Consider the following 46,131-nt stretch of genomic DNA (forward strand, 5'->3'; position numbering starts at 1 on the left):
ATCCTGATCGCCGTCCTCGGCGTGATCATCACGCTGTGGCTCTCGGTCCTGGAGCGTACGCGGGAACTGGGCCTGCTGCGGGCGATCGGGCTCGGCCGGGCGGCCACCATGCGGATGATCACGGTGGAAGCCGTCGTCATCACGCTCTTCGGCACGCTGCTCGGCCTGGCCACCGGCGTCGGGATGGGCGCGGCGGTCGTGCGGTCGCTCAAGGGCGAGGGCATCACCGACTTCGCGGTGCCGTGGTCGCAGCTGACCGCGTACCTCGTGGCGGGCGCGCTGGTCGGCGTGTTCGCGGCGGTCCTGCCCTCGATCAAGGCGGCTCGCACCGACGTGCTCAAGGCCATCGCCTATGAGTGACGCGTACCAGTAGGTCGGCACTAGACCCTTCTGCACGGAGGGACCGGCCCCCGGCGATCGAGTGATCGTGTTGATCACGGCTCGCCGGGGGCCGGTTTGGTATTTTCCGCGGGTGAGTTTGCGGGAGAGATCACGGCAGCTGGTCGAGTCCCGGGCCTTCCAGTACTTCATCACCGCCGTCATCCTCGGGAACGCGGCGACTCTCGGCCTGGAGACCTCGCCGGTTCTGCACGAGCGGTACGGCACCGCGCTGCACGTCATCGACGTGTCGGCGCTGACGATCTTCGTGGTCGAGCTGCTGTTGCGCCTGTTCGTCCACGGACTGCGGTTCTTCCGCGATCCGTGGAACGTGTTCGACCTCGCGATCGTCTCGGTCGCGCTGGCCCCGGCCTCGTCCGCGTTCACCGTCTTGCGGGCAATGCGAATCCTGCGGGTGCTCCGCCTGGTCTCGGTGGTGCCGAGCATGCGCCGCGTCGTCTCGGCGCTGCTGACCGCGATGCCCGGCATGGTCTCCATCGCCGGACTGCTGGTCCTCGTCCTCTACGTCGCGGGCGTGATGGCCACGAAGCTGTTCGCGCACACCGCGCCGGAGTGGTTCGGCTCGCTCGGCCAGTCGATCTTCACGCTGTTCCAGATCATGACCGGCGACAGCTGGTCCGAAGTGGCCCGCGAGGTCATGGCCAAACAGCCGCTGGCCTGGATCTTCTTCATCGGATTCCTGGTCGTCTCGGCGTTCACCGTGCTCAACCTGTTCATCGCGGTGGCGGTCAGCGCCATGGAGGCCGAGCACCGGGCCGAGGAATCGGCCGCGGAGTCGGCCGCGGAGTCGGCCGCGGAGTCGGCCGCGGAGTCGGCTTCGGCTGCGGACGCTGCCTCGGTCCCGGCTCAGGACCGGGCGGTGCTGGCCGAGGTACGCGCGCTGCGAGCCGAACTGCGGGAGCTGCGCGAAGAGCTGAAGGAACGGGAGCCCGTCTAGAAGTTCGTCAGGTACGCCAGGTCCACCCCGGACAGCGTGGTCAGCAGGTGTGCCCCGAGATCGCCGGGCAGCTCGACCTCGCACGGTACGCCGATCACCCGGGCGCCGGCCGCGACCGCACTGCGTACGCCGGAACTCGAGTCCTCGATGGCGACGCAGCGCTCGATCGGTACGCCGAGCAGCCGGGCCGCCGTCAGGTAAGGCTCCGGGTGCGGCTTGGCCCGGCCGACCTCGTCACCGCATACCACCACGTCGAACGGGCCCAGCGTGTCCAGCGCGATCTTCACCAGCCGCCGCTCGGTGGAGGTCACCAGGGCCGCCGGTACGCCCGCCGCGCGTACCTCGGCGAGAAGCTCCTGAGCGCCGGGCCGCCACGGGAGTCCCTGAGCGAACAGTTCCCCGGTCAACGCCACGAGGCGCTCGGCGCTGACGGCGTAGTCCCGGTGCTGCTGGCCGAGGTCGGTGTGGAAGATCCCCATCGAGGTGGGCATGTCGGTGCCGACCATGCTCAACCGGGCGGCGTCCGACAGCACCCCGCCGTACTCCCCGGCGAGCTGCTGTAGCGAGATCGCCCAGAGCTGCTCCGAATCGATGAGCGTTCCGTCCATGTCGAAGAGCACCGCGGCCAAGGTCACGTCTTCGATCATGCCTGGTCGGCCGCTGCCCGGTCCGGCTCGTCCGGCCCGTCGGTGGCGGAGGTCACGCTAGGCTCGCGCTGTGAACCAGCTGGAACCCATGCCCGAGGACTGGACCCGCGCGCTCGCCATCGCCGCGCACCCCGACGACCTGGAGTACGGCGCGGCCGGGGCGGTCGCCCGATGGACGGCTACCGGCAAGGACGTCCGCTACGTGATGGTGACCCGAGGCGAGGCCGGCATCGACGGGATCGCGCCCGCCGAGTGCGCCCCATTGCGCGAAGCCGAGGAGCGGGCCGGCGCGGCCCTGGTCGGCGTGGAGGTCGTCGAGTTCCTCGATCATCGCGACGGAGTCATCGAGTACGGCGTTCCACTGCGCCGGGACCTGGCCGCCGCGATCCGCCGCCACCAGCCGGAACTGGTGATCACCGGGAACTACCACGACAGCTGGCCGGGCGGCGGCTGGAACACCCCCGACCACCGCCACACCGGCCGGGCCGTGCTGGACGCCGTCGCCGACGCCGGGAACCGCTGGATCTTCCCCGAACTGGCCGAGGAGGGCCTCCAGCCGTGGAGCGGCGTCCGCTACGTCGCCGTCGGCGGATCACCCCACCCGACTCACGCGGTGGAGATCACGGGAACCCTGGACCGGGCCGTGGCTTCCCTGGAGGCGCATTCCGCGTACCTGGAAGGGCTGGGCGACCACCCGATGGCCTCGGCGCGCGGCTTCCTGGAGTTCCTCGCCGACCAGGTCGCGCCGGCCTTCGGCGGACGACGGGCGACCGCGTTCGAGCTGGTCCGCTTCTAACGCTTCCGCGTTGATCATGAACTTTGGGGGTCCGACACGCCGTCCGGTGGGACCTTAGGTTCATGATCAACGCGAACCAGCGTGAGGGTCAGGACTCCAGGGCGATGTAGAGGCGCTTGCCGGTCGGCACGTAACCCACGCGCTCATAGACGCGCCAGGACTCGTCGCCCGACGCCTCCAGCCACGCGCCCTCGACGCCCCGGGCGAAGACCTCACGGGTGATCGCGGCGGTGATCGCCCCCGCGATGCCGCGCCGCCGGAACGGCTCGGTCACCGCGATGCCCGCGACCTCGGCCACGCCCTCGCTCGGGGACGACGCCTGGCCACCCCCGACCACCACGTCGTCGGCCTGGCTGCGGGCCAGCCGGACCACTCCGCCCCGGGCGACGGTACGCCGGGAGCGCTCGATGTCGGCCGGGCCCACCTCGAAGGCGTCCCCGAAGGCGGCGCCCTGGGCCGAGATCATGCCCCAGTAGTCGGCGTCGCTGACAGGTTCGGCCACTTCGACGCCCTCGGGAGTGGGCACGTCGACGAACGTGTCGGGCGTGCACACGAGGTACTCGTGCCGGGCCTCCACAGTGAACCCGGCCGCCAGGAGCTGCCGCTCCAGGTCGGGCGCTGTGTTGGCCACGTACTCCAGGCGCGGCATGCGATCGGCCGATCGGAACGCCGCAACCAGGGCGTCGACATCAGCCGCCGTGATGGTCTCCCCCGGGCGCGGAGTGGCGTAGTTGATGTACTTGCTCGGCGTATCGGGATCCAAGCCGAGGACGAACGGGCCGGCCTGGACGACCTGTGGCCGGGCGGAGAGCTGGGCGACGACGGAACGCTGGACGTTCATGTCCATGATCAACTTCAAAACCTCATCTGAGAAAGAGTCTGCGGAAATAGGCACGGGAAGAACACCGGGCTTGGGGCCGCCGCAGAATGAGGCGCGCGCCTGAGTGGATCAGGCCGTGTGCGCGCGGCGGCCGCTGAGGCTCGCCGTGATCATGGACTTCATTCCCTTGGAAAGTAGGGATCGGCCGGTACGCCGATCGGGAGAAGAGTGCCACCAAGATCGGCACACTGTCAACCCCGGGTCCGATAGCGTGAGCCCATGAGGATTCCAGCGCTCCCGCCGCAGTTGCGCCTGAGCGCCGAGGGGCCGATCGCGACCCTGGTCGTGGACCGGCCGGACCGGCTGAACGCCTTCACGCTCCAGATGTGGTCGGCGCTTCCGGAGGCGGTCGCGGCCGTCGAGGAGGACCCGGCGGTACGCGTACTGGTGATCCGGGGTCCGTCGGGGGGCCCGTTCTCCACCGGGGCGGACATCGACGAGTTCACCACCGTACGCCGGGAGCCCGCCGACGCGGCGGCGTACACCGAGGTCGTGCAGCGGGCCGAAGCAGCCGTGTCGGGGCTGTCCAAACCGGTCGTGGCGCTGATCGAAGGCTGGTGCGTCGGTGGCGGCTGCCAGCTGGCGCTGGCCTGCGACGTACGCATCGCCGCCGACGGGGCGTCGTTCGGGATCACCCCGGCGAAGCTGGGCATCGTCTACCCCCTGAGCTCGACCGCGCGCCTGGTCCACACCGTCGGGCACGCCGCCGCCCGGTTCCTGCTCATGACCGGCGAGGTGGTCGACGCGCCCCGGGCGCTGCGGATGGGGCTGGTCGACGAGGTGTGCGCGCCGCACGCGGTGCAGCGCCGGGCGTACGCGCTGGCCCGCACGCTCGCCGGGCGGGCGCCGATCTCGGTCGCCGGGGCGAAGGCGCTGATCGACCGGGTGCTCGCCGGGCAGGAGACCGACGACGGCTGGACCCGCGATCTGTACACCGCCTCCTACCACAGTCCCGAGTACGCCGAGGGCGTCGCCGCATTCGGCGAGCGCCGAGTCCCGGACTTCCACGAATGCGCTTGGCCCAGCCTGGGTAGGGTCGAGGCATGAGTGGTACGCGGAAGGGCTGGGGCGTCGTCGGTTTGGCCGCCCTGGCGGGTGGGGCGGCGCTGGCCTGGTTCGGCCGGGACGTGCCGCGGGCGATGGGCGGCAAGGTCTCGGGCGAGCGGGCCGAACGCGTGCGCCGGTCGCCGCAGTGGCGCGACGGGCGGTTCCAGAACACGATCCCGACCCTGACCATGCCGTCGAACACCGCCAAGCTGGCGCACGACGCCTTCTTCGGCGGCCAGGTACGCCGGCCCAAGCAGGACATCCCGATCGTGGACGCCGCCCCGTCGATGGACGCCAGTGGGCTGCACGTCACCTGGTACGGGCACGCCTCGGTGCTGGTGGAGATCGAGGGCGCCCGGGTGCTGATCGATCCGATCTGGAGCGACCGCTGTTCGCCGTCGCAGGAGATCGGGCCGAAGCGTCTGCATCGGACCCCGGTCGCCGTGGACATGCTGCCCGACGTCGACGCGATCCTCATCTCGCACGACCACTACGACCACCTCGACATGGCCACCGTCCAGGAGCTGGTCCGCTCGCAGGACGCGCCGTTCGTGGTGCCGCTCGGCGTCGGCGTGCACCTGGAGGCGTGGCAGGTGCCGGCCCACCGCATCATCGAACTCGACTGGCACGAGGACGTCACACTGCCCCGCGACGGCGGCGACCTGCACCTCGTGTGCACGGCCGCGCGGCACTTCTCCGGCCGCGGGCTCAAGCGAGACGGCACGCTCTGGGCGTCCTGGGTGATCGAGGCGGGCGAGCGCAAGGTGTTCTACACCGGCGACTCCGGCTACTTCGACGGGTACGCCGAGATCGGCGCGCAGCACGGCCCGTTCGACGTGACGCTGATTCAGATCGGGGCGTACGGCGACGCCTGGCCGCACATCCACATGTTCCCCGAGGAGGGCGTGGCCGCCCATCTCGACGTACGCGGGGGGCTGATGATCCCCGTGCACTGGGCGACCTTCAACCTCGCCTTCCACGACTGGGCCGAACCGGTCGACCGCGTCTGGCTTGAGGCCAAGGCCCGAGGCGTGCAGCTGGCGATCCCCCGCCCCGGCGAACGGATCGACGTGGACGCTCCGCCGCCGGTCGACGGCTGGTGGCAAGCGGTCGCCTGACCCGCCCCCGCGGGCGGTCGCTTGACCCGGCCCCCGCGGGCGGTCGCCTGAACCGCCCCCGCGGGCGGTCGTCTGAACCCAGCGGCCGCCTAGCGCCGGTCGTTGACGCAGCGCAACACGGGCGCGCTGGTCAACGCCGCCAGCGGCGCGTCCGCCGGCAGACCGGTGACCCGGAAGGTGAAGCTCTCCCCCGGCAGCAACGTGACGAGCTGCTCGTCCACCGTGGCCGCGGGGTCCACCCGGTCGGGGAACAGGCACAGGTCCCGCAGGAAGGTCCCGGCGATCACGGTCACGAGGACGTCGCCGGCGACCCGTGACGCCGTCGCCTCGAACGCCGCGGCCGGATAGGCCAGCTCCTTGTCCCGCCCGAAGAACCACCAGGCGTCCTCGGCTACCAGACACTCCCCCGGGCTGGGCTCCAGCAGCGACTCCGGGAGCGGGATCGTCACCGATCCCCGCGCGGGCACCACGACGTCCACATCGAACGTCGCGATCACGTCTCCGCTGAACGACACTCGGCGTACGGGGACTTGGAGCGCCCAGGCGGAGTCCGATTCGTTGACGGCCGCCAGAACTCCGGGCTGGAAGGTCAACAGCCGATCCGCATAGGACCGGCGCAACGCGTACCAGAGCGGTTTGCGGCGGCCGTCCCCGTCGACGGCCGACCACGAGATCACCGGCCAGCAGTCGTTGAGCTGCCAGACGATGGTGCCCATGCAGTACGGGCGCAACGAGCGGAACCACTCGACACCCAGCTGGATCGCCCGCGCCTGGTTCACCTGCGTCAGATAGTGCCAGTCGTCGATCCCCTCGACCGGGCCGAAGTGCTCGTCCAGCGCCCGGCGCAGCTTGCCCTCGCCGCCGCCCGCCTTCTGATGAGTGAACGCGGAGGCTCGCTCCAAAGTGGAGTACGCTGCGGGAGCCTGGAAGCCGAACTCGGCCACGAACCGCGGCTTGTAGGAACGGTAGTGCGCGTAGTCGTGGGTGTTCCACACGTCCCAGATGTGCGTCGACCCGTACGCCGGATCGTTCGGGTGCCGGTCGTCGGCTCCGGTGAACGGACCACCCGAATACGGGCTGGCCGGCCAGTACGGGCGGGTCGGATCGAGCTCGGCGACGATCGACGGCAGCAGCTCGAAGTAGTACCCGCTGCCCCAAGTGCGCCCGTCGAGATCCGCCTGCCAGCCCCAGTCCCGCCAACCCCAGACGTTCTCGTTGTTGCCGACCCACATGATCAGACTGGGATGCGGCGTCAGCCGGGCGACCTGCTCCCGGGCCTCCGCCTCGACCTCGCTGCGCAGCGGCTCCTCCTCCGGGTACGCCGCGCACGCGAACAGGAAATCCTGCTCGACCAGCAGACCGAGTTCGTCGCACAGGTCGTAGAACTCGTCGGACTCGTAGATCCCGCCGCCCCACACCCGGATCAGGTTGACGTTGGCCTCGCACGCGTCGGCCAGGCGATCGGCGTACCGGGAACGGTCGACGCGCGTGACGAACGCGTCCTCCGGGATCCAGTTGACGCCGCGCACGAAGACCGGCACATCGTTGACGACCACCGTGAACGCGCTGCCCGATTCGTCCGGCGTCGTGTCGAGCCGGAGGTCGCGGAAGCCGATGCGACGCTGCCAGGTGTCCAGCTCGCGATCACTCTCAGTGAGCGTCACCGTGAGGTCGTGCAGCGTCGGCTCGCCATAGCCGCGGGGCCACCACCGAGCCGGGTCCGGCAGCTCTAGGCGTACAACTCCCTGATCGGTGTCGATGAGCTGGAGCTGAGCGCGGATATTCCCCACCGCGGCGGTCACGGTGAGCGGCGTCTCAGCCGCGCGCTCGGCGCGGACATGGACCTCGACGATGCCCACACCGTCACGGATCGTGACCAGAGGACGGACCTCGGCGAGTCGCGCGACGGACCATGTCTGGAGGCTGATCGGCCGCCAGATGCCCGCAGTGACGAGCGTCGGGCCCCAATCCCAACCGAAATTGCACGCCATCTTGCGCACGAAGTTGAATGGCTCGGGATACGAATTTGGCCGATCGCCGAGCTGTTCGCGCAGCTCATCGGTGTACTTGTAGACGTCGTCGAAGCGCACCTCCAGCCGGTTGCGACCCTCGCGCAGCGCCGCGCGGGCATCGAACCGGTAGGACCGGTGCATGTTCCGGGTGTCACCCAGCGTGACATCGTTGAGGATCACGGTCGCGACGGTGTCCAGGCCCGCGCACACCAGGTCCGCGCGCTGGTCACCCTGGTCGCTCCAGTCGAAATCCAACTGGTACGCCCACTGGCTGCGTCCGATCCACCCGGTCTTCACCTCGTTCTCGCCGAGGAAGGGGTCGTCGATGAGCCCGGCGGCCATCAGGTCGGTATGCACGCAGCCGGGCACCGAGGCCGGAACCGGCCCGTCGAGCGAGTCCGAATGCAGCGTCCAGGGGCCGTTGAGCTCAATCACGCCCCCACCCTAGCCGGGTCATGATCAGCGGCCGGTACGCTGGTCGGGATGAGTTTCCGGGAGCGTCTGCGCGCCGACTGCGCCTCGTGCGTCGGCCTCTGCTGCGTCGCACCCGCGTTCGCCAAGTCTGCGGACTTCGCGATCACCAAGCCGGCCGCCAAACCGTGCCCGAACCTGCGTGCCGACTTCCGCTGCGGCATCCATTCGCGTCTCCGCGAGTCCGGCTTCCCGGGTTGTACGGTATTCGACTGCTTCGGCGCGGGTCAGCACATCACGGCGGCCTTCGGCGGACGGAGCTGGCGGGACGAACCCACGATGCTGGCCGCCTTCCCGGTCATGCGGGACCTGCACGAGCTGCTCTACTACCTCTCCGAAGCGCTGAGCATGCCCGCTGCCGCGCCGCTGTATCCCCAGCTCACTGCGATGCTCGAGAAGGTTTCTCAGCTCGCTTCGTCGCTTGACCCTTCGGCTGACCCTGCTGTGCTCCGTGCAGAGGCGAACCCGCTGTTGCTTGAAGCCAGTTCCCTGGTACGCCGTCCAGCCGGCCCCGATCACCGCGGCGCTGCCCTGTTCGGCGCCTCCCTTCGGGGCGCTTCGCTGCGCCGCGCGTCGCTCCGCGGCGCGACGCTGGTCGGGGCCGATCTGCGGCAGGCCGATCTCCGGGAGGCCGACGTCATCGGGGCCGACTTCCGGGGTGCCGACCTTCGAGGAGCCGACCTGACCGGGGCGCTCTTCCTCACCCAGGCTCAGCTTGACGCCGCTCGCGGCGATTCGCGTACGCGCGTCCCCGGCGCGCTTCGCCACCCCGCCCGCTGGGCGTGATCCCGGCGCGCTCCATGACCCGCCCACTGGGCGTAATCTTGAGCGCACCATGATCAGCGGAAGTTTCGCGGTGTGATAACCCCGCAAAAGCTCCGCTGATCATGCGGTACGCTGCGCGCGGCGCGCGACCCCCGCACGGCACGCGTCAGACGGCGCGAGACTCCGCCATCCCGCGGTTGGCGAGCGCGTCAGCCCGCTCGTTCCCGGGATCGCCGGCGTGCCCCTTCACCCATACCCACTCGATCTGGTGCGCCTTGACGGCCGAGTCCAGCCGTTGCCACAGGTCGGCGTTTTTGACCGGCTTCTTGTCCGAGGTCTGCCACCCGTTGCGTTTCCAGTTCGGCAGCCACGACAGGATGCCGTTACGCAGGTAGGAGCTGTCGGTGTGCAGGCGTACGGTCACCGGCCGGGACAACAGTTCGAGCGCCTGGATGGCGGCCATCAACTCCATGCGGTTGTTCGTGGTCTGCCCGCCGTCGCCGCCCCAGATCTCCTTCTCGTGATCGCCCCAACGCAGGATCGCGCCCCAGCCGCCGGGGCCGGGGTTGCCGCTGCATGCGCCATCGGTATAGATCTCGACGATTCGCGCGTTCACCTCGGCCATGGGCGAAACCTACCCGACCGCAGGTCATGGGTGCAGCGCCGCCCCCTTGCAGATCTTGTCCACAACGGATCGTGGCCCGTGCAACGCTATCCCGACCAGGTTCAGTTCGGCTCGGGGCACCGCCGCGACGGCGGCCCGGTTGTCCACGTCGTCGCCGGTTTTGAAGAGTTCCTCGGTGAACACCGTGATCGCCAGCCCGCGCTCCAGCGCCCGTTCGTGCGCTTGAGTGAGCACCACCGCGTCCCCGGCATAGACCATCACCGGCTGGCGGAACATCGGCAGGTACGCCGTGCCGTCGGCGTCGGCGTACGGCTCCCCGATCAGCGCCGGATCGTTCGCGGCGACTCCGCTGACCAGGAACGCCGTGACGTTCAGCCGCTGCCAGGTGGCCAGGTCGTCCCGCAACAGCACCGCGATCTTCGTGTCGAACTTCATGCCACCAACGGTGTCGGAAAGTGCACGGCAATTCTTGTACGTTCTTGGCATGCAAGCCGTCTCCGCCTGGCGCCCAGCGGTGCCGGGCGTCGCGGAGGTCTTCCATGCCCGGTTCGACCGGCACGCGTACCCGATGCACACGCACGAGACCTGGACGCTGCTGATCGTGGACGACGGCGCGATCCGCTACGACCTGGACCGCAGCGAGCATGGCGCGGTCGGCACGACGGTGACGCTGTTGCCGCCGGATGTTCCGCACGACGGTCAGTCCGCGACCGATGGAGGTTTCCGCAAGCGCGTCGTCTACCTCGACCGCGCGGTGCTCGGCGACGCGCTGATCGGCACGTCCGCGGGCCGACCGGAGTTCCGCGATCCGTTGCTGCGCACTCGGCTGGACCAGCTGCACAGCGTCCTGGCCGGGCCGGAGACGCTCGAGGCCGAGAGCCGTCTCGCGTTCGTCGCGGAGCGCCTGCGCGGCCATCTCGGCGTTCCCGAGCCGACCGGCTCCGCGCCGCCCCGGCTCGCGGCGGAGCTGCGGGATCTGCTCGACAGCCGGGTCAAGGCCGGGGTCACTCTCCAGGAAACGTCGGAGTCGCTGTTCGCGCATCCGACCCATCTTGTACGCAGTTTCACGCGCGCGTTCGGCCTGCCGCCGCACGCATACCTGATGGGACGGCGGATCGCGACGGCCCGGGCCTTGCTGCTGGCCGGCCGACGTCCGGCTGAGGTGGCGATCGAGGCCGGCTTCTTCGACCAGGCGCACCTGAACCGGCACTTCGTGCGGCATGTGGGCGTGTCGCCCGGCAGATATGCTCGCCCACCCGGTAACCCCAGCGCCCCAGGCGGACATCTCCAGGTATGGAACTCAACGACGCGGCCGCTCGACGGCGGTTCGAAGGACTCTTCGACGCCCACTATGCGGAGTTGACGCGTTTCGCGACCCGTCGGGTAGGCGCCGACGCGGCCGGCGACATCGTCGCCCAGACGTTCCTCATCGCCTGGCGCCGGTTCGCCGAACTGCCGCCCGATCACGCCCGAGCCTGGCTCTACTCGACGGCGCGGCAGGTCGTCGCCAACGAACTACGGGGGCGTACGCGCCGGGAAAGGCTCGCCGCCAAGGCGGCTTCCGGCAGTGACGCCGAGGTGGCCGACCATGCGGGACAGGTCGACGAGCGACTTCGCGTACGCGCGGTGCTCGCCCAGCTGTCCCCGGCCGACGCCGAAGTCCTGCGGCTCGTCGAGTGGGAGGGGCTGGACGTGGCCGAGGCGGCTCTCGTCCTGCGCTGTACGCGTACCGCGCTGAAGGTGCGCCTGCACCGGGCGCGCAAGCGCTTCGCCCAGCGGCTGCTGGCGGCCGAGGAGCAGGACACGACAGCGATCCGGCGCACCCGACCGACCATCGTTCCCGGAGGGAGCACCACCTCATGACCGATCCCCTGGAGCGGCTGCGCGCCGCCGATCCCACCCGTACGCTCACCGACCCCGATCCACGCGGCCCAGAGGCGCTCGCCCTGCTCGACCGGGTCCTCGACAGTCCGGCCGAACCGGCTCCGAAACGCAGCCGCCGCCGGCTGGTCGCCGGGCTCGCTGCCGCCGCCGTGGCCGCCGGAACCGCGACGTTCTTCCTCGCCACGCCGGCCGCCGCGTACACCGTGGACAGACGAGCCGACGGGTCGGTGGCCGTCTCGTTCCGCGCCGAACGGCTGAAGGACACCGCCAAGCTCAACGCCGAGCTGGCCCGGGCTGGAGCGCGTACCGTCGTGATGCGGATGGTCTCCGCCGCCAAGTGCGGCGAGAAACTCGACATGGATCCGGCGTTCCCGTTCCTCACCACGGCCACGCCCGAGGTTCTGGAACGTTATCCCGTGTCCTTCAAGGTTGCCGACAACACCGTGATCATCACGATCCAGCCGGAGAAGATGCCGGCGGCGGACACCCTCTCGTTCGGGTACGCCATGCGCAAGGATTCCGACGGGATGACCACCATCGTCGTGCCGGCCGTCGTGCGTACGCTTCCCTCCTGCATGGCGATCCCGGAGCGACTGCCCCGCTGACCGCTGTGGCTCTCAAGCCGGGCGATGAGCGCGGACGATGAGGTCGGCGGTGTCCTCGGCGATGGCATGGCGTTGCCGGGCCGTCAGCGGTCGTGTTCCATAACCGCTGGCGACCCGGCCCTCCGTGATCAGCAGGTACGCGAACTGCCGAGCGGCCCGGGCCGGATCGGGCACCTGAAGAGCACCTGATTCGCCGCACCGCCGAAAGTACGCCGTGAGCTCGTCGTCGAGGTGCGGGGCGGCGCTGTCGCCCCAATGGCGGCCGAGTTCCGGATGGTTGACCACCTCGGCGATGGTCAGGCGGTGCAAGGCGGCCAGGGTCGGCGACAACGCCGAGGCGAGGATGCGCTCGCCCATGCGAGTGAGATCGCCAAGCGGATCGCCGGTTTCCGCCACCGGACGGGCCGACGCCGGGACGCCGTCGTCGCGCGCGGCAGCCAAGGCCGCGATGAACAGGGCCTGCTTGTCGCCGAAGTGGCGGTAGACCGTCTGCTTGCCTACGCCCGCCGCGGCCGCGATGTCGTCCACGCTCGCGCTGAAGCCCGAGCGCAGGAACGCCTCGATGGCGGCGTCGAGGATCGCTTGGCGCTTCTGCGCGGACGGCATACCTGTCACGGCGATCACGATACCCGACTCTAGACGAGACCATCTCGTCTCGTTATGGTGAAGACGAGACGCGACGGTCTCGTCTTAGTTGGGAGGAACGGCCATGGACACCGACATCGTGATCGTCGGAGCCGGCCCGGTCGGGCTACTGCTCGCCGCCGAACTCTGCCTCGCCGGCGTACGCCCGATCGTGCTGGAGCGCCTGCCCGCACCGGGCGAGCAGCCCAAGGCCCGGGGCATCGGGGTGCTGGCCGCCGAGGCGCTGCGCCGCCGGGGTCTCGGCGCGGACCTCGACCGCGAGCATGAGCAGGGCCTCGCCGCTCTCGCCCAGGACCACGGCACCACGAAGACGCACTTCGCCTGGATCCACAAGATCGATCTGGACGCGGCCGATCCCGGCCGGCGCGGCGCGCTGATCGGCCAACCGGCGCTGGAGAAGCTGCTCCGTCACCATCTGTCCAGCCTCGGCGTCGAGGTTCATTACGGCTTCGCGGTCACCGGCTGGCACGACGACGGCGACTCGGTCACCCTCGACCTCGACACGCCCACCGGCCACCGCCGGATCACCGCCGGATACGTGGTGGGCTGCGACGGCGGCCACAGCACCGTGCGCAGACTCGCCGGCTTCGGCTTCCCCGGCACCGCGCCGACCATGACCATCCGGTACGCCCACGCCGCGGTCTCCGGCCGCGACCAGCTGCCGCCGCCCGGACGGCTGCCGGGAGGCACCCTGTTCCACGACGACGGCATGATCGCCACCTTCGACTTCGGCGACACCGCGTACGACCGATCGTCGCCGCTGTCCGCCGACGAGATCCGCGAAAGCGTCCGCCGTGTCGCCGGAGCGGACGTCGGCATCGCGGAATTCCATGGTGGCCTCCGCTTCACCGACCAAGCCCGTCAGGCCGACACCTACCAACTCGGCCGGACGCTGCTGGCGGGCGACGCCGCCCACGTCCACTCCCCCAACGGCGGCCAGGGCCTCAACCTCGGTCTCCTGGACGCGATGAACCTCGGCTGGAAACTCGCAGCCACCGTTCGCGGCACCGCACCTCAGAACCTCCTCGCCAGCTACACGACCGAACGGCACCCAGTCGGTGCGGCGGTGCTGCACAACACCCGCGCACAGTCAGCCCTGCTCGCACCCGGGCCACATGTCGACGCCCTGCGGGACGTCATGAGCGACCTCATGGATCTGCCCGAGGTGAACCGGCTCATCGCGCGCCTGCTTTCCGGAATCAGTCATCGGTATGCCTTGCCTGGCGCTGCCGCGCACCCGATCGCCGGAACCTCCTGCCCACCGCTGACCGTCGACGGCATGCCGTTGGAGCACTTCACCACCGACGGTCGACCGCTCCTGGTGCATCCGGACGCCGACCACCTCGATCTCGGCGTACGCGTCAAGGCCGTCACGGCGAACGTGCTGTCCGGCGAGAATCTGGCGGCCGTCCTGTTGCGTCCGGACGGAGTCGTCGCCTGGGCTGCCTCCCACGGCGAAGACCTGGAGCCGCCCACGTTGCGCGAAGCCGTCGACGCCTGGTTCTGCGGCGCGTCGACGGCAGCATGAGCTGTCAGGAGGTGTGGCGCAGCAGCGCAGCCACGACGACGGGCCACGTCACGCGCGGTACGCCCGGCCCGATTCCCGGCAGCGTGAGCAGGGTGGCTCCGAGGATCTCGGCGGCCAACGCGACGCCGTTTCCGAGCGGGAAGAACGGATCCTCCTCCCCGTGGATCACCAGCGTCGGCGCGGTGATGTCGCCGAGCCGTTCGCGCCACCGCGGCCGGCAGTCGATCGCCGCGAACGTGGTGCCGAGGTGGCTCGCCCGCTGCGCCGCCCCGGTACGCCCCGCCCGATCGAAGACCGCCTCAGCAGTCGCACGTGCGTCCTGTTCGGTGAATCCCGCCGAACCGGACAGCAGCCGGGCCGAACCGATCATGTAGTCGACGACGTTGCTGCGGTCCGTCCAATCCGGTGCCGGTCGTCCGAAGAGCCGGCCCATCACCTCGGGGTCGTGATCGGGCAGATCCGGATCGACCGGCCCCGGGGCGACCGGACGGGTCGAGACCAACGTCAGCGAGGCGACCTGATCGGGGTGGTCGAGTGCGAGCAGCTGCGCGATGAAACCGCCCACGCCTATCCCGGCGATGTGCGTACGCCCCAAGCCGAGCGCCTTCAGCAGCTCCGACGCATCGGTGACCAGATCACGCAGGTCGTACGCGGGCGCGTCCGGATCGGCGTACGTCGACTGGCCGGTGTCGCGCAGGTCGTAGCGCACCACGTATCGCCCGGCCAGCGCCTCGCACAGCTCGCCGGGCCAGCTCAGCATGGTGACGCCGACCAACAGCACCGGCGGCCCTGCCGGGTCCCCGAAAGTCTCCACGCACAGCTCGACGCCGTTGACCTTCATCAGTTGCCTCATATCGTTAAGACGACGTAGCGCCCGAGAACTCATCGCGCCGGGTTGGCGCGGACATGCGAACCTGGAAACCGTGGACCTGACCGATACGCAGAGCACGCTGACCTTCGTCTGCGCCTTGGCGATCCTGATCGGAACCGTCGGAGTCGTGGTTCCCATCATCCCCGGCCTGATCCTGAGCTGGGCCGCAGTCCTGGTCTGGGCGTTGTTCTCCGACGCGGGTTGGGGACGCTGGCTCGTGCTGTTCATCGCCACCTTCGTCGCCCTGGCCGGCACCGCCGCCAAGTACGCCTGGCCCGGCCGCCGCCTCAAGCAGAGCGGCGTGCCGAACTGGTCCATCATCGCGGGCGGCCTGCTCGGGATCGTCGGCTTCTTCGTCGTCCCCGTCGTCGGCCTGCCACTCGGCTTCGTCCTCGGCATCCTGCTCGCCGAATGGACCCGCCAACGCGACTTCAAACCCGCCTGGACCGCCACCTGGCACGCCGTCAAAGCCGTCGGCCTGTCCATGCTGATCGAACTCGCCGCCGCGCTGATCATCGCCGTCACCTGGGTCGTCGGCGCGATCGCCGCCTGATCAGCAACTCGACCGGCTTCTTTGAAACGCCAAGCGATGGCGCGTCGGCAACCTGTTCGCCGGGCTTCAGCCCACGATGGCACGCCGTGTCGGGCGGCGTGACAGCCCGACGACGGGCCCGTGACAGGACGGCGGCCGATCGTAGACGCATCGAGAACGAAGCCGGCACGACAATGAAGGAGCACGACATGTCCATCACCCTCTCCGCTCAGGACAAGCTGACCCTGCGTTCCGGCGCGTACGGCGCGGTGTCGCTGCTCGCGGCGGCCGGCGCGGTCGGCGGTTCCGCCCACAAGATCGCGACCAACGGTTCGCTCGCCCTCGCCTCGGCCACCGGCCCGGTCGGGCACGTGCTCGCCGAGAAGCGCGGCGGCATGGATCTCAGCGGCAAGTCGGTCGCCGAGCTGGCCGACAAGGTCCTGCCGGCGCTCACCGCGTCGATGAGCCTGCTCAAGGCGCAGGCTCCGGCCGAAGCCGACAACTACCGGGGCATCGTGCTGATCGCCGTCGAATCGGCGCTCGGCGACCGGCAGCCCAGCCCAGTCCTGGCCGACATGACCCGCAAGATCACCGCAGCGCTCGACGCCGCCTGACGGGCGGTCCCCCGGGGCTCGAATCCGAGCCCCGGGGACGGCTGATGCCGAGCCGCCACGGCATTCTTGACGAACCGGGCCGCGTCCGTCACACCGGCGCGGTGTGACGGACGATCACGCCTTGGGTGTCTGTGCAGTCCAACTACGTTCGATGTAGGCGCACAGGAAGCCCGCCAACGTGACGATGAGCGCGAGGACGACCCACCCGGGCTTGCCGACGTCCACACACAGGGTGATGACGACCGCCGGCGCGACCGCCTCGACGAAGCCGTGGCCGAGCCCGATCATGCCCTGATACTGGCCTTGGGCCTCGGGCCGGGCGAGCGCGAAGGAGAGTTCGAAGGTTCCGGCCGCCTGCCAGACCTCGGCCAGCGAGTGCACCAGCACCGCGATCAGCAGTAACGCGACCGTCGCCCAGACGGGCGGACCGGACGCCATGGCCATGAGGATCCAGGAGGCGAGGAACAGCGGTCCCGATCGCGCGAGCAGCCGGGCCGCGGTCCGGGGGCCGTCGATGGAACGGGTCGCGGGGACCTGCGTCACCGCAACGGTGACTGCCGCGACGACCAGCACGAGCGCCGCCATCGAGCGTGGCGCGGCCGTCCGGAGCACGATCCACACCGGAAGCGCCTGAACGAGGACCCAATACTGCAGGCTCGCTACCGACGACGCGGCGGTCAGGCCGAGATAGTGCCGATCACGAAGCACGAGCCATCGACGCTGGACGGCGGCCGCCGCCGTCCGAGTAGGCGCCAAATGCGGCAGCCGGGCGAGCACAGCCGCAGCAACCAGGAACGTCGCAGTGTCGGTGAGGACCATCGCCGTGTACGCCGGGCGGGTGTCGATGGTAAGGACGGCGGCCGCGCCGAGCATCCCGACCGCTAGTCCGGCGTTGGTGACTGCGCGCAGGTAGGTTCGCAGCGCCGCGCCCTTGCCCGGCTCGGCCAGCACACCGATCATCGCCCCGCGCGCACTGCCCGAACCGGCTCGGCCGATCGCGGCGACCGCCGCAACCAGGATCAACGTCCACAGATCGCGCACGAGCAGCAGACCGAGGCTGGCTGCCGCCTCGACGAACATGGACGCGATGACGACTTCGCGGGATCCCCGGCGGTCGGCCTGATCACCGATGAACACTCCAGCGCCAAAACCGATCAGCGAGCCGGCGGTGAGGCCGACCCCGGCGGTGGCCGGGCTCAGTCCAGCCGAGCGGATGAGGAAAATCGTGCCCGCGGACAGGAACAGACCCATGCCGACGGTGTTCACGAGGGTCGACAACGCCATCAACCGCTGTCGGGGATCTTGGGGACTTCGCAGGTCGTCGCGCAGTTTCGTCAGCTGGTCGATCGGCATGGCTGAACGGTAAGGTTTGACACCCGTGTCAAGGTCAAGGTGGATGATGCTGATCAATCAGTTGGCCCGGCGCAGCGGCGTCAGCACCCGGGCGCTGCGGCACTACGACCGGCTCGGGCTGTTGTCCTCGCGGCGGCTGGCCAACGGGTACCGCGACTTCGACGAACTTGCCGTCGAGGAGGTTCGCCGGATCCGGCTCCTTCTGGAAATCGGGCTCGGCCTGCAAGCCGTCTCCCAGCTGCTGCCCTGCTTCGCCCCCGATGGAGCGCTGACGGCGTGCCCGACCGCGCGCGAGCGGCTGCGTGGTCAGATTCGCGAGCTCGACCGGTCCATCGCCGAGCTTGAGCGAACCCGTGGACTGCTGTCCGGCACCCTGGAGCAGCTCGTCGAGGCATAGACGCGGTGTCGCCCAGCGGTCGCGACGACGGCTGCTGCCAGGCAGGCGGCAGTTGTCGGTGTACCAGCCGGCCGACACCGCGCCCGGACGTGGTGGCACGTGCTAAGCGATCGAGTTCTGGTTGCCCTGCGCCTGGATCGACAGGTCCTGCGTGTCCGCCCAGTTCTGCAGCCGGTCCGCGTACGCCTGCTGGATCATCGGGTAGAAGCCCTGTCCGAACAGGACACGCAACGGCGGGTTGTCGGAGTCGACGATCTTGAGAAGCGTCGCGGCTGCCGCAGCGGGGTCGCCGGACGGCTGCTTGTCAACCATGGCGCTGATCCGCTGACGTAGCGGAAGGTACGCGTCCTTCGCCGCCGACATGTGACCGTTGTTGAGCGGATCGGGGTTCTTTCCGTCTCGGGTGGCGAACCCGGCGGGCTCGATGATCGTGACCTTGATCCCGAATCCGGCGACCTCCTGAGCGAGGCTCTCGTTGACTGCCTCCAGCGCCCATTTCGACGCCCCGTACGCACCGCCGAGCGGTGAGGCGATGAGCCCGGCCGCCGAGGACAGCTGGACGATGTGGCCGGAGCCTTGCTCGCGCAAGTACGGCAGGGCGGCTTGCACGACCCAGACTGCGCCGAACAGGTTGGTCTCCAACTGGTCGCGGAGGTCCTGTTCCGTCAGCTCCTCGACCGCGCCGATCTGGGCGTACCCGGCGTTGTTCACGACGACGTCGAGCCGCCCGAACCGTTCGTGCGTACGCCGGACGGCCTCGAAGACGGCCGGGCGGTCGGTCACGTCCATCGGCAACGGCAGAATCGCGTCACCGTAAGCGGCGACCAGATCAGCGAAGCCGTCCGTGGTCCGGGCGGTCGCCGCCACCCGATCGCCCCGCGACAACGCCGCCTCGACGAACTTGCGGCCGAGGCCACGGGACGAACCGGTGACGAACCAAACCTTGCTCATGAGATCGCCTTTCGAGATGGATTCGAGAGTCAGACTCGATGGGGCATGCCGCACGATTCGGCGGTCACATTCATCGTCGGCGGCTCTGAACAGGCGATCAACGGCGAAGATCGGAACGCAGCGATAAGCCGGGATTATCGCCGGCGGCCGGTCGTCCGCGCTGAACAGGCACCAGATCAGGGTTATGGGTCGTATTTCGCGCAAGATTCGACCGACATCCCTGATCTGGCGCCAACAAGCCAAGCTGATTAGGCGGTGGTCCGGTCAGGTCGTCGCGGCACGCGCGGCTTGCAGCGCCTCTTCGCGGCTCATCGCCTGCCCAGCCGCGAGCGCCTCGGCAAAGGCCTCCGGGCCGATCTGCTGCTGAGTAGCGCTCAAGACCCGCCGGGTGTCCTGGTCCTCGGTGCGACGCCCGGGGTGCACCGCTCGGCCCGCACCGAGAAGGAGCGCCGCGCGTACGCCGTCGCCGTTGAGCTGGGCGACGGCGGCCAGGCCGTTGACGGCGTCGGCGGCGAGCAGATAGTTGTGGTGTTCCAGCGCTTCATCGAGGAGAGCGCGGTAGTGCCCGACCGCCTCGTCGGCCTGCCCCGCGGCGACCGCGATCCAGCCGAGACCGCGGAGGGCCTTCAACCGCAGGAACCGCGAGTCCGCGTCCGGGCTGGCCGTGGCGAGCGCCGTCGCGTACTGCGCCGCCGCTTCGGCCAGGTCACCCTGCGATCGAGCCACATCTCCCAGGCCCTGGTGCAGTTCCGGAACGTCGCGGTGGCCGGCCCGGGCGGCGGTCTGGGCGGCTCGCGCCAGGTCGGCTCGCGCGGCGTCGAGATCTCCGGTGAGGGTATGCACCTTGGCCCGCCGGCACAGCAGGTCGGTCAGCGTGGCGGTCGCGGTCGGAGTCTGCGCCACGGTGTCGATGGCGCTGCTCATCAGTGACAGCGTCGCGGGCCAGTTCCCGCGCCACGCCGCCAACTCGGCCAGTGAGTCGAGCGCATTCGTGGCGCCCCAACGCTCGCCGACCGCGCGGAACCCGTCGAGCGCTCGGACCAGGGCGGCCTCGGCCAGTTCGGTTTCGCCCCGGACGATGTGGCGGTCGCCGCGGAAGAGCTCGGCGGTGGCCTGCGACCAGTCGTCCGTCGCGGGTGGACGGTCGATGTCCCGGCACAGCACCGCCGTGGCGGGCCAGCGCGGCGGCCGGTCGGCGATCATTCGCGTCGCGTACGCCAGACGCCGGGACGCCGCGAGATCCGCGCTCGGCGTCGCCATCGCGTTGGAGGCGCACAACGCGTACTCCTCGGCGAGGTCGTCGGGTGGGGTGTCGCCGATCCGGGTCAACAGCTCGGCACACAACACCGCACCCTCGTGGCGCAGTCCGCCTTGGTACCAGTACCACGACATGGCGGCGGCCATCCGCAGCGCCTGTCCCGGATCGTCGGCTGCCGTCCAGCGCAGCGCCGTCCGCAGGTCGTCGTTCTCGGCGGTCAGCCGGTCCAGCCAGGCCAGTTGCTCCGAGCCCCGCAGGTACGCGTCTGCGGTGACGGTGAGCTGCGCGAAGTACTCCGCGTGCGCACGGCGTACGCGGGACTCCTCGCCGGCCTCGGCGAGCCGCTCGGCGCAGAACGCACGAATCGTCTGGAGCATCCGGTAGCGGCCACCGGAATAGTCCACGAAGGACTTCTCGACGAGCCCCGCCAGCAGGTCGGGCACGTCGGCCGCCGGCAGACCGCAGACGGCGGTGGCCGACGCGACGGTCGCGCCCCCGGCGAACGCGGTGAGCCGCCGAGCGAGCGTACGCTCGGCGGGATCGAGCAGCTCCCAGCTCCACTCGGCCACCGCCCGCAACGACTGATGCCGTGGTTCGGCCGCCCGGCTGCCTCTCGACAACAGGCGGAAGCGATCGGACAGCCCGGCGGCGATCTCGGCCGGGGTAAGCGAACGTAGCCTCGCCGCCGCGAGTTCGATGGCCAACGGCAGACCGTCCAGCTCAGCACAGATGCGTACCACATGGTCGATCTCGGTCTCGTCGACCCGGAAGTCCCGACGGACCGTCCGCGCCCGGTCAGCGAAGAGGCGTACCGCCGGGCTGTCGATCTGCTCGGACAGTGACGAGTCTGCGGCGGCGACACCGAGCCGGCGCAGCGGGAAGAGCGTCTCCCCAGTGACGCCCAGCGACTCGCGGCTGGTGGCGAGGATTCGCAGCTGGGGACACGCGGCCAGCAACCGGTACGCGAGCCGGGCGGTGTCGTCGACGATGTGCTCGCAGTTGTCCAGGATGATCAAGAGCGGCCGGTCGGCGAGCGCTGCCACCAGATGTGCCTCGGCGGCCGGCGGGCCGGCGGTCGACAGCAGCCCCGGCTCGTTCAAGCCCAGCGCCGCGCTGATGGTCTGGCCCAGCAGCCGTGCGTCGCTCAGGCGCGCGAGCTCGATGAATGCGACTTCGCCGGGCAGTGTGGCGGCGGCCTCGATCGCGAGCCGGGTCTTGCCGGTGCCTCCGGGCCCGATGACGGTGATGAGCCGTTCGCGACCGAGCAGCTCGACGAGCTGGGCGAGGTCCTCTTCGCGCCCGATGAAACTCGTCAGCTGCGCGGGCGGTCGCCGCGGCCCGGGCGACGGGCGATCCCGCAGGATGGCCAGGTGGGCGGCGGCGAGCTCAGCCGACGGGTCGGCGCCCAGGTCCGAAGCCAGCAACCGGCGCGTCCGCTCATACAGCTCGAGCGCCTCGGCCTGCCGGCCGGAACGGTAGAGCGCCCGCATCAGCAGCGCACACGCGCGTTCGCGGAGGGGATGCTCACGGAGGAGCTCGGACAGCTCTGCGACAACGGCGACGTGATCGTCCCGAGCGAGCGCCGCCTCGGCGTGGTCCTCGATCGCGGCCAATCGCAGCTGGACGAGCCGGGTCACGTGGGGGTGCAGGAACGCGATATCGGGCAGATCGGGCACAGCGCGCCCCCGCCACAGCTCCAAGGCCCGAGACAGCAGCTCCTCGGCGGCCGCCGGATCGGCAGTCAGGAGGCGACGGCCATCCGCGGCGAGCCGGCTGAACAGGTGCGCGTCGACCGACTCGGGGTCGGCGTCGAGGCGGTATCCGGCCGGACCCGACTCGATGACGGCTCCGGTTCCCCGGACCAGCCGGCGCAGCCGGGACACCTGCCCGTGCAGGGCGTTGGCCGCGTCGGCCAGCGGGCCGTCGGCGTACAGACCCTCGATCAGCCGGTCGGTGCTGACCGTCCGATCCGCCTCCAGCAGCAACAATGCAAGAATCGCCTGGCGTTTGGCGCCGCTGATCGCGACACCGGTCCCGTCCAGCTGCCGGATCTCGACCGCGCCCAGAATGCTGAACAGCGGGGTCACGGAAGGGCTCGGCGTCATCGCTCCTGCACCTGGATCTTGGCGGGCGTGGACTGCCATCCTAGAGCCGCAGGCCGGGTACGCCCCGCCGGGCAGGCCTCACGCTGCCCCTTCGTCGCGGAGCTTGCCGCTGCGAGACACCGTCGGATCGGTGCACGAGGCGAGGTCGAAGCAGCACGGCCGCCGCTTGCCGTGATCCATCTTCGACAGGCTCACCTCGACCCGCCGCTGTCGGGTGGACGGATTCGCCGTCGCGTTGACCCAGCGCACCCATTCCCAGCGCGCCATCGGCGTGATGTCCGCCCAGACCTCCTGGATCCGGGCGGGCGCGGCCTCCAGGGCGTCGGCGAAATCGGCGGGGAGCTCCGGTTCCGGCCAGTCCTTGACCGGCTCGAGGCAGACGTCGACGACATCGCCGGGTGCGGCACCGGTCGCCTTCCGCAGTTCCTCGCCGACCCGGATCCAGTGGCCTTTCATTCCATCCGGCTCGACCACCGAGTCGAAGGCGTGACCGTTCACGGATCCCGTGACGGCGACCTGGCCGCGCGAGGGCAACCTGCGGCTCGCCTCCCCAGGCATCCGCACGATGACCGAGGTGGCGATGGTTTCGAGGGGGGCTTCGAAGCGGATCGGGCTCACGAAGGTCAGAATCCCAGGTCAGGCCGCTGCGGGTCAATTCCGCCCCGGGGCGGCCTTCGCTGCTTGGGCGTCGCCGGGACATCAAAGATCGAGTGCCCCTGGCCAGCGATTTCAGCAGCCAACCGGAGATCAAGTACCCGCAGCCAGCGCTCAAGGGCCGCTTCGGCGCTGATGGTTGGTACTTGATCTCTGAATTCGCCGCTTCAGCGCTGACCACGGGTACTTGATCTTGCAGCAGGTGCGGCGAGCGCGCCGAGTGGAGCCGAGTAAATCGGTGTACACGCGTCGGAGCGCGCGGGCAGGATCGCCGCATGGACGAGCCGGCGCGGAAACTCCTGAACCGCTGGGGCATCCCAGCGGACGCGACCGCCACACCGACCGACCACGGTACGAACAATCGCACTTTCCGAGTGACCTCGGCAGACCACTGCTGGTACCTGCGGATCAGCAAGACTTCGTCGACGGCGCAAGTGGAGGCGGAACATCGGTTGCTCGCTCGGCTGAGTCAGTCGGGTCTGCCTTTCGCAGTGCCGAAGCCGCTCGCGTTGCCGGACGGTTCAACCGTCGCCGAGACACCGGATGGGCCAGCTTCCCTGTGTACGCGCATCGCAGGCGTACGGCCTGATCTCGGGAAGGAAGCCGCACTTGAGCAGTTCGGCTGGGCGGCGGCCCGCTTGAGTGATGCGCTGGCCGCCGTTCCGCGGCCGGACACGCCGTACGACTGGGGCGGCGGGCCGCTCGAGGATCTGCCCGACCTCAGTGCGCTGGTCCGAGAGCTCGCCGACGACGAGGGCCGGGTTCTTCGGACGGGCGCCGAGCGGGCGGTCGCCGCGTGGGAACGGATGGCGGGACGGTTGCCGACCCAGGTGGTGCACGCCGACCTGGCCGCGTCGAACGTGCTCGTCGATCCCGGCACCGGCGCCGTGACGGGCGTACTGGACTTCGAGCTGACCGGTCACTGGATTCGGGTGATCGAGGTGACCGTCGCGTTGGCGCTGTCCGGCGCGGTCACCGGGCCGGACTGGCCGCGACGGGCCGCCGCTCTCGCTCGCGGTGGTTCGTGGGGTGGTCGGCTCACGCCGATCGAACTGGCGGCGCTGCCCGATCTGCTCCTCCTGCGGGCGGTCGCGTCCACGCTTTGGCGCGCCGATCGCTGGCGGCGTGGCCTGTCGAGCCGGGTCGAGGTGACCGACCGTCTCCGGGTGCTGGCCGAGGCGTTGCGCTGGCGGGATGCCGAGGGCGACCGATTGAGCGACATCGTCGCGGCTGCGATCTGAGCCCGCAGCCTCGAGCACGCAGTGACGGAACCCGCGCCGTACAAAACCGCGCCGTAAGTAACCCACACCGTGACGTGACGCACCGTGACAGGAGTGTCACGACGAAGCTGTCCCCCAGCCTGCATAGAACCGGCCTTTCGGACGAACAGTGACCCCTTGAGTAGTGATCGACCAATCTAAATACTGGCCGAAGCGGATCTACAGATCCGAACGCCTCGTGGGGAGGAATCATGAGAATCCAGCTCGACCAGGCCGCTCGACGACTGGTCGCGATCGCCGGTGCCATCGCGCTCGGCGTGGTCGCGATCCCAGCGGCCGCCGCGGCCGCGCCGCATTACAGCGACGCCCAGCTGGCGGCGGCGTCCGCCGCGGTCGACGCCTCCGGTGTCGACGGCATCTCCTGGTATGTCGACTCCGCGTCCGGCCGGGTCGTCGTGACCGCCGACAAGTCGGTCGACGCCGCCGAACTGGCGACGCTCAAGAATGCTGCCGGTGTCCGCGCCGGAGCGCTCAAGATCCAGCGTACGGAGGGTGTCTTCAGCCCTCTGCTGGCGGCCGGCGACGCCATCTACGGCGGCAGCTACCGCTGCTCGCTCGGCTTCAACGTCGTCAGCGGCAGCACGTACTACTTCCTGACCGCCGGGCACTGCGCCTCGCTGGCCAGCACGTGGTACACCAACTCGTCGCACACCACGCTGATCGGCGGCAACGTCGGCTACAGCTTCCCCGGTGACGACTACGCGCTGGTCCGTTACGACAACACGTCGCTCTCGCACTCCGGCGGCTATTCGCTCGCGGACGCGTACGTGGGTGAGAAGGTCACCCGTGACGGCTCCACCACCGGCGTCCACTCGGGCACCGTCACGGCGCTCAACGTCTCTGTCCGCTACTCCGGCCACCCCGGTGGCAGGGTCAGCGGCCTGATCCAGACCACCGTGTGCGCCGAGGGCGGCGACTCCGGCGGCCCGCTCTACGACGGCAGCAAGGCCCTCGGGCTGACCTCCGGCGGCAGCGGCAACTGCTCCACCGGCGGCACGACGTTCTTCCAGCCGGTACGCGAGGCGGCCAACGCCTACGGTGTGACCATCCTCTGACAGTACGAGCCGCCGAGAAGCGAGGGGGCCCGGCCCGGCAGACGCGCCGAGCCGGGCCCCGACCACGTAATCAACCGAACAGCCGATGTCATGTCACGTTTGGTGACGGGGATAACTCGACTCGACCAGCACTGATAGCGGTGGGTAACCTCGCTGCCGATGCGTTCGCACAGTCTGCGCCCGTCCGGCCCACCCGTCCGGGAGCACGCCGACCCCAGCACCCGGCCCGTCTTCGTCGACCGGTCGGGGCGTCGCCGACGCTTGATCACCATCCTGGGCGGTGCTTTCGGCGTACTCCTTCTGCTGGGTCTGATCGGTCTTGGTGCGAGCCTGATCGGCGGCGGACCAGCGCAACTTCCCGGGTGGCCGGGCCATGACGGAGCCGCGGAGCCCAAGCCGTCGGCGGTCGTTGAGCCGAGCAAGGCACCGAGCCCGAGCTCGGCCGAGACCACGCGGACGGCCCCGACCAGCAGCGTGACGCCGGCCGCGACGGCCAAGACCACGACGCCGCCCGGCCGGGTCAACACGCACCGGCCCACGGCGAAGCCGAGCAACACCCGCAAGCCATGAGCGGCAGCCGGCGCGCGCCCGCCCGGGAGGCCCGGGCGCACTGGATCCTGCTCCTGCTCGCGTTGCTGCTGTTGCTCGCGGCCCTCTCCTTCAACGGGTACGCACACGGCATCGCCGGCGGAGCCGAACTGCCCCGGCCGATCGCCGGCGCGGCAGCGGCACCGGAGCAGGTGCTGACCGGCGGACCCGTGTTGCGCGCCACCAACGGTCAGGTGGAATCGCGACGGATGCCCGCGAAGACGATCGCGCTCACCTTCGACGACGGGCCGGACCCGGAGTGGACCCCGAAGGTGCTCGACGTCCTGGCGAAATACGGGGCGCACGGGACGTTCTTCCCGATCGGCTCGCGCGTCAACGAATACCCCGACCTGGTACGCCGCATCACCGCCCAAGGCAACGAGGTGGGCTCGCACACCTTCACCCACGTGGAGATCGCCCGCGTCCCCGAATGGCGGCGTGAGCTGGAACTGGGAATGACGCGTAACGCGATCGCAGGCGCGACCGGGCGCGAGGTGACCCTGTTCCGGCCGCCGTTCTCGTCGACCGCGGACGCAATGCACCAGTACGAGCTGGACGTCCTGCCGTCGGACGCGCTGATCGTCCTGAACGACCTCGACACGGAGGACTGGCGGCGGCCGGGCGTCGACGCGATCGTCAAGTCCGTGCAGCCGAAGGCGAACGCCGGGGCGATCGTGCTCATGCACGACAGCGGCGGCGACCGGAGCCAGACCGTCGCGGCGCTCGGCAAGTTCATTCCGGCTCTTCAGGCGAAGGGCTACAAGTTCACCACCGTGTCGGAGGCGCTCGGGCTCCCCGCCGCGACGGCCGCCCCCAACGCCGTCCAGATCCGGGGGGACGTGCTGCGTACGGCGCAGACGGCGAGCGGCTTCGCGACCCAGGCGATGGGCGTGCTCATGGCGGTCGCGCTGGTGCTGGCCGTGATCCGGCTGCTCGTGCAGGTCATCGCCGCCCAGCGCCACGTACGCGTGGCGAAGCGCCGTTGGCGGGAACGGCCGTTCGAGATCCTCGACCCGGTGTCGATCATCGTTCCGGCGTACAACGAGGAAGCCAACATCGCCGCCACGGTGCGGTCGCTCATGGCCAGCGACTATCCGTATTTCGAGGTCATCGTGGTCGACGACGGGTCCACCGACCGGACCGCCGACATCGTCGAGGGACTGCGGCTGCGCGGCGTACGCGTGATCCGACAGGCGAACGCGGGCAAGCCGGCCGCCCTCACGACCGGGATCAAGGCTTCGCGCGCCAACCTGCTGATCCTCGTCGACGGCGACACCGTGTTCCAGCCCGACACCGTCTACAACCTGGTGCAGGGCTTCACCGACCCGGCCGTCGGCGCGATCGCGGGCAACACCAAGGTCGCCAACCGCAAGGGCCTGCTCGGCCGCTGGCAGCACCTCGAGTACGTCATCGGCTTCAACCTCGACCGCCGCCTGTTCGACCTGGCCGGCTGCATGCCGACCATCCCCGGCGCGATCGGCGCGTTCCGCCGCGAGGTGCTCCGCGACGTCGCAACCAGCGCGGGGATCGTCTCCCCCGACACGCTGGCGGAGGACACCGACCTCACCATGGCGGTGCTGCGCGCCGGGTGGAAGGTCATCTACGCCGAGCACGCCATCGCGTGGACCGAGGCGCCGTCGTCCCTGCGTCAGCTCTGGCGGCAGCGATACCGCTGGTGCTACGGCACGATGCAGGCGATGTGGAAGCACCGCCGCTCACTCTCCGAACGCGGCGGCGGTGGGCGGCTCGGCCGCCGCGGCCTGCCCTATCTGCTCGTCTTCCAGATCGCGCTGCCGCTCGCGGCCCCGGCCGTCGACATCTTCGCGGTCTACGGGTTCATCTTCCTGCCGTGGGTCCAGATGCTGGTGGCCTGGTGCGGCTTGCTCGCCATCCAGATCTTCACCGCCTGGTACGCCTTGCGCCTGGACCGGGAGCGTTACGGGCCACTGTGGAGCATCGCGTTCCAGCAGATCGTGTACCGCCAGCTCATGTATCTCGTGGTGGTCCAGTCCACCGTGACCGCGTTGCTCGGCAACCGGCTGCGGTGGCAGCGCATGCAGCGTACGGGTGAGGCCGCAGCACTGTTGCGGTCCGGCTCCCGCTGACCTACAGCAGGATCAGCAGCCCGATCGCGATGAAGACCACGGGCACGATCCAATGACCCCAGCGGTCGACAAGCCCGACGATCTTCCGGTGCGATCCCAGCCACCGCGCGGCCACGCACCACACTGCGACGCCGACGGCGAACACCGCCACCGTGACCAGGCTGTCCGGGAGGCCGAGCGTACGGAAGGCGGGCGTGTAGACGGAGATGTTGTCCGCGCCGTTGGCCACTGTCACCCCGACGATCCCGGCCAGCCCGGTGGCTACCGTCGGCGTTTGCTCATCACCCGACCGGATCGCTTGCCCGAGACCGCGTACGCCCAACGCCAACGGCACCAGGCCGGCCAGGCGTACCCAGTCATCCGGCACGACGGTGAGACCGAGCGCCGCCAGCGCGGAGATCCCGACGAGCGCGCCGACGCCGAGGTACTGGCCGATCCAGATCTGCCACGGTCTTGCCCCGCCGGCGTTGGCTTCTTGCCGGCCGGCGTTGGCGGCCAGGTACAGGACGGTCAGCACGACGAGGTCGTCGACGTTGGTGCCGGCGAACAGGCCGGCGGCCACGACGACGGTGCTGACGAGGTCTCCCACGGCACGACAGCCTACGGGGTGTGCGGTGTGCTCCCGGCGGCGCTTTCGTGATCGGCGATCCAGCCGAGGTGGCGGTCGGCCAGCTCCCGGGCGGGCAGGTCCGGGCGGGCGACGAGCGCGTCCTGCAGGTAGCCGCGCATGGCCTGCTCGACCAGGGCCCGCCGCATCCCGGTGTCACCGCTGAGCTCGTCTCTGGTGGTACGGCATGGCCAAGCCATCTCGCAGGCCGCGCAGTCCCAGCGCTCGTCCGGGAGGTGGAACCGCCCGGCGTCGCCCCAAACGTCTGCCGTCTCAGTCATAGACATCCATCCTTGCCGAAGGACGGCCTGCCGCAAGGATTCCACGCGGCGGCAAGTCGGTCGGGTTCGGTCAGACGGCATCCGTCTCGGAGAACTTCCACGGAATGCCCGACTTACGCGGGGAGCCGCGGGGAGACTCGTGAGGACAGTCGCGTGGGGACGGACGGCGGCCAACGCGAGAGTCAGTCGCAACTCCGACATTGCCCGGCCCGTCGGCCGACCGCCAGAATGACCGGATGCCGGAGTCCCAATTCGCCATCGTCGATCGTGCCCTGAAAGGACAGGCCACGGCCGAGGATCTCAGCCTTGTGCAGGCGAACTTCGAGCAATGGGTGCAGGTGTACTTCGGCGGCGACGAGGCGCTCGCCTTGACGTACAGCGTGAATGCGTTGGTGGAGGCGTGTGCCGTCGACTGGGCGGCGTTGTCGGAGCGCCATCGGTCGGCGCACATCTGGCTGTTCACTCTGCTGTGCCCGGACAAGTCGCGAGTGGACCAAGCGGCGTTGGCGTACCTGTCTTGGATCGATCATGACCTGCCCGGGTCCGCCGAGATCGTGCTGGAGTTGCGGGGCGACTGACCACGCTTGCGGAGCTTCAACGTCACGGCCGACACCAGGAGACATCCGGCGGCGAGCCCTCCTACAAGGAGCACGGCGCCCACCGCATACAGCCCGGTGTCGTCGGCTGCGGCAGCCTGTACGGTCCACGCCGCAGCGAAAATGAGCGTCAGCGCGGCCGAGGCGGCGAGCGGCCGCACATTCGATAGCAATGCGCAGACAAGCAGCGCCACCAGCGTCACGACGCAGCCGGCCACTTGCCAGGTCTCGTAGGGCCCCGTCTGCTGACCCGTGACGGGATCCACCTGGTATCGGGTGTCCCAGCCGAGCCAGGCGTACCACGCCAGAAGCGTGCCGAGCGCGACGGCCAGGCTACCCAATGCCTGGTAGACAGGGCGGTTACCGGAGTTCGGGTTCATAGGACGGACGCTAGCTACAGCGCGTCCCGGCTTGAAGAGAGAAGGTACTCAAGTCAAGCCGGGTCCTGTACTCAGCGCGCCGTGAGGGCTAGGTCCAGGGTGAGGCCGGGAACCAGATCAGCCCGATCCGGCTGAGCAGACGGACGTCCCAGTAGAGGACGGTGAACACACCCGCGATGAGAAAGGCCAGCGCGGTCAGCACCGCCGCCCGGGACGGCTTGGCGGCGAGCCAGCGTTGCAGGCGGCCGCCGGAGATCAAGGCGATCACCAGGAAGATCACCGCCATCACGAGGATGTTGCCGAGCGACTGCAGGACGAACGCCGCCGCGCCGTAGAACGGGTTGTGGGTCGACGCGGCATGCCGGAACATGTCGCGGAACAGCGGGTACGGACGGCCGATGAGGAAGCCGCCGATGAGCGCGCCCATGAGCACGAGGGGCGCGTTCGGCATACGCCGGGAGATGGCCGCCAACGGGTCGGGGATGATGCCGAGCGCGGCCAGGCCGAGGATGATCATCACGAGGCCGATCAAGCCGAACGCGATCATCGACTGGATCGACCGCGCGGACAGGTGACCGGGTACCGACGACGCGGTCGAGAACTGCGGCATCCTGGTCCCGACCAGGCCCACCACTACGCCGTAGAGCGCTGACACGGTCACCACACCGACGGTGAGCCAGCCGAGCGGCCGGAGCACGGCGACGACCCGTTCGCGGCGCGTGTGTGAAGCACCGAGCATCGGCCCGACCGCTCCGAACGCGGCGACGTTGCACGCGGTGAACGACCCCGCGACTCCGGTCACGAGAGCGAAGAGGATGCCACTGCCGATGCTCCCGATCGGGGTGTTGTGCGCGTCGTGGCCGAGCACCGAGTCGGCGACCGAGAACCCGATCGTCCGGTCCACGAGTTCGGCGTTCCACAACCAGGTGAGCAGGAAGCCCCCGACAAGCCCGATCAAGGCGATCAGCCAGCGGCGACGGGGGAAGGCGCCGTTGACGAACAGCGAACTGGGCTGGGGCGCTTCGGACAGACGGATGAGGGTGGAGGTCACGGGGATCGTCCTCTCGAAAGACACGCTGCCGCAGCCGGCGTCATAGCGGATTCCACAGCCGACGCCATGGACTCCGCAATGGTCCCGCGTACGCCATTCGCGTGTCTTCTCGAAAAATGCTTCGCCGCGTTATCTCAGCGTTCCGGAGTGTCCATTGCGGTACGCATTCCGAGATGATGCGTGTACGCCATCCGCCGAATGATCGCGAACGCGACTTCGAAGAGGACGACCCGGGCGACGACGGTGGGCCCGTTGTCCCCGGACAGCTGCTGATCGATCTCCCGGACGGCGAGCCGACCGGCGGCCTCCACATAGGGCTGGAACCAGCCGGAGCGGATCGGCACGCCCAGCGCCTCCAGCGCCGCGACGACGCGGACGAGGCTTTCGCGCTCGGGAGCCTCGCCGCGGATGCACCAGCCGGCGTCGGTGATGATCCGGTCGACCTGTTCGGCGGCCAGGTCCTCGGCCTCGGCCCCGGTCGGCGGGGCGGGCTGTTCGGGCAGCAGCGCCCGGCTCACGATCTGGGCCAGATGGTGCGGCGACAGGCATCGGCTGTCGATCGCCGCCAGCACCTCACGGACCGACGCGAGGCTCATCATGCCGACGCCGGCCAGCAGCCGGATCAACCGCAGCCGATGCAGATGGCTCTCGTCGTACTCGGCCTGATTTCGGGCGGTCGGCACGCCCGGCGGCAGCAACTGCTCCCGCAGATAGAACTTGATCGTCGGAACCGGAACCCCGCTGCGCCGGCTGAGATGGGAGATCTTCATACTCACTGCCACGCCGCTGTCCGTTGAGCCATGCCACATGGTTGCATGTGTGATCTTTTTCCGGCAAGGAGTTCCCGCCGCGCAGAATAATGATTCTGCGCCCGTAGCGAGACCGTCCACAGTACGCAAGTAAGTGTCGGGAACAGGACGACGATCGCGGGAATTCCGGGATCGATCGGACGCGAATGGATAGTGGCGATCACCACCCGCCTCTCTCCATTTTGTTGCTCATTCCGGGTCGCTTACGCGGGCGAGGCGCCGGCATCGGCGCAGCTCAGCGGTGATCCACAATTGTCCCCTCTGGACAGTGACGGTCGTCGACACGATTGATCGGCCGATACCCCCTCCCTAGCATCACCGACCAGCGGGGGCAGTGAAGCGACGGCCCAGGGGGAGGCAACATGGCGGACACCACCGCCGAGCAAGCAGTCGAGCGGGTCATCACGCTCATGCGCGAGAACCTCGACGAGCAACTCACGGTCGACGACATGGCCCGCACGGCGATGTTCAGCAAGTTCCACTTCTCGCGGATGTTCCAGCGGGTCACCGGGGTCTCCCCCGGCCGGTTCCTCTCCGCCCTGCGCCTGGAACAGGCCAAGCGGCTGCTGATCTCGACGTCCTACAACGTCTCGGACATCAGTCTGCGGGTGGGCTACACCAGCGTCGGCACCTTCAGCTCGCGGTTCACCCGCAGCGTCGGGCTGTCGCCGACGACGTATCGGCGACAGCGCGGGGTCACCGCCGAGATCCGCACCGGGACTCCCGGGTACGCCACGGGCGCGCCGCACGCCATGGTCAGCGGCATCATCCGGCATTCGCGGCCGAGCCCCCGCCGCCGGCTGATCTTCGCCGGGTTGTTCCGCGACCGGATACCCGAGGGCAGCCCGGTCGCCTGCGCTGTGCTGCGGGAGCCGGGACCGTTCCTGATCGAGCGGGTGCCCCCGGGGATGTGGTACCTGCTGATGCACTCCGTGCCCAAGGGCGCCGAGGCGACCCGCAACGACGATCAGACCGAGGTCGCCACGTGCGGCCCCATCGCCGTACGCCCCGGAGCCGCGATCGAGGGCTGCGACGCGCTGTTGCAACCGGCCCGCCGACTCGATCCGCCGGTCCTGCTGGCGTTGCTGGACGTGCGTACCGCAGCCCTGGAAGAAACAGCAGCCCTGGAAGAAACGGCAGCGCTGGAGGTCGCCCTGGGTTGACGGTTGCCGATCTTGACGGCAAGATGCCTCGCAAGATCGCTTTTCCGTCCAGATTGGAGCGACTCGTTGAGGTTATCCCGCAAGGGCGGCCTGCTCGCCGCCGCCGCCGCTCTCGCCTCGGCCCTCCTGATGCCGGGCACCGCCCAGGCCGCCACGCCGGACATCACCATCTACATCACGAACAGCTTCACGAACGTCGCGTCGATGAGCTTCCACGACGACGGTGACAAGTTCACTGTGTGCGACCTGTACGCGGACGGCCACGGCGTACGCGGCTCGCTCTACTACGCCGGCGACCGGGTGGCGACGCTGTACAACGGCTCGGGTTCGGGCAGCTGCAAGAGCTTCACCTACGACGTCAAGGCTGCGGCCGGTGGCTACGACATGTGGGTATGCCTCGTGGACGGCTCCGGCGACACGACCGGCAGCGGCTGTCAGTACAAGCAGATCACCGAATAGAACCGGCTGGGGAGGCTGAATGTATCGACGAATCGCGTACGCCGCCGCCGCGTTGCTGGTGGGACTCGTGACCCTCGTGGTCGCGCCCACGCCCGCGAGTGCGGCTCCGACGCCGGAGAACGACCACGCCGTCGCCGCAACCGTGGACGACGTCATCTATTGCTGGTCGATCGCCGGCGCCAAGGCCTGTTACGAGTACGACGGCGACAAGTGGTGGGTGCAGGACACCGCCTCCGACGGCATGTCGGCCGTGGCGGACTGGCGCAACTACCTGACCGCCAACGGCGACCTGTACCGGCAGGGCAAGTGCATCAACTCCCTGGGCTACGGCGACTGGGGCGTGTGCAACAAGAACTACTACGAGACGAGCAAGCTGATCATGCGGGTGTGCGTCATCGACTACTCCGACGGTGGCTCGGTCTGCTCGGGCTGGGTGACGGTCCAGGCCGGCATCATCGAGGCGTGACCGGTCGCTGAACGAGCTGTGGCCCGGGCCGGAGACAGCCCGGGCCACTTCCGTGACTCAACGAGGTTTATGAACGGTCATCGGCAGTCCGCCCCGGATGCGCAGTGACAGCATGGGCTCGGGCACCACCTCGTAACCGGACGCCTTCTCCAGCCGCAGGTCCCGGGCCAGCATGGCGAGCACGATGGTGGCCTCCATCAGCCCGAGATGGTTGCCGACGCAGAACCGGGGCCCCGCGCCGAACGGGATGTACGCGTACCGGGGCCGATCGGTGGGGGTCAGCGGATCGAACCGTTCGGGGTCGAACCGCTCCGGGTCGGTCCAGAACGCCGGATGGCGGTGCATCGTGAACGGGCTGATCACCACGTCGGCCCCGGCCGGGACGTGGTAGCCGCCCACGACGTCGTCGGCCAGCGCCTTGCGCGGCAACAGCCACACCGGCGGGAACAGGCGCATGACCTCGTCCACGACCGTCGCCGTGTAACGCAGCCGGCCCAGGTCGTCGAAGTCGGGCAGGCGGTCGCCGAGGACCTCCACCGCCTCCGTGTGCAGCTTTTCGCGTACAAGTGGATTCTCGTCGATCAGATGGAGCGCCCAGCTGAGCGTGCTCGCGGTGGTCTCGTGCCCGGCGAGCAGCAAGGTGACCAGCTCGTCGCGCAGGCGTTCGCGACCGACCCGGGGGTCGGGCTCGGCGCGGGTCGAGATGATGAGGCGGGACAGGACGTCGTCGCGGTCGGTGTCGCCGCGGGCCGCGACCAGCCGGCGGACGATCTCCTCCAGCGCACCGCGCGCCCGCCGGAAGCGCCGCTGACGGGGCAGCGGGACCCAGGTCGGCACCATGCTGAGCGTCTCCAGCTCGAACATGGCCTGGTCCTGAACGGCGCTGAAGTGCGACCCGATGTCCCCGTACGCCCCCAGATCCGCGTCGAGGAGGGTCTGCCCGAGGACGCCGAGGGTGAGACCGGTCATCTCGCGGACGACGTCGACCGGCCCCCTGCCCTGGTACGCCTTGAGCCGGTCGACGAGTTGCTGGGCCTGCACGGCGATGACCCCGGCCTGGGCGGCGATCCGGCGGCTCTGGAACGCGGGCTGGATCACCTTGCGCTGCTTACGCCAAAGCTCGCCCTCACTGGTGAGCAGCCCGTCGCCGAGCGCCCGCCGGGCATGGACCAGCCCGATGCCCTTGTGATAGTTCGCGGCGTTGTCGGCCAGCACGTGCTTGGCGTAGTCGGGATGGTTGAAGAAGTAGAGCGTCTTGTGTCCCACGCGCAGCCGGGACGCGTCGCCGTACTCGGCAGCGGCCGAGGACATCATGCCGATCCGGTCCTGGGTCATCACGACCAGCATCCGCATCGCGAGGTGCCACGGTGAGGTGGGCGGATGCACCCGCGTCGTCATGGCGCGACCTCGTTCCGGGCCGGTTCGAGCTGCCGGAAGCGCCCGCGCAGGAACAGCAGGGCATCTTCGTCCACTTCGGACCTACTGAGCGAGACCAGCCGGCCGAGGAAGATCGTGTGATCGCCGCCCGCGTACGCCCGCTGCACCTCGCATTCGAAGTGGCACAACGCATCCGTGAGCAGGGGCGCGCCGGTGATCGGGCCGGGCCGCCAGCCGACCGCGTCGAACTGCTCGGCGCCCAGCGGCCGATCGTTGTCGGCGAAGTACCGCGCCAGCCCGGCCTGCCGTTCGGTCAGCACCGACACCCCGAATCGGCCCGCGTCGCACAGGACGCTGTGCATCACCGCGCCCCGGTCGACGCAGACCAGGACCAGCGGCGGGTCGAGTGAGACGCTGGTGAACGAGTTGGCGGTCATCCCGTGGGGGATGTCGCCACCGACAGTCACGACCGTGACGCCGGTGGCGAACGTCCCGAAGGCCCGCCGGAGCGATTTCGTGTCGGCCAGTTCGGCCGCTCCCGCGTGTACGCTCACCGCCGTCAACCCCGCGCCGACGCCAGCAGATACGGTTCCAGTGCCTGGACGAGCGCCTCGGGGACGCGCGACGGCACCGTGCGGGTGTTCGGTCCCCGCATGCAGGCCACCCGCTGCGAGCCCCGGGCGACCAGCGTCTCCGAACCGTCGGCCCCCAGCCGGACGTAGTCGAATCCGAAGTGGACCTGCGTCTGGGCGAGTTCGAGCAGGTGCATGCGGATCGACAGGTCGTCGAACGCGGTGATCTCGGCGAAGAACTCGCAGTCGACCTTGAGCGTGAACAGCTTCAGGTCGTCCTGCAGGTCGGCCAGGACGGCCGGGGCCTGCTCCTTGAGGAACATCTCCCGGCAGCGGCCCTGCCAGCGCAGGTAGTTCACGTAATACACGTTGCCCACGAGGTTGGTCTCCTCGAAGCCGACGACGTGCCTGTACTCGTAGTACCGGTCCACCTCAGTTCCGCCCTTCCGTCAGCACGGCGAAGACCACCGGGTCGGTGACGCCGGTGAGCTTGGTGACGAACGTCGCGATCCGCAGTTCGCCGTAGGAGAAGACGACCCAGCCCTTCCGCTGCGCGTGCTGCAAGGTCAGCGGGCCGCGCGGCGGCTGCCCCGCCTTCTGCAGGCACTCGATCGCCGCCCAGACGCGTACGCCCGCGGTGTCGGGGGTCTCCCCCGGTTCCTGCGCCACGAGGTCGGCCAGCATCTTCAGCGAGCCGAGCAGCCGCTGCCAGTCCTCTTCGGACCGGGGCGACGCCAGGTCGACATCACAGCCGAGCGGGCCGCTGCCGCTCACGCAGAAGGTCAGCCCGGCCTTGTGCGCGCTGGAGACCCGATCGCCGCCGGCCAGTTCGGGGCGGCCGTCGGTCCGGTAGGTGATCTTCACCGGCCGGCCCAGCGACCGGCTCGCCGCCAAGGCCGTCCGGGCTCGCCGCCGGGCGATCAGGTCACCGGGCGGTTCCTCCGCCTCGTCGGGTTCGACGGTCACGGCGATCTCCGCGCCCAGCAGATCGCCGAGCGACCGCTCCAGGTAGGGCCCGAGCAGCGGCGCGGCCCACGGTCCGGAGCCGTCGTTCTTGCGTACGGCGCGCAGGCGCAAGCCTTCCCACCGCTCGATCACCGTGCCGTCCGGCGTCCGCAGAGCGATGTCGTAGACGTAGGTGTCACCGTCGCGCAACCGCTCGGTCGCGGCGAATCGCAACGCTCCGGCTTCGAACATCACCGGGCCCGCCGACCAGATCCGCTCGATGCCCTGCGGCAGCAAAGTCGCATCTGGTACGCACACCTGATTGCCGTGCATCAGCGCGTCGCGTACGCCGGGATCGCCCAGCAGCAGCTGCGACGGGAGGAACCCGGCGAACCACGGCGTACCGGGGTCGGCGGGCGGTTTGACCGCGACGTCGGCGTCGACGTGCCGGGCGGCGGCCCGGTGGTAGGCGAGCAGCCGCTGGAACCGGTCGCCCTGGAACAACACGGGACCGTAGAGCTCATTCGCCGGGTCGAGCGGCACCACCGGAAGGCCGGTGACCTGCTCAGGCGGCCCGTCCGGGATCGGCGGCGCGTCATAGCGCAACCGGGCTCGGAAGTGGTCGGCGGCGAACCCGGTGTCTTCACTGTGAATCGCGACCTCGACGGTGCCGGGTCCGGTCACGACGGCTGCGACGCGGATGCGCGTACGCCCCGCCGGGGGCACCACGATCGGCCGCAGGAACTCGGCCTGTTCGATGGCGGGCGTCTCGCTGCGCCCCGTCACAGCCGCGGCGACCTGGGCCATCGCCTCCATGCCGAACACCGCCGGGAACAGCAGGTTGCCATCCAGCAGATGATCGGCCAGGTAGAGGTCCGACCCTGCGCTGAGCTCGGCCTCGCTGACCAGCTCCGCGCCGTGGTACCGGACCAGCGGCCGGTCGAGGAACCGCAGCAGGGGCAGCTCGGGCAGGTCATATCGCACGGTGTCGATTCCCTGGGTACGCCCGGAGATGACCGCGACGCAGGGCGCGTCCGGGTCGCCGACCAGCCGCCGCAGGATGGCGATCCCCTGCTCGGGGGTGATCGGGGTGACCCCGTCCCGGGCCAGCGACTCGACGACCGAGAGCCGTTCGCCCATCCCGACGCCGGACCAGACCGACCACTCCAGACAGAGTGCCCGGCAGCCGGGATTGTCCCGGCCCACCTGAAGCGTCAGGTCGGCCAGCCACTCGTTCGCGGTCGCGTAGTGCGCCTCGCCCCGCAGTCCGGCCCGGCCGATGATGCTGCCGAGGGTCACCAGCAGCTTGAGGTTCGCCGCGCCGACGGCGTCGAGCACCGCCCGCAGACCGCCGATCTTCGGCGCGAACGTCGACTCGAAATGGCTCATCTCGACGGAGGTCAGCGACGCCGGTTCGTTGCGCCCGGCCCCATGCAGCACGGCGGTCACCGAGCCGAGCCGCTTCGCCAGCTCGGCCACCGCCTCGGCGACCTGACCGGCGTCGGTCACGTCGGCTCGGGCGTACTCGACGGTGACGCCCTGGCTTCGCATCCGATCCAGGTTGGCCGCCAACTCCGCGTCCTGCACCGGATCGGAGCGGCCGAGCAACGCCAGCTTCGCTCCGCTGTCCCCGGCGAGGGCGAGCGCGCACTCGGCGGTGATGCCCTTCCCACCCCCGGTCACCAGCAGCACATCCGACTCGTCGAGCGGTTGGTGCGTACGCGTGGCGGCGTAGGGAAGCACGCGCAGGGTCGGGACTCGGCGTACGCCGTCGGAGTCGTAGCAGGCTTCGGTGAATCGGGCGGTCGAGGCGACTTCGTCGACGATCCACTCGACGGCCTGCTCCGCCGATACGCCGTGCGCCGGGACGTGGACGATCGTGACCCGGAGGTCCGGCGCTTCCAGCCGCAGGGTCTTGGCCAGCCCGGCCGCGCCCCGGTCGTGCTGGACGAGCACGAATCGATTGCCGAGCTTGCCCGACAGGACGGCCTTGGCTCCGTGGAGGGCGAGCTCGATCTGCTCGGTGGTGCAGCCGACCGGCAGGCACACCAGTACGCCGTGGCCGACCCCGGCCCGCTCCAGCTTGTGCCGCAACGGTTCGGCGAGCGGACTGCCGGCGTCGGAGTAGACCCGCCAGGCTCCGTTCTCCTCGACCGGCGTACGCCCCGGCCGCGCCAACTCGTCGAGATCGAGCGCCCAGGGCCGGGCCCAGGGAGCCGCCCCGGCCACGATCGGAGTGGCGATCGCGTCGCCGGAGAGCGCGGTCTGCTCGAGTTCGGCGAGCGCGTCGGCGAGTTCCTTGACGGTCGCGGTGGCGAAGTTGGTCGGGGTCTGCGCGGCCGCGATGCCGAGCTGCCCGGCCACCTGGTTGACGACCTGCCCGACGGTGATCGAGCTGAGGTGCAGGTCATCCAGCAGACGGCTGTCCTCCCGGACCAGCTCCAGCGGCAGCTCGGCTCGCTCGGCGGCCATCCGGCGGAGGAGGTCCACAATAGACTCGCCCTCGACCTGCTCGGTTTCGACGGTCACCGCCTTGGCAGTCGGCGCGGTCCGCCCCGTGGAGTTGATCGACACCTGGGGGGCGGATTCACAGGGGCTGGCGAAGAAGGAGAACTCCGCCCCGATCTTCAGCGGGCGGCTCAGGCGGCCGTGGAAGAGCGCGGCGTCCACCGGAGCCGCGTTGACCACGAACGCGGCCGCCACGACGCGCAGTACGCCCGCCAGCGACTCGTCGTCGGTGTCGAGCGCGACGGCGGGCACGTCGACCGCCGCGGCGGCGAGCCCGCTGAGCACCCGACCCGGCCCGACCTCCACGAACAGGTCGACCTCCTTGGCCGCGATCGCCACCGCCTGGGTGAACTGCACCGGCTCGGTGATCTGGCGGCCGAGCAACGTACGCAGGTCGGCGTCGGCGGTCAGCGGCTCGCCGGTGATCGTCGAGACGACGCGGCGGCCCACCGGGCCGAAGGCCTCGTCGGCCAGCGCAGTACGGAAGGACTCCGCCGACGGAGCCACCAACGGCGAGTGGAACGCGTGCGAGACGCGCAGGCGCGCGGCGGCGTAGCCGGCGTCGCGGGCGCGTGCGCACACCTCGTCCACGGCTTCGTGCGTACCGGCGATCACGGTCTGCTTCGGCCCGTTGAAGCCGGCCACCACGACGGGGAGGTCGGCCATCAGGCGCTCGACCGTCTCGGCGCCCGCCTCGACGCTGGCCATCGTGCCGCGCTCACTGTGCTGGGACATCGCGGCTCCGCGTACCTTGGCGATCCGGAGCAACGCCTTCTCGTCGAATGCGCCGGCCCAGTGCAGGGCACTCAGCTCGCCGAGGCTGTGACCGACCGCGACGGTGGCGTCCAGCCCCAACGTGGCGAGCACCCGCAGCCCGGCGAGCGTGCCGGTGGCGATGCGCGGCTGGGCCACCTCGGTGGCGACGAGGTCGCCCGCCTCGGGCAGCCCCGATCGCGCGTACACCTCGTCGGCCTCGGCGAATCGGCGGCGCAACGCACCGCCGCCCATCGTGCGGCCCGAGCCCTGGCCCGGGAACAGGTAACCGATGCGGCCGGGACCCGCGGCGTGGCCGAGGAACGAGCGGCCGTCGGCGGCGAACGACGTGGTCTCCCCCGCGTCCAGCTTCTCGATCAGTCCGCGCAGCCGCCGCTCGGCGTCTTCCGGCGAGGACGTGACGATCGCCGCGCGGTACGGCAACTCACGGAGTTCTTTGTGGAGGGTCACGGCGACGTCGGCCAGTTGTGCGTACGCGACGGTGGGCACGAACTCGGCGAGCTGGACGAGCCGGTCGCGCAGCTCGGCCGCGGACGCGGCGTCGACGGTCAGCAGCTCGGCGTCCTGCAACGACGACGCGAGTGCCTTGGTACGCGTGTCGAGTCCGACCCGGCGGCGACGGTGGCCGTCGTTCTCCAGGACGATGTGGGTGTTGATGCCGCCGAAGCCCATCGCGGTGATGCCGGCCCGGATGGCCGAACCCTCCGGGAACGGCTCCGCCTTGCGCAGTACGCGCAACTGAGCGCCGTCCTCGACGAGCAGGTCGTGCGGCTCGGGGCAGCCGATCGCGGGTGGCAGCACGTGGTGGTGGACCGCCATGGCTGCCTTGATCAGACCGGCGACTCCGGCGGCCGCCTTGGTGTGCCCGATCATCGCCTTGATGGAGCTGATGGCGGCGGGCCGGCCGGTCGCACCGGCGGTGTCCCGGGCCAAGGTCAGCGCCCGCAGCTCGGTGGAGTCGCCGACGGCGGTGCCTGTCCCGTGCCCCTCGAACAGCGGAACGGTCTCGATGCCGAACCCGGCCCGCGCGTACGCCCGCCGCAGCGCCAGCTGATAGCCGCTGACCTCGGGGCGGGTGATGCCGCCCTTGCCGTCGGAGGAGATGCCCCACCCGGCGACGGTGGCGTAGATCCGGTGACCGGCCTTGCGTGCGTCGTCCTCCCGCATCAGCACGACCATGCCGCAGCCCTCGCCCGGCCAGAAGCCGTTGGAGCCCTTGTCGTAGACCTTCATCTCGCCGGTCGCGAGCGCGCCGGTCTTGGCGAAGCCGATGATCTCGAACGGGTCGATCGACAGGTCCACGCCGCCGGCGACCACGACGTCGAGCTCGCCGTCGACCAGGCCCTTGCACGCGGTTGCGACCGACAGCAGCGACGACGAGCATGCGCCGTCCACCGTGTAACCGCCGCCCTTGAGGTCGAAGTGGTTGCAGATGCGGCCCGCGATGGTGTTCGACAGGCCGCCCGCGAGGGTGTCCTCGTCGATCTCGGGGAACGGGCTCTTGAAGGTCGCCTCGAACTCGTCCAGGAACGAGCCCAGCTGGTCGTCGTTCCAATCCTGCTCCTTCAGGGCGGCGGCGACCATGCGGCGGACGAACGGCCACCGCAGCCGCAGCTGGTTCGCGCGGGAGAACTCGCCGGTCAGGCTGTTGCCGACGACGACACCGGTACGCTCCCGCGGCAGCCCTTCGGCCATCGGGAACCCGGCGTCGGCCAAAGCCATCGCGGCCACGTCCAGCGCGAGCCAGTGCGTCAGGTCGGTCGAGCGATAGGTGCTGCCCGCCACCTTGTACGCGACCCGGTTGAACTCGTAGCCCTCGATGACGGCGGCGTTGCGGGCGTAGAACCGGTCCGGCGCAGTGGGATCGGGGTCGTAGTAGTCGGCCAGCCGCATCCGCACGTCGGGCAGACGACGGAAGGCCCGCCTACCGGCGACCGCGTTCTCCCACAGTTCTCTCGGCGAGGTGGCGTCCGGGTAGCGGCAGGCCATCCCGACTATCGCGATTCTGGTCATGCTCAGCGGCCTCCATGCGTTCTCAGATCGGCTGGTCAAGCTGTGACGTGGGCGGTGAACGCCGCCGAGATGCGCCGCCGCCAGACCTCCCAGGACGGGAGCCGTCCTTCGTCGGTCAGGCCGATCAGCGCCTCGTCGGTCACCTTCTGCGCGGCTTCCACGGAGACGCCGCAGAAGATCTGGGTGGCCAGTTCGTTGTGCGGCACGATCAGCCCGGCCCGGGCGCGGGCGCCGGCGGCGAACGCGGCGCCCTGGGCGATCTGCGGCCGGAAGTGCGCGCCCAGGTCCCAGAACCGGCGCAGCTCGGTCTCCTCCGCGCCACCGGCGTAGGTGGCGGCCAGGCCGGCTCCGGCGTACAGGTCGGCGTGGCGCTCGGCCGGGAACCGGCTGATCAACCGGACGACTTCGGCAGGGTCGGTGCCGCCGACGAACCACAGCGCCCGGCCGATGCCCTGGTCGATCGCGTGGTCGGCGTACCAACGGAACCGGCTGTCGGCCGGACCTGCGGGCCAGGGGAAGCGCGCCTCCTGGAAGTGCTGCCGCACGTACTTCTCGGTGCGGAAGTACGCCTGGTGGAAGCCGTAGCCGTCGAGCACCAGCCACCGCAGCAGCGGATCGGGCGCGTGCAGGGTGCCCCAGCGGAACCGGGGCAGCCGCGCCATCGCCCAGCCGACCCCGACGTAGGCCATGTAGACGTGGTCGTCCCCGCGGCCGTCGAGGAACTCGGCGACCAACGTACGCCGCCCGACCGGCAACCCCTCCCGGACGGCGTACGCCATCGCGGCTCCCTCGTAGGCGAACCCCCGGAACCGGGTCGGCACCTGCTCCAACTTCGGTTCGGCGTCGCGCCCGGTACGCGCCTCGGCGGCGTAGGCGTACCCGGCGAGGAAGCTCGCGCCGACCGTCTCCAGCAGCTTCCGCCCGGCGTCGGACTTGACGTGGAAGCCGCGGACGTCCATCCGGGTCTCGGCGACCGACGGGGTCAGAATGCGGCGTCGCATTGCTCGATAAAGACTCATGAATGCGCTCCGAGTAGTGAGTGGGTCGGGTTCTCGCGATATCCGGGATATCGCTGCTTTGCGCGCGGGAATAGCCGCGATATCCCGGGATAACGCGACGGCAGTGACGCGACGCCCGGGATAAACGCGGCGCCCATGGGCGCTAAGCGACAGGGACGGCGTCGCGCACCAATCGCCGCCAGATCTCGTATTCGGGTTCGCCACGAGCGGTCAGCCCGTCGGCGGCGACGTCGTCGGCGAGCGCGGCGGCTGCGGCGATGTCGAGTTCGGCCAGGGTCTTGACGGCGAGCTGGGTGTGGGCCGGCTCGCAACCGGAGAAGGCGCGGGCCTTCGCGGCGAAGACCGCCCCTTGCGCGACGTCGGCCGCGAAGGGCCCGGAGAACGTGCGGAGCTGGGCGTACCCGGCCCCGTCGGTGCCACCGGCGAAGGTCGCAGCCAAACCGACGCCGCTCCACAGGTCGGACTGCCGGTCGGCGTCGAACCGGTCGACCGCGGTGGCGACGTCAGCGACGTGTCCACCGTGGATGAACCAGAGCGCGCGGCCGACGCCCTGATCCCAGGCCCGCCCGAAGTACTTCGGGTGCCCCTGCCACGGATACGCCTTCGGCCGGGCCTGCTCGGTCACCCACTTGCGGGTGTGGAAGTACGCCCGGTCGAACCCCAGTCCGTCGACGGCGAGCCAGCTCATCGTCGGGTAGTAGGGCGTACCGGTGAGGTCGGGCAACACGTTGCGCCACAAGGGCCGCGGTAACCGGGCCATGGCGAAGCCGATGCCGATGTAGGTGAGGAAGATGTGCGGCTGACCGGACCCGCTGAGCAGCTCCTTGGCGCGTACGCCCCGGCCGCCGGCCATGGCGTCCCGCACGGTGTACGCCATCGTCGCGCCCTCGTACGCGAACCCGCGGTGCTCGGCCTCGACGAGTTCCAGCCGACGTTCGACCTCCCAGCGGGACTTGGCGTCGATGGCCCATTCGAATCCGCAGATCACCGCCTGCGGGATCGCCTCGAGCCGCCGGGTCGCCGCCGTCTCGCGTACGGGAAAGCCGCGTCCGGCGAAGCTGACGTCGGCCAGCTTGGGGGTCATCATCAGGTTCCGCACCGCACCGGTGAAGGTCGCCATCGCCAGTCCTCCGCTGCTCATCACCGCCTGGGATCAGGCGCTCCCCTATCGTGATCCTTCGATGGCGGCGTACGCGTCTCCCAGCGTGCGGTGTACCAACCGGCTCCCGATCGACCGGGCGGCGCGGTGGCTTGCCCAGGCCGCCGCCTCGACGAGCGTCCGGTCGGCCGGATGGACCGCCCGGAACTCGGCGATGACCTCGTCGTCGACCTGATACGAAGCGATCGCGGTCAGCAGCACGAGACGGCCGACCGGCCGCAGTTCCTCGTCGAGCGAGAGCAGCAGCCGCTCGCACCAGACTCGGCTGATCCCCGTGTCCTCGCCCTGCCAGGTCTCGAGCCGGGAATCCAGCAGTTCCCGCACGGCAGGCGGAACCGAGCGCTCGCCCGCCGCTTCGAAGGCGGCGTACGCCCGGCCGACTGCGCTCGCGATCGCCGGGTTGTCCTGCGCCCAGGCGGCATCGCCCGGCAACGGAGCCGGCGGAAGCAGCGGGAGCGCCCGGCCCGGCGTACGCGGATCGCGCAGGGTCGGCCGCAGAATTCGGGCCACCCCGTGCTTGAACCGGCGGCGGGACGCCGGGCCGAGCCCCGGTGGCAGCAGGAAACTGGACAGGAACACGTTCACCATGCGAGTCAGGTAATGCATGGCGACGACCACCCCGACCAGCTCCGCGCGATCGTCCTCGCGGAACGCGTACGCCGAGCCGAACGGGTCCCGCGCCCACCGGGCGACCGCTGCCAGCGACGGGTCGGCGATCTCCGACGGCCGGTCGGCGATCAGCGCCTCGGCGACCGATTCCGAGGCCAGGTCATAGAGCCCGACGCTGTGCATGTCCACGCAGTACGGGCAGACGTTGGCGACCGAGACGGCGGTGGCGACCGCCTCCTTGACGGCCCGGCTCACGGTGGCGGTCGGCAGCAGCGGCTCCCGCAGCAAGGCCCAGTACGCCGCCGCCAGCTCCGGAACCGGCGAGTGCAGCTGCACCGGCGGGACCACGAGGCCCATCTCGTCGAGCACCTGCCCGTAGACCTCGCCGAGCAGGCCGCGCGCCGCAGTGATCGGCACCGGAGTCACGTATTTGATCTGACGTTGTGCGACCGAGGATGCGATACGCCGAATTCCCATGTTTCTCAGTATTGATCCGTCTGCCGTCGGCGCGGCGACGGTGACGCCGGGAGCGCAATATCAAAGAACCCCGATACCGTCTCGGCTGCTCCGTCCACATTAGGTCCACATAGGATTGCCAACGACGCATGCCCGAAGATGCGTACCAGATGGTCGGTCTCGACGATGGGCCCATGGCCGATCTCATCGCGCGCAGCACGCGCACCGGGACGCTCCGCCAGATCCGTCACGTCACCCCCGTGGCCCCGCGGTCCGCCCGCGGGCTGGTCGCGGAGGTCTATCACCAGGTCGAGCGGGATTTCGGCATGCTCGCGCCGCCGATCAGCCTGCACTCGCCCGCGCCACGCGCACTGGCCGCGGCCTGGGCGATGCTGCGCGAGACCTTGCTGGCCGCCGATGCGACGACCCGCGCGGAGCGGGAGGCGGTGGCGGCCGCGGTCTCGGCGGCGAACACCTGCCCGTATTGCGTCGATGTCCACGGCGCCGCCCTCGCCGGGCTGACTCGCGATGACATGCCCGTGTTGTCGGCCTGGGCCCGCTCCAGCGCGACCGCCGATCCGCTGCCCGGCACCTTCGGCGAGCGTCCGTCGGCCGAGCTCATCGGGGTCGCGGTCGCCTTCCACTATCTCAATCGGATGGTCAACATCTTCCTGCCGGAGTCGCCGCTGCCGCCGTTGCTGCGCGGGTCGGCCGCGCCGGTCGCTCAGCGCGTCGCGGCCCGGCTGCTCGGTTCGCTGGCCCGCC

Annotated in this window: 46 protein-coding genes (1 of these 46 running past the window's edge); 23 read left to right on the plus strand and 23 right to left on the minus strand. The window is 69.9% G+C overall.

The annotated features are described in order from the left end of the window. Positions 1 to 360, plus strand: the final stretch of a protein-coding gene (locus tag HOV77_RS04120) for an ABC transporter permease (protein ID WP_290857785.1). Its footprint begins 2,190 nt before the window's first position; only the last 360 of its 2,550 coding nucleotides appear in the window; its start codon lies off the left edge, out of view; it ends in the stop codon at positions 358 to 360. 112 nt (positions 361 to 472) lie between these two features. After that, positions 473 to 1,336 carry an ion transporter gene (locus HOV77_RS04125; protein ID WP_290857786.1) on the plus strand — a complete coding sequence of 288 codons (864 nt, stop codon included), beginning with the start codon at positions 473 to 475 and terminating at the stop codon, positions 1,334 to 1,336. Here the strand turns inward: HOV77_RS04125 and HOV77_RS04130 are convergent. After that, complete coding sequence (locus tag HOV77_RS04130; protein ID WP_290857835.1) at positions 1,333 to 1,965, minus strand: HAD family phosphatase; 633 nt, start codon at positions 1,963 to 1,965, stop codon at positions 1,333 to 1,335. The genes HOV77_RS04125 and HOV77_RS04130 overlap by 4 nt on opposite strands. Before the next feature lie 88 nt (positions 1,966 to 2,053). On the opposite strand from HOV77_RS04130, the gene HOV77_RS04135 reads away from it, so the two are divergent. Next, the gene (locus HOV77_RS04135) at positions 2,054 to 2,779 is read left to right on the plus strand and encodes a PIG-L deacetylase family protein (protein WP_290857787.1); all 726 of its coding nucleotides are present in this window, start codon (positions 2,054 to 2,056) and stop codon (positions 2,777 to 2,779) included. A gap of 88 nt (positions 2,780 to 2,867) precedes the next feature. On the opposite strand, the gene HOV77_RS04140 is transcribed toward HOV77_RS04135, so the two are convergent. After that, complete coding sequence (locus HOV77_RS04140) at positions 2,868 to 3,626, minus strand: GNAT family N-acetyltransferase (protein WP_290857788.1); 759 nt, start codon at positions 3,624 to 3,626, stop codon at positions 2,868 to 2,870. Between the two features lie 252 nt (positions 3,627 to 3,878). Between HOV77_RS04140 and HOV77_RS04145 the strand changes: the two genes are divergently transcribed. Further along, positions 3,879 to 4,706, plus strand: a complete 828-nt coding sequence (locus HOV77_RS04145) for an enoyl-CoA hydratase/isomerase family protein (RefSeq protein WP_290857789.1) — start codon at positions 3,879 to 3,881, stop codon at positions 4,704 to 4,706. Further along, a complete protein-coding gene (locus HOV77_RS04150) occupies positions 4,703 to 5,824 on the plus strand; it encodes an MBL fold metallo-hydrolase (RefSeq protein WP_290857790.1) in 1,122 nt (373 codons plus the stop codon). Before HOV77_RS04145 ends, HOV77_RS04150 begins: the two co-directional genes overlap by 4 nt. A gap of 89 nt (positions 5,825 to 5,913) precedes the next feature. Here the strand turns inward: HOV77_RS04150 and HOV77_RS04155 are convergent, their stop codons facing one another. Beyond that, complete coding sequence (locus HOV77_RS04155) at positions 5,914 to 8,271, minus strand: glycoside hydrolase family 2 protein (protein ID WP_290857791.1); 2,358 nt, start codon at positions 8,269 to 8,271, stop codon at positions 5,914 to 5,916. A 48-nt stretch (positions 8,272 to 8,319) separates the two neighbouring features. On the opposite strand from HOV77_RS04155, the gene HOV77_RS04160 reads away from it, so the two are divergent. Then, positions 8,320 to 9,093, plus strand: a complete 774-nt coding sequence (locus HOV77_RS04160; RefSeq protein WP_290857792.1) for a pentapeptide repeat-containing protein — start codon at positions 8,320 to 8,322, stop codon at positions 9,091 to 9,093. Between the two features lie 145 nt (positions 9,094 to 9,238). On the opposite strand, the gene rnhA is transcribed toward HOV77_RS04160, so the two are convergent. Together rnhA and HOV77_RS04170 are read right to left on the minus strand one after the other, a co-directional pair. Continuing rightward, positions 9,239 to 9,697, minus strand: a complete 459-nt coding sequence (rnhA, locus tag HOV77_RS04165) for a ribonuclease HI (RefSeq protein ID WP_290857793.1) — start codon at positions 9,695 to 9,697, stop codon at positions 9,239 to 9,241. Positions 9,698 to 9,721: 24 nt separating this feature from the next. Further along, positions 9,722 to 10,132, minus strand: coding sequence for a DUF2000 domain-containing protein (locus HOV77_RS04170; RefSeq protein WP_290857794.1), 411 nt, complete (start codon positions 10,130 to 10,132; stop codon positions 9,722 to 9,724). A 49-nt stretch (positions 10,133 to 10,181) separates the two neighbouring features. Between HOV77_RS04170 and HOV77_RS04175 the strand changes: the two genes are divergently transcribed. Genes HOV77_RS04175 through HOV77_RS04185 form a run of 3 tightly spaced genes read left to right on the plus strand, consistent with a single transcriptional unit; the run spans position 10,182 to position 12,186 of the window. Continuing rightward, on the plus strand, positions 10,182 to 11,060 hold the full coding sequence (locus tag HOV77_RS04175) for an AraC family transcriptional regulator (protein ID WP_290857795.1): 879 nt from the start codon (positions 10,182 to 10,184) through the stop codon (positions 11,058 to 11,060). After that, entirely contained in the window at positions 11,057 to 11,560 is a 504-nt protein-coding gene (locus HOV77_RS04180) for a sigma-70 family RNA polymerase sigma factor (RefSeq protein WP_290857796.1), read from the plus strand. The genes HOV77_RS04175 and HOV77_RS04180 overlap by 4 nt, the downstream gene beginning before the upstream one ends. Further along, positions 11,557 to 12,186, plus strand: coding sequence for a hypothetical protein (locus tag HOV77_RS04185; RefSeq protein WP_290857797.1), 630 nt, complete (start codon positions 11,557 to 11,559; stop codon positions 12,184 to 12,186). Before HOV77_RS04180 ends, HOV77_RS04185 begins: the two co-directional genes overlap by 4 nt. Before the next feature lie 12 nt (positions 12,187 to 12,198). Here HOV77_RS04185 and HOV77_RS04190 read toward each other — a convergent pair whose 3' ends face one another. Then, the gene (locus HOV77_RS04190) at positions 12,199 to 12,810 is read right to left on the minus strand and encodes a TetR/AcrR family transcriptional regulator (RefSeq protein WP_290857798.1); all 612 of its coding nucleotides are present in this window, start codon (positions 12,808 to 12,810) and stop codon (positions 12,199 to 12,201) included. An 85-nt stretch (positions 12,811 to 12,895) separates the two neighbouring features. Here HOV77_RS04190 and HOV77_RS04195 point away from each other — a divergent pair, with 85 nt between their 5' ends. Beyond that, on the plus strand, positions 12,896 to 14,359 hold the full coding sequence (locus tag HOV77_RS04195) for an FAD-dependent monooxygenase (RefSeq protein ID WP_290857799.1): 1,464 nt from the start codon (positions 12,896 to 12,898) through the stop codon (positions 14,357 to 14,359). A gap of 4 nt (positions 14,360 to 14,363) precedes the next feature. Here the strand turns inward: HOV77_RS04195 and HOV77_RS04200 are convergent, their stop codons facing one another. Beyond that, the gene (locus tag HOV77_RS04200) at positions 14,364 to 15,212 is read right to left on the minus strand and encodes an alpha/beta hydrolase (protein ID WP_290857800.1); all 849 of its coding nucleotides are present in this window, start codon (positions 15,210 to 15,212) and stop codon (positions 14,364 to 14,366) included. Positions 15,213 to 15,282: 70 nt separating this feature from the next. Between HOV77_RS04200 and HOV77_RS04205 the strand changes: the two genes are divergently transcribed. Next, positions 15,283 to 15,783: a DUF456 domain-containing protein gene (locus HOV77_RS04205; RefSeq protein ID WP_290857801.1), complete on the plus strand. Its 501-nt coding sequence runs from the start codon at positions 15,283 to 15,285 to the stop codon at positions 15,781 to 15,783. A 188-nt stretch (positions 15,784 to 15,971) separates the two neighbouring features. Beyond that, a complete protein-coding gene (locus HOV77_RS04210) occupies positions 15,972 to 16,376 on the plus strand; it encodes a hypothetical protein (RefSeq protein WP_290857802.1) in 405 nt (134 codons plus the stop codon). 114 nt (positions 16,377 to 16,490) lie between these two features. Here HOV77_RS04210 and HOV77_RS04215 read toward each other — a convergent pair whose 3' ends face one another. Then, the gene (locus tag HOV77_RS04215) at positions 16,491 to 17,729 is read right to left on the minus strand and encodes an MFS transporter (RefSeq protein ID WP_290857803.1); all 1,239 of its coding nucleotides are present in this window, start codon (positions 17,727 to 17,729) and stop codon (positions 16,491 to 16,493) included. 43 nt (positions 17,730 to 17,772) lie between these two features. On the opposite strand from HOV77_RS04215, the gene HOV77_RS04220 reads away from it, so the two are divergent. Next, positions 17,773 to 18,126: a MerR family transcriptional regulator gene (locus HOV77_RS04220; RefSeq protein ID WP_290857804.1), complete on the plus strand. Its 354-nt coding sequence runs from the start codon at positions 17,773 to 17,775 to the stop codon at positions 18,124 to 18,126. A 102-nt stretch (positions 18,127 to 18,228) separates the two neighbouring features. On the opposite strand, the gene HOV77_RS04225 is transcribed toward HOV77_RS04220, so the two are convergent. Beyond that, on the minus strand, positions 18,229 to 19,077 hold the full coding sequence (locus tag HOV77_RS04225; RefSeq protein WP_290857805.1) for an SDR family NAD(P)-dependent oxidoreductase: 849 nt from the start codon (positions 19,075 to 19,077) through the stop codon (positions 18,229 to 18,231). Between the two features lie 45 nt (positions 19,078 to 19,122). Between HOV77_RS04225 and HOV77_RS04230 the strand changes: the two genes are divergently transcribed. Continuing rightward, positions 19,123 to 19,329: a hypothetical protein gene (locus tag HOV77_RS04230; protein ID WP_290857806.1), complete on the plus strand. Its 207-nt coding sequence runs from the start codon at positions 19,123 to 19,125 to the stop codon at positions 19,327 to 19,329. Between the two features lie 12 nt (positions 19,330 to 19,341). Here the strand turns inward: HOV77_RS04230 and HOV77_RS04235 are convergent, their stop codons facing one another. Next, entirely contained in the window at positions 19,342 to 22,440 is a 3,099-nt protein-coding gene (locus HOV77_RS04235) for a BTAD domain-containing putative transcriptional regulator (protein ID WP_290857807.1), read from the minus strand. A gap of 78 nt (positions 22,441 to 22,518) precedes the next feature. Beyond that, positions 22,519 to 23,058, minus strand: a complete 540-nt coding sequence (locus tag HOV77_RS04240; RefSeq protein ID WP_290857808.1) for a YdeI/OmpD-associated family protein — start codon at positions 23,056 to 23,058, stop codon at positions 22,519 to 22,521. A gap of 311 nt (positions 23,059 to 23,369) precedes the next feature. Between HOV77_RS04240 and HOV77_RS04245 the strand changes: the two genes are divergently transcribed. The 4 genes from HOV77_RS04245 to HOV77_RS04260 all read left to right on the plus strand — a co-directional run bounded on the left by HOV77_RS04245 (position 23,370) and on the right by HOV77_RS04260 (position 28,122). Continuing rightward, positions 23,370 to 24,335 (plus strand): phosphotransferase, encoded by a 966-nt coding sequence (locus HOV77_RS04245; protein WP_290857809.1) that lies wholly within the window; start codon positions 23,370 to 23,372, stop codon positions 24,333 to 24,335. 230 nt (positions 24,336 to 24,565) lie between these two features. Next, entirely contained in the window at positions 24,566 to 25,429 is an 864-nt protein-coding gene (locus tag HOV77_RS04250; RefSeq protein ID WP_290857810.1) for a S1 family peptidase, read from the plus strand. A gap of 159 nt (positions 25,430 to 25,588) precedes the next feature. After that, complete coding sequence (locus HOV77_RS04255; RefSeq protein WP_290857811.1) at positions 25,589 to 25,999, plus strand: hypothetical protein; 411 nt, start codon at positions 25,589 to 25,591, stop codon at positions 25,997 to 25,999. Beyond that, positions 25,996 to 28,122: a bifunctional polysaccharide deacetylase/glycosyltransferase family 2 protein gene (locus HOV77_RS04260; RefSeq protein ID WP_290857812.1), complete on the plus strand. Its 2,127-nt coding sequence runs from the start codon at positions 25,996 to 25,998 to the stop codon at positions 28,120 to 28,122. The genes HOV77_RS04255 and HOV77_RS04260 overlap by 4 nt, the downstream gene beginning before the upstream one ends. Before the next feature lies 1 nt (position 28,123). On the opposite strand, the gene HOV77_RS04265 is transcribed toward HOV77_RS04260, so the two are convergent. Both HOV77_RS04265 and HOV77_RS04270 read right to left on the minus strand, forming a co-directional pair. Continuing rightward, a complete protein-coding gene (locus tag HOV77_RS04265; protein ID WP_290857813.1) occupies positions 28,124 to 28,711 on the minus strand; it encodes a cadmium resistance transporter in 588 nt (195 codons plus the stop codon). An 11-nt stretch (positions 28,712 to 28,722) separates the two neighbouring features. Continuing rightward, entirely contained in the window at positions 28,723 to 29,010 is a 288-nt protein-coding gene (locus HOV77_RS04270; RefSeq protein WP_290857814.1) for a hypothetical protein, read from the minus strand. A gap of 236 nt (positions 29,011 to 29,246) precedes the next feature. Between HOV77_RS04270 and HOV77_RS04275 the strand changes: the two genes are divergently transcribed. Next, positions 29,247 to 29,588 (plus strand): hypothetical protein, encoded by a 342-nt coding sequence (locus HOV77_RS04275; protein WP_290857815.1) that lies wholly within the window; start codon positions 29,247 to 29,249, stop codon positions 29,586 to 29,588. On the opposite strand, the gene HOV77_RS04280 is transcribed toward HOV77_RS04275, so the two are convergent. The 3 genes from HOV77_RS04280 to HOV77_RS04290 form a co-directional block, all read right to left on the minus strand. Continuing rightward, entirely contained in the window at positions 29,537 to 29,986 is a 450-nt protein-coding gene (locus tag HOV77_RS04280) for a hypothetical protein (RefSeq protein ID WP_290857816.1), read from the minus strand. The genes HOV77_RS04275 and HOV77_RS04280 overlap by 52 nt on opposite strands. An 88-nt stretch (positions 29,987 to 30,074) precedes the next feature. After that, positions 30,075 to 31,037: a hypothetical protein gene (locus HOV77_RS04285; protein WP_290857817.1), complete on the minus strand. Its 963-nt coding sequence runs from the start codon at positions 31,035 to 31,037 to the stop codon at positions 30,075 to 30,077. Between the two features lie 134 nt (positions 31,038 to 31,171). Continuing rightward, a complete protein-coding gene (locus HOV77_RS04290; protein WP_290857818.1) occupies positions 31,172 to 31,807 on the minus strand; it encodes a MerR family transcriptional regulator in 636 nt (211 codons plus the stop codon). A gap of 401 nt (positions 31,808 to 32,208) precedes the next feature. Between HOV77_RS04290 and HOV77_RS04295 the strand changes: the two genes are divergently transcribed. The 3 genes from HOV77_RS04295 (at position 32,209) to HOV77_RS04305 (ending at position 33,934) form a co-directional block, all read left to right on the plus strand. Further along, positions 32,209 to 33,009, plus strand: a complete 801-nt coding sequence (locus tag HOV77_RS04295) for an AraC family transcriptional regulator (RefSeq protein WP_290857819.1) — start codon at positions 32,209 to 32,211, stop codon at positions 33,007 to 33,009. A 66-nt stretch (positions 33,010 to 33,075) separates the two neighbouring features. After that, positions 33,076 to 33,468: a hypothetical protein gene (locus tag HOV77_RS04300; RefSeq protein WP_290857820.1), complete on the plus strand. Its 393-nt coding sequence runs from the start codon at positions 33,076 to 33,078 to the stop codon at positions 33,466 to 33,468. Positions 33,469 to 33,487: 19 nt separating this feature from the next. After that, positions 33,488 to 33,934 carry a hypothetical protein gene (locus HOV77_RS04305; protein WP_290857821.1) on the plus strand — a complete coding sequence of 149 codons (447 nt, stop codon included), beginning with the start codon at positions 33,488 to 33,490 and terminating at the stop codon, positions 33,932 to 33,934. A gap of 57 nt (positions 33,935 to 33,991) precedes the next feature. On the opposite strand, the gene HOV77_RS04310 is transcribed toward HOV77_RS04305, so the two are convergent. The 7 genes from HOV77_RS04310 to HOV77_RS04340 form a co-directional block, all read right to left on the minus strand. Next, positions 33,992 to 35,332 (minus strand): cytochrome P450, encoded by a 1,341-nt coding sequence (locus HOV77_RS04310; protein WP_290857822.1) that lies wholly within the window; start codon positions 35,330 to 35,332, stop codon positions 33,992 to 33,994. Then, the gene (locus HOV77_RS04315; protein WP_290857823.1) at positions 35,329 to 35,865 is read right to left on the minus strand and encodes a flavin reductase family protein; all 537 of its coding nucleotides are present in this window, start codon (positions 35,863 to 35,865) and stop codon (positions 35,329 to 35,331) included. The genes HOV77_RS04310 and HOV77_RS04315 overlap by 4 nt, the downstream gene beginning before the upstream one ends. A 5-nt stretch (positions 35,866 to 35,870) precedes the next feature. Further along, the gene (locus tag HOV77_RS04320; protein ID WP_290857824.1) at positions 35,871 to 36,314 is read right to left on the minus strand and encodes an acyl-CoA thioesterase; all 444 of its coding nucleotides are present in this window, start codon (positions 36,312 to 36,314) and stop codon (positions 35,871 to 35,873) included. Position 36,315: 1 nt separating this feature from the next. After that, a complete protein-coding gene (locus HOV77_RS04325) occupies positions 36,316 to 42,123 on the minus strand; it encodes a type I polyketide synthase (protein WP_290857825.1) in 5,808 nt (1,935 codons plus the stop codon). A gap of 35 nt (positions 42,124 to 42,158) precedes the next feature. Then, positions 42,159 to 43,142, minus strand: coding sequence for a DUF1702 family protein (locus HOV77_RS04330; protein ID WP_290857826.1), 984 nt, complete (start codon positions 43,140 to 43,142; stop codon positions 42,159 to 42,161). A gap of 142 nt (positions 43,143 to 43,284) precedes the next feature. Continuing rightward, a complete protein-coding gene (locus tag HOV77_RS04335; protein ID WP_290857827.1) occupies positions 43,285 to 44,262 on the minus strand; it encodes a DUF1702 family protein in 978 nt (325 codons plus the stop codon). A gap of 45 nt (positions 44,263 to 44,307) precedes the next feature. Continuing rightward, on the minus strand, positions 44,308 to 45,387 hold the full coding sequence (locus tag HOV77_RS04340; RefSeq protein WP_290857828.1) for a carboxymuconolactone decarboxylase family protein: 1,080 nt from the start codon (positions 45,385 to 45,387) through the stop codon (positions 44,308 to 44,310). A gap of 173 nt (positions 45,388 to 45,560) precedes the next feature. Between HOV77_RS04340 and HOV77_RS04345 the strand changes: the two genes are divergently transcribed. Further along, on the plus strand, positions 45,561 to 46,131 hold a 571-nt coding region (locus HOV77_RS04345; RefSeq protein ID WP_290857829.1), incomplete at its 3' end, for a carboxymuconolactone decarboxylase family protein.

This window comes from Hamadaea sp., assembly GCF_013362815.1.
Lineage (GTDB): Bacteria > Actinomycetota > Actinomycetes > Mycobacteriales > Micromonosporaceae > Hamadaea.

Excerpts from the sequence above, each read along its gene's own strand:
- HOV77_RS04140 (WP_290857788.1), bottom strand. The coding sequence starts at position 3,626 with ATGGACATGAACGTCCAGCGTTCCGTCGTCGCCCAGCTCTCCGCCCGG.
- HOV77_RS04145 (WP_290857789.1), top strand. The coding sequence starts at position 3,879 with ATGAGGATTCCAGCGCTCCCGCCGCAGTTGCGCCTGAGCGCCGAGGGG.
- HOV77_RS04150 (WP_290857790.1), top strand. The coding sequence starts at position 4,703 with ATGAGTGGTACGCGGAAGGGCTGGGGCGTCGTCGGTTTGGCCGCCCTG.
- HOV77_RS04160 (WP_290857792.1), top strand. The coding sequence starts at position 8,320 with ATGAGTTTCCGGGAGCGTCTGCGCGCCGACTGCGCCTCGTGCGTCGGC.
- rnhA (WP_290857793.1), bottom strand. The coding sequence starts at position 9,697 with ATGGCCGAGGTGAACGCGCGAATCGTCGAGATCTATACCGATGGCGCA.
- HOV77_RS04170 (WP_290857794.1), bottom strand. The coding sequence starts at position 10,132 with ATGAAGTTCGACACGAAGATCGCGGTGCTGTTGCGGGACGACCTGGCC.
- HOV77_RS04175 (WP_290857795.1), top strand. The coding sequence starts at position 10,182 with ATGCAAGCCGTCTCCGCCTGGCGCCCAGCGGTGCCGGGCGTCGCGGAG.
- HOV77_RS04185 (WP_290857797.1), top strand. The coding sequence starts at position 11,557 with ATGACCGATCCCCTGGAGCGGCTGCGCGCCGCCGATCCCACCCGTACG.
- HOV77_RS04195 (WP_290857799.1), top strand. The coding sequence starts at position 12,896 with ATGGACACCGACATCGTGATCGTCGGAGCCGGCCCGGTCGGGCTACTG.
- HOV77_RS04200 (WP_290857800.1), bottom strand. The coding sequence starts at position 15,212 with ATGAGGCAACTGATGAAGGTCAACGGCGTCGAGCTGTGCGTGGAGACT.
- HOV77_RS04210 (WP_290857802.1), top strand. The coding sequence starts at position 15,972 with ATGTCCATCACCCTCTCCGCTCAGGACAAGCTGACCCTGCGTTCCGGC.
- HOV77_RS04215 (WP_290857803.1), bottom strand. The coding sequence starts at position 17,729 with ATGCCGATCGACCAGCTGACGAAACTGCGCGACGACCTGCGAAGTCCC.
- HOV77_RS04220 (WP_290857804.1), top strand. The coding sequence starts at position 17,773 with ATGATGCTGATCAATCAGTTGGCCCGGCGCAGCGGCGTCAGCACCCGG.
- HOV77_RS04225 (WP_290857805.1), bottom strand. The coding sequence starts at position 19,077 with ATGAGCAAGGTTTGGTTCGTCACCGGTTCGTCCCGTGGCCTCGGCCGC.
- HOV77_RS04230 (WP_290857806.1), top strand. The coding sequence starts at position 19,123 with ATGCCGCACGATTCGGCGGTCACATTCATCGTCGGCGGCTCTGAACAG.
- HOV77_RS04235 (WP_290857807.1), bottom strand. The coding sequence starts at position 22,440 with ATGACGCCGAGCCCTTCCGTGACCCCGCTGTTCAGCATTCTGGGCGCG.
- HOV77_RS04245 (WP_290857809.1), top strand. The coding sequence starts at position 23,370 with ATGGACGAGCCGGCGCGGAAACTCCTGAACCGCTGGGGCATCCCAGCG.
- HOV77_RS04250 (WP_290857810.1), top strand. The coding sequence starts at position 24,566 with ATGAGAATCCAGCTCGACCAGGCCGCTCGACGACTGGTCGCGATCGCC.
- HOV77_RS04255 (WP_290857811.1), top strand. The coding sequence starts at position 25,589 with ATGCGTTCGCACAGTCTGCGCCCGTCCGGCCCACCCGTCCGGGAGCAC.
- HOV77_RS04260 (WP_290857812.1), top strand. The coding sequence starts at position 25,996 with ATGAGCGGCAGCCGGCGCGCGCCCGCCCGGGAGGCCCGGGCGCACTGG.
- HOV77_RS04270 (WP_290857814.1), bottom strand. The coding sequence starts at position 29,010 with ATGACTGAGACGGCAGACGTTTGGGGCGACGCCGGGCGGTTCCACCTC.
- HOV77_RS04275 (WP_290857815.1), top strand. The coding sequence starts at position 29,247 with ATGCCGGAGTCCCAATTCGCCATCGTCGATCGTGCCCTGAAAGGACAG.
- HOV77_RS04280 (WP_290857816.1), bottom strand. The coding sequence starts at position 29,986 with ATGAACCCGAACTCCGGTAACCGCCCTGTCTACCAGGCATTGGGTAGC.
- HOV77_RS04290 (WP_290857818.1), bottom strand. The coding sequence starts at position 31,807 with ATGAAGATCTCCCATCTCAGCCGGCGCAGCGGGGTTCCGGTTCCGACG.
- HOV77_RS04295 (WP_290857819.1), top strand. The coding sequence starts at position 32,209 with ATGGCGGACACCACCGCCGAGCAAGCAGTCGAGCGGGTCATCACGCTC.
- HOV77_RS04305 (WP_290857821.1), top strand. The coding sequence starts at position 33,488 with ATGTATCGACGAATCGCGTACGCCGCCGCCGCGTTGCTGGTGGGACTC.
- HOV77_RS04310 (WP_290857822.1), bottom strand. The coding sequence starts at position 35,332 with ATGACGACGCGGGTGCATCCGCCCACCTCACCGTGGCACCTCGCGATG.
- HOV77_RS04325 (WP_290857825.1), bottom strand. The coding sequence starts at position 42,123 with ATGACCAGAATCGCGATAGTCGGGATGGCCTGCCGCTACCCGGACGCC.
- HOV77_RS04330 (WP_290857826.1), bottom strand. The coding sequence starts at position 43,142 with ATGAGTCTTTATCGAGCAATGCGACGCCGCATTCTGACCCCGTCGGTC.
- HOV77_RS04335 (WP_290857827.1), bottom strand. The coding sequence starts at position 44,262 with ATGGCGACCTTCACCGGTGCGGTGCGGAACCTGATGATGACCCCCAAG.
- HOV77_RS04340 (WP_290857828.1), bottom strand. The coding sequence starts at position 45,387 with ATGGGAATTCGGCGTATCGCATCCTCGGTCGCACAACGTCAGATCAAA.